The organism is Desertivirga arenae (assembly GCF_017355785.1).
Classification (GTDB): domain Bacteria; phylum Bacteroidota; class Bacteroidia; order Sphingobacteriales; family Sphingobacteriaceae; genus Desertivirga; species Desertivirga arenae.
Genome location: NZ_JAFEWE010000015.1, coordinates 1 through 57671, shown reverse-complemented (window position 1 = coordinate 57671; position 57671 = coordinate 1). Strand labels below are relative to the sequence as shown.

58 protein-coding genes (1 of these 58 running past the window's edge) are annotated in these 57671 nt (G+C 39.5%); 23 read left to right on the top strand and 35 right to left on the bottom strand.

Features of this window, described 5'->3' with window-relative positions; translation table 11 throughout:
* From J4N24_RS21410 to glf, 3 genes are all read right to left on the bottom strand, one after another.
* On the bottom strand, positions 1 to 975 hold the 5' portion of the coding sequence (locus tag J4N24_RS21410; RefSeq protein ID WP_207535796.1) for a DegT/DnrJ/EryC1/StrS family aminotransferase. It extends 123 nt beyond the left edge of the window; 975 of the gene's 1098 nt are visible here — the first part of the coding sequence; the start codon lies at positions 973 to 975; its stop codon lies beyond the left edge, outside the window.
* Positions 972 to 1343, bottom strand: coding sequence for a sugar 3,4-ketoisomerase (locus J4N24_RS21405; protein ID WP_207535795.1), 372 nt, complete (start codon positions 1341 to 1343; stop codon positions 972 to 974). The genes J4N24_RS21410 and J4N24_RS21405 overlap by 4 nt, the downstream gene beginning before the upstream one ends.
* Before the next feature lie 149 nt (positions 1344 to 1492).
* Positions 1493 to 2638, bottom strand: coding sequence for a UDP-galactopyranose mutase (gene glf, locus J4N24_RS21400; protein WP_207535794.1), 1146 nt, complete (start codon positions 2636 to 2638; stop codon positions 1493 to 1495).
* A gap of 181 nt (positions 2639 to 2819) precedes the next feature.
* Here glf and J4N24_RS21395 point away from each other — a divergent pair, with 181 nt between their 5' ends.
* A complete protein-coding gene (locus J4N24_RS21395; RefSeq protein ID WP_207535793.1) occupies positions 2820 to 3617 on the top strand; it encodes a TIGR04325 family methyltransferase in 798 nt (265 codons plus the stop codon).
* Between the two features lie 3 nt (positions 3618 to 3620).
* Here the strand turns inward: J4N24_RS21395 and J4N24_RS21390 are convergent, their stop codons facing one another.
* Together J4N24_RS21390 and J4N24_RS21385 are read right to left on the bottom strand one after the other, a co-directional pair.
* Positions 3621 to 4538 carry a nucleotide-diphospho-sugar transferase gene (locus J4N24_RS21390; RefSeq protein WP_207535792.1) on the bottom strand — a complete coding sequence of 306 codons (918 nt, stop codon included), beginning with the start codon at positions 4536 to 4538 and terminating at the stop codon, positions 3621 to 3623.
* A gap of 70 nt (positions 4539 to 4608) precedes the next feature.
* Positions 4609 to 5781, bottom strand: coding sequence for a glycosyltransferase (locus tag J4N24_RS21385; RefSeq protein WP_207535791.1), 1173 nt, complete (start codon positions 5779 to 5781; stop codon positions 4609 to 4611).
* Between the two features lie 134 nt (positions 5782 to 5915).
* Here J4N24_RS21385 and J4N24_RS21380 point away from each other — a divergent pair, with 134 nt between their 5' ends.
* Positions 5916 to 6959, top strand: coding sequence for a glycosyl transferase (locus J4N24_RS21380; RefSeq protein ID WP_242691763.1), 1044 nt, complete (start codon positions 5916 to 5918; stop codon positions 6957 to 6959).
* Between the two features lie 23 nt (positions 6960 to 6982).
* On the opposite strand, the gene J4N24_RS21375 is transcribed toward J4N24_RS21380, so the two are convergent.
* The 4 genes from J4N24_RS21375 to J4N24_RS21360 are packed head-to-tail and all read right to left on the bottom strand — an operon-like array spanning position 6983 to position 11616.
* The gene (locus J4N24_RS21375) at positions 6983 to 7690 is read right to left on the bottom strand and encodes a glycosyltransferase family 2 protein (protein WP_207535790.1); all 708 of its coding nucleotides are present in this window, start codon (positions 7688 to 7690) and stop codon (positions 6983 to 6985) included.
* Positions 7677 to 8651, bottom strand: a complete 975-nt coding sequence (locus tag J4N24_RS21370) for a nucleotide-diphospho-sugar transferase (RefSeq protein ID WP_207535789.1) — start codon at positions 8649 to 8651, stop codon at positions 7677 to 7679. The genes J4N24_RS21375 and J4N24_RS21370 overlap by 14 nt, the downstream gene beginning before the upstream one ends.
* 1 nt (position 8652) lies before the next feature.
* Positions 8653 to 9759: a glycosyltransferase family 4 protein gene (locus tag J4N24_RS21365; protein ID WP_207535788.1), complete on the bottom strand. Its 1107-nt coding sequence runs from the start codon at positions 9757 to 9759 to the stop codon at positions 8653 to 8655.
* Between the two features lie 36 nt (positions 9760 to 9795).
* Complete coding sequence (locus J4N24_RS21360; protein ID WP_207535787.1) at positions 9796 to 11616, bottom strand: ABC transporter ATP-binding protein; 1821 nt, start codon at positions 11614 to 11616, stop codon at positions 9796 to 9798.
* Positions 11617 to 11755: 139 nt separating this feature from the next.
* Between J4N24_RS21360 and J4N24_RS21355 the strand changes: the two genes are divergently transcribed.
* Positions 11756 to 12634 carry an alpha-1,2-fucosyltransferase gene (locus J4N24_RS21355; protein WP_207535786.1) on the top strand — a complete coding sequence of 293 codons (879 nt, stop codon included), beginning with the start codon at positions 11756 to 11758 and terminating at the stop codon, positions 12632 to 12634.
* A 25-nt stretch (positions 12635 to 12659) separates the two neighbouring features.
* Complete coding sequence (locus tag J4N24_RS21350; RefSeq protein WP_207535785.1) at positions 12660 to 13367, top strand: glycosyltransferase family 2 protein; 708 nt, start codon at positions 12660 to 12662, stop codon at positions 13365 to 13367.
* Between the two features lie 6 nt (positions 13368 to 13373).
* Here the strand turns inward: J4N24_RS21350 and J4N24_RS21345 are convergent, their stop codons facing one another.
* The 5 genes from J4N24_RS21345 to J4N24_RS21325 form a co-directional block, all read right to left on the bottom strand.
* A complete protein-coding gene (locus J4N24_RS21345; protein WP_207535784.1) occupies positions 13374 to 14453 on the bottom strand; it encodes a glycosyltransferase family 4 protein in 1080 nt (359 codons plus the stop codon).
* Positions 14450 to 15418, bottom strand: a complete 969-nt coding sequence (locus J4N24_RS21340) for a glycosyltransferase family 9 protein (protein ID WP_242691762.1) — start codon at positions 15416 to 15418, stop codon at positions 14450 to 14452. Before J4N24_RS21340 ends, J4N24_RS21345 begins: the two co-directional genes overlap by 4 nt.
* Positions 15419 to 15504: 86 nt before the next feature.
* Positions 15505 to 16413 carry a glycosyltransferase family protein gene (locus J4N24_RS21335; protein ID WP_207535783.1) on the bottom strand — a complete coding sequence of 303 codons (909 nt, stop codon included), beginning with the start codon at positions 16411 to 16413 and terminating at the stop codon, positions 15505 to 15507.
* Positions 16410 to 17075, bottom strand: a complete 666-nt coding sequence (locus J4N24_RS21330) for a glycosyltransferase family 32 protein (protein ID WP_207535782.1) — start codon at positions 17073 to 17075, stop codon at positions 16410 to 16412. Before J4N24_RS21330 ends, J4N24_RS21335 begins: the two co-directional genes overlap by 4 nt.
* Positions 17076 to 17185: 110 nt before the next feature.
* A complete protein-coding gene (locus tag J4N24_RS21325) occupies positions 17186 to 18475 on the bottom strand; it encodes an aminopeptidase P family protein (protein WP_207535781.1) in 1290 nt (429 codons plus the stop codon).
* Positions 18476 to 18636: 161 nt separating this feature from the next.
* On the opposite strand from J4N24_RS21325, the gene J4N24_RS21320 reads away from it, so the two are divergent.
* The 11 genes from J4N24_RS21320 to J4N24_RS21270 all read left to right on the top strand — a co-directional run bounded on the left by J4N24_RS21320 (position 18637) and on the right by J4N24_RS21270 (position 29248).
* A complete protein-coding gene (locus J4N24_RS21320) occupies positions 18637 to 19929 on the top strand; it encodes an OmpA family protein (RefSeq protein WP_207535780.1) in 1293 nt (430 codons plus the stop codon).
* Positions 19930 to 20154: 225 nt separating this feature from the next.
* Complete coding sequence (gene rplM, locus J4N24_RS21315) at positions 20155 to 20598, top strand: 50S ribosomal protein L13 (RefSeq protein ID WP_207424475.1); 444 nt, start codon at positions 20155 to 20157, stop codon at positions 20596 to 20598.
* 16 nt (positions 20599 to 20614) lie between these two features.
* Positions 20615 to 21001: a 30S ribosomal protein S9 gene (gene rpsI, locus J4N24_RS21310; RefSeq protein WP_207424474.1), complete on the top strand. Its 387-nt coding sequence runs from the start codon at positions 20615 to 20617 to the stop codon at positions 20999 to 21001.
* Positions 21002 to 21019: 18 nt separating this feature from the next.
* The gene (gene rpsB / locus J4N24_RS21305) at positions 21020 to 21829 is read left to right on the top strand and encodes a 30S ribosomal protein S2 (RefSeq protein WP_207535779.1); all 810 of its coding nucleotides are present in this window, start codon (positions 21020 to 21022) and stop codon (positions 21827 to 21829) included.
* A 133-nt stretch (positions 21830 to 21962) separates the two neighbouring features.
* Positions 21963 to 22802 (top strand): translation elongation factor Ts, encoded by an 840-nt coding sequence (gene tsf, locus J4N24_RS21300; protein ID WP_207535778.1) that lies wholly within the window; start codon positions 21963 to 21965, stop codon positions 22800 to 22802.
* Between the two features lie 227 nt (positions 22803 to 23029).
* Positions 23030 to 23737: a UMP kinase gene (pyrH, locus tag J4N24_RS21295; RefSeq protein WP_207535777.1), complete on the top strand. Its 708-nt coding sequence runs from the start codon at positions 23030 to 23032 to the stop codon at positions 23735 to 23737.
* A 99-nt stretch (positions 23738 to 23836) separates the two neighbouring features.
* The gene (gene frr / locus J4N24_RS21290) at positions 23837 to 24400 is read left to right on the top strand and encodes a ribosome recycling factor (protein ID WP_207535776.1); all 564 of its coding nucleotides are present in this window, start codon (positions 23837 to 23839) and stop codon (positions 24398 to 24400) included.
* 138 nt (positions 24401 to 24538) lie between these two features.
* A complete protein-coding gene (locus J4N24_RS21285; RefSeq protein ID WP_207535775.1) occupies positions 24539 to 26293 on the top strand; it encodes an ABC transporter ATP-binding protein in 1755 nt (584 codons plus the stop codon).
* 5 nt (positions 26294 to 26298) lie between these two features.
* Positions 26299 to 26523, top strand: a complete 225-nt coding sequence (locus tag J4N24_RS21280; protein WP_207535774.1) for a PLDc N-terminal domain-containing protein — start codon at positions 26299 to 26301, stop codon at positions 26521 to 26523.
* Positions 26524 to 26600: 77 nt separating this feature from the next.
* Positions 26601 to 27989: a DNA repair protein RadA gene (radA, locus tag J4N24_RS21275; RefSeq protein WP_207535773.1), complete on the top strand. Its 1389-nt coding sequence runs from the start codon at positions 26601 to 26603 to the stop codon at positions 27987 to 27989.
* A 71-nt stretch (positions 27990 to 28060) separates the two neighbouring features.
* Complete coding sequence (locus J4N24_RS21270; RefSeq protein WP_207535772.1) at positions 28061 to 29248, top strand: class I SAM-dependent rRNA methyltransferase; 1188 nt, start codon at positions 28061 to 28063, stop codon at positions 29246 to 29248.
* Here J4N24_RS21270 and J4N24_RS21265 read toward each other — a convergent pair.
* Positions 29245 to 29952 carry an SAM-dependent methyltransferase gene (locus tag J4N24_RS21265; protein WP_207535771.1) on the bottom strand — a complete coding sequence of 236 codons (708 nt, stop codon included), beginning with the start codon at positions 29950 to 29952 and terminating at the stop codon, positions 29245 to 29247. The genes J4N24_RS21270 and J4N24_RS21265 overlap by 4 nt on opposite strands.
* Positions 29953 to 30272: 320 nt before the next feature.
* Between J4N24_RS21265 and J4N24_RS21260 the strand changes: the two genes are divergently transcribed.
* From J4N24_RS21260 to J4N24_RS21250, 3 genes are all read left to right on the top strand, one after another.
* A complete protein-coding gene (locus tag J4N24_RS21260; RefSeq protein WP_207535770.1) occupies positions 30273 to 30989 on the top strand; it encodes a hypothetical protein in 717 nt (238 codons plus the stop codon).
* A 122-nt stretch (positions 30990 to 31111) separates the two neighbouring features.
* Complete coding sequence (locus J4N24_RS21255; protein WP_207535769.1) at positions 31112 to 31876, top strand: threonine/serine exporter family protein; 765 nt, start codon at positions 31112 to 31114, stop codon at positions 31874 to 31876.
* A 53-nt stretch (positions 31877 to 31929) separates the two neighbouring features.
* On the top strand, positions 31930 to 32433 hold the full coding sequence (locus tag J4N24_RS21250) for a threonine/serine exporter family protein (RefSeq protein ID WP_207535768.1): 504 nt from the start codon (positions 31930 to 31932) through the stop codon (positions 32431 to 32433).
* 61 nt (positions 32434 to 32494) lie between these two features.
* On the opposite strand, the gene J4N24_RS21245 is transcribed toward J4N24_RS21250, so the two are convergent.
* From J4N24_RS21245 to mutY, 13 genes are all read right to left on the bottom strand, one after another.
* Positions 32495 to 33751 (bottom strand): pyridoxal phosphate-dependent aminotransferase, encoded by a 1257-nt coding sequence (locus J4N24_RS21245; RefSeq protein ID WP_207535766.1) that lies wholly within the window; start codon positions 33749 to 33751, stop codon positions 32495 to 32497.
* 192 nt (positions 33752 to 33943) lie between these two features.
* Entirely contained in the window at positions 33944 to 35275 is a 1332-nt protein-coding gene (gene argH, locus J4N24_RS21240; protein ID WP_207535764.1) for an argininosuccinate lyase, read from the bottom strand.
* A 27-nt stretch (positions 35276 to 35302) separates the two neighbouring features.
* Positions 35303 to 35668 carry a four helix bundle protein gene (locus J4N24_RS21235; RefSeq protein WP_207535763.1) on the bottom strand — a complete coding sequence of 122 codons (366 nt, stop codon included), beginning with the start codon at positions 35666 to 35668 and terminating at the stop codon, positions 35303 to 35305.
* 107 nt (positions 35669 to 35775) lie between these two features.
* Positions 35776 to 36834 carry a M20 family metallo-hydrolase gene (locus tag J4N24_RS21230; protein ID WP_207535762.1) on the bottom strand — a complete coding sequence of 353 codons (1059 nt, stop codon included), beginning with the start codon at positions 36832 to 36834 and terminating at the stop codon, positions 35776 to 35778.
* A complete protein-coding gene (proC, locus tag J4N24_RS21225) occupies positions 36834 to 37652 on the bottom strand; it encodes a pyrroline-5-carboxylate reductase (RefSeq protein ID WP_207535761.1) in 819 nt (272 codons plus the stop codon). Before proC ends, J4N24_RS21230 begins: the two co-directional genes overlap by 1 nt.
* A gap of 1 nt (position 37653) precedes the next feature.
* A complete protein-coding gene (argB, locus tag J4N24_RS21220; RefSeq protein WP_207535760.1) occupies positions 37654 to 38442 on the bottom strand; it encodes an acetylglutamate kinase in 789 nt (262 codons plus the stop codon).
* Positions 38442 to 39404, bottom strand: coding sequence for a Rossmann-fold NAD(P)-binding domain-containing protein (locus J4N24_RS21215; protein WP_207535758.1), 963 nt, complete (start codon positions 39402 to 39404; stop codon positions 38442 to 38444). The genes argB and J4N24_RS21215 overlap by 1 nt, the downstream gene beginning before the upstream one ends.
* A 142-nt stretch (positions 39405 to 39546) precedes the next feature.
* Positions 39547 to 40695 (bottom strand): aspartate aminotransferase family protein, encoded by a 1149-nt coding sequence (locus J4N24_RS21210; RefSeq protein ID WP_207535757.1) that lies wholly within the window; start codon positions 40693 to 40695, stop codon positions 39547 to 39549.
* A 61-nt stretch (positions 40696 to 40756) separates the two neighbouring features.
* The gene (gene argC / locus J4N24_RS21205) at positions 40757 to 41743 is read right to left on the bottom strand and encodes an N-acetyl-gamma-glutamyl-phosphate reductase (RefSeq protein ID WP_207535756.1); all 987 of its coding nucleotides are present in this window, start codon (positions 41741 to 41743) and stop codon (positions 40757 to 40759) included.
* Between the two features lie 108 nt (positions 41744 to 41851).
* Positions 41852 to 43039 carry an argininosuccinate synthase gene (argG, locus tag J4N24_RS21200; RefSeq protein WP_207535755.1) on the bottom strand — a complete coding sequence of 396 codons (1188 nt, stop codon included), beginning with the start codon at positions 43037 to 43039 and terminating at the stop codon, positions 41852 to 41854.
* Positions 43040 to 43058: 19 nt separating this feature from the next.
* Complete coding sequence (locus J4N24_RS21195) at positions 43059 to 43739, bottom strand: GNAT family N-acetyltransferase (protein ID WP_207535754.1); 681 nt, start codon at positions 43737 to 43739, stop codon at positions 43059 to 43061.
* Positions 43740 to 44313: 574 nt separating this feature from the next.
* On the bottom strand, positions 44314 to 44742 hold the full coding sequence (locus tag J4N24_RS21190; protein ID WP_207535752.1) for a single-stranded DNA-binding protein: 429 nt from the start codon (positions 44740 to 44742) through the stop codon (positions 44314 to 44316).
* 11 nt (positions 44743 to 44753) lie between these two features.
* Complete coding sequence (gene mutY, locus J4N24_RS21185) at positions 44754 to 45815, bottom strand: A/G-specific adenine glycosylase (RefSeq protein ID WP_207535751.1); 1062 nt, start codon at positions 45813 to 45815, stop codon at positions 44754 to 44756.
* 162 nt (positions 45816 to 45977) lie between these two features.
* Between mutY and J4N24_RS21180 the strand changes: the two genes are divergently transcribed.
* The 3 genes from J4N24_RS21180 to J4N24_RS21170 all read left to right on the top strand — a co-directional run bounded on the left by J4N24_RS21180 (position 45978) and on the right by J4N24_RS21170 (position 49007).
* Complete coding sequence (locus tag J4N24_RS21180; RefSeq protein WP_207424445.1) at positions 45978 to 46310, top strand: HU family DNA-binding protein; 333 nt, start codon at positions 45978 to 45980, stop codon at positions 46308 to 46310.
* 22 nt (positions 46311 to 46332) lie between these two features.
* On the top strand, positions 46333 to 47178 hold the full coding sequence (locus J4N24_RS21175; protein ID WP_207535750.1) for a tetratricopeptide repeat protein: 846 nt from the start codon (positions 46333 to 46335) through the stop codon (positions 47176 to 47178).
* Positions 47179 to 47456: 278 nt separating this feature from the next.
* Positions 47457 to 49007, top strand: coding sequence for an Rne/Rng family ribonuclease (locus J4N24_RS21170; protein ID WP_207535749.1), 1551 nt, complete (start codon positions 47457 to 47459; stop codon positions 49005 to 49007).
* A gap of 61 nt (positions 49008 to 49068) precedes the next feature.
* Here J4N24_RS21170 and J4N24_RS21165 read toward each other — a convergent pair whose 3' ends face one another.
* From J4N24_RS21165 to J4N24_RS21135, 7 genes are all read right to left on the bottom strand, one after another.
* Positions 49069 to 50340, bottom strand: a complete 1272-nt coding sequence (locus J4N24_RS21165; protein WP_207535748.1) for an MFS transporter — start codon at positions 50338 to 50340, stop codon at positions 49069 to 49071.
* Between the two features lie 47 nt (positions 50341 to 50387).
* The gene (gene recG, locus J4N24_RS21160) at positions 50388 to 52493 is read right to left on the bottom strand and encodes an ATP-dependent DNA helicase RecG (RefSeq protein ID WP_207535747.1); all 2106 of its coding nucleotides are present in this window, start codon (positions 52491 to 52493) and stop codon (positions 50388 to 50390) included.
* Positions 52494 to 52519: 26 nt separating this feature from the next.
* Positions 52520 to 52900, bottom strand: a complete 381-nt coding sequence (locus J4N24_RS21155) for a RidA family protein (RefSeq protein ID WP_207535746.1) — start codon at positions 52898 to 52900, stop codon at positions 52520 to 52522.
* A 40-nt stretch (positions 52901 to 52940) separates the two neighbouring features.
* Positions 52941 to 53111 carry a DUF6728 family protein gene (locus J4N24_RS21150; RefSeq protein ID WP_207535892.1) on the bottom strand — a complete coding sequence of 57 codons (171 nt, stop codon included), beginning with the start codon at positions 53109 to 53111 and terminating at the stop codon, positions 52941 to 52943.
* Positions 53112 to 53198: 87 nt separating this feature from the next.
* Positions 53199 to 54356, bottom strand: coding sequence for a mannonate dehydratase (gene uxuA / locus J4N24_RS21145; protein WP_369806249.1), 1158 nt, complete (start codon positions 54354 to 54356; stop codon positions 53199 to 53201).
* A gap of 22 nt (positions 54357 to 54378) precedes the next feature.
* Positions 54379 to 55128 carry an SDR family NAD(P)-dependent oxidoreductase gene (locus J4N24_RS21140; protein WP_242691761.1) on the bottom strand — a complete coding sequence of 250 codons (750 nt, stop codon included), beginning with the start codon at positions 55126 to 55128 and terminating at the stop codon, positions 54379 to 54381.
* A 27-nt stretch (positions 55129 to 55155) separates the two neighbouring features.
* Positions 55156 to 56193, bottom strand: coding sequence for a LacI family DNA-binding transcriptional regulator (locus J4N24_RS21135; RefSeq protein WP_207535742.1), 1038 nt, complete (start codon positions 56191 to 56193; stop codon positions 55156 to 55158).
* A gap of 334 nt (positions 56194 to 56527) precedes the next feature.
* Here J4N24_RS21135 and fsa point away from each other — a divergent pair, with 334 nt between their 5' ends.
* Together fsa and J4N24_RS21125 are read left to right on the top strand one after the other, a co-directional pair.
* Complete coding sequence (fsa, locus tag J4N24_RS21130) at positions 56528 to 57196, top strand: fructose-6-phosphate aldolase (protein ID WP_207535740.1); 669 nt, start codon at positions 56528 to 56530, stop codon at positions 57194 to 57196.
* A 3-nt stretch (positions 57197 to 57199) separates the two neighbouring features.
* Positions 57200 to 57671, top strand: a 472-nt coding sequence (locus tag J4N24_RS21125; RefSeq protein WP_305795575.1) for a thiamine pyrophosphate-binding protein, incomplete at its 3' end; no start/stop codon positions are given.

Sequence of the window (57671 nt, the reverse complement as noted above, 5' to 3'; positions counted from 1 at the left end):
GCCATGTAGTAAGTTTTTATAGCCAGCCTGGTGGTGTGGGGGAGTTGGGTAATGAATCTCTGTTTTAATTCCATTGTCCAATAAGTACTGTTTTAATTCGTCACGATTCTCTGTCCTTATATTAAAGATATGAAATACTTCAAAAGTGTTTTCCTGATTTTCAGGTAAGATCACAAACTCCCTTTTTAGTTCTTTTTTATAAATATCCGCAAGAATATTTTTATGCTGGTTGAGTTTATCAAGCTCGCGAAGTTTGATTCGAAGGAATGCTGCCTGAAGTTCGTCTAACCGCGAATTAATGCCGATGAAATCGTTTTTATACTTGATTTGAGAGCCGTAGTTTCTTAGGGCTTTTAGCTTTTCAGCCATTCGGGAATCATTGGTTACTATAGCTCCTGCATCGCCAAGGGCTCCAAGGTTTTTTGTTGGATAGAAACTATAAGCTCCAAAGTTACCCCAAGTACCAACTGCTTTGTCTTGATATTTTGCACCGTGTGCCTGTGCACAGTCTTCTATAATGTATAGATCATGCTTCTTGGCGATATTCAGCAATTCATCCATCTTACAGGGCTTGCCATACAAATGGACAAGCATAATTGCTTTAGTTGAAGAAGATATGTTTTCCTCAACCCCTGATGCGGTAATATTATATGTTCCTAGATCGGGCTCTACCAATACTGGTTTTAAACCTGCATTGACGATACTAAGTATAGTGGCGATATAAGTATTTGATGGAACTAAAACCTCTGCTCCTTCCGGGAGATCTAACGCTAATAAAGAAAGATATAAGGCGTCGAGACCTGAGGCCACACCGATGCAATATTTACTTCCACAATAAGCTGCAAATTCCTCCTCAAAGAGTTTTACCTCCTCGCCCAGAACAAACCACCCTTTGTCCAGAAACTTTCCGAACAATTCCGTGAATTCCTGTTTGTAAGAATGGTTAACCCTTGATAGGTCTTCGTACTCTATCATGCCTGTTTATATGGGGTATAAATATAATCACTAGCCTCGAAACTGGTAGAAGCTAAGACCATCAAAATAGCATCTTCAGAAAATTCACTCATTGTATGCCAGTCTTCGGGATAAAGGATAAGACAGCTCGAAGGCTTGCTTAGATCAAACCACTCCTGATCCTTGTTATTATCAGTAAATATTTTGCAGGAACCCTGAATGCAAATGGCGGCTTGAATTGTTTTTACGTGTCTGTGTCCGCCTCTTACAGAATTATCCACGCCGTAGATGTAGAAGATACGTGCAATATCGAAAGGAATACATTTATCTATTACTGTTAGATTCCCTCTGCTATCAGTGAAAGTTTTTAAGTCAATTAATTCGGGCATTTGGTTTTCTTGGTAGTCCTATTATTTTATCACACCATTTATACTACAATTATAGGACTTGTCTTCCCTTTGAAAGAATTTGAAAAGTAATTAAATAAAAAAAGACTGCGCTTTGGCAGTCCTCTTGGTTTTATATGGAAGCAATTGAGTTATACAGCTTCATTGAGCACAACTGCATCTTTTTCCGTTCCCAGTTCTCGTTTTGCTTTTACTAAAGCTGATCCAACAACCTGGTGCATGTCGTAATATTTATATTCAGCTAAGCGACCTCCAAAAATTACATTCGTTTCTTCTTTCGCTAGTGCCTGGTATTTCTTCAAGATCGAAGTGTTATTTTCGTCATTGATCGGGTAATACGGTTCTACTCCTTTAGCAGCCTGTAAAGAATACTCTTTTGTCACCACTGTTTTAGGCTGAGTTCCAAATTCAAAATGTTTGTGCTCGATGATACGGGTATAAGGGGTTTCCGGATCTGTGTAATTGATTACGGCATTACCCTGATAGTTCTCCGTATCGACAACTTCGGTTTCAAATTGAAGACTTCTGTATTCAAGCTCTCCAAACTGGTAGTTATAGTATTCATCTATTTTACCAGTAAATACAATTTTATCAGCAAGCAGGCTTAACTCTTCACGGTTCGCAAAAAAGTCTGTATCAAGGCGAACTTCTATGCCTTCTAATAGACCTTCTATGATTTTGTTATAGCCACCTACTGGAATACCCTGATATTTATCATTGAAATAGTTATTATCGTAGGTGAAGCGAACAGGTAAGCGTTTAATGATGAACGCAGGTAGCTCAGTAGCTTTTCTTCCCCATTGCTTTTCTGTATAGTGTTTAATTAACTTTTCGTAAATATCGGTTCCTACCAGTTTTAATGCTTGTTCTTCAAGGTTTTTAGGTTCAGTAATATGAAGATCAGCTATTTGCTCTTCGATTCTCTTTTTAGCTTCTTCGGGAGTTTTAGTTCCCCAAAGGCGATAAAAAGTATTCATATTGAAAGGAAGATTATAAAGCTCACCGTTATAGTTAGCTACAGGAGAATTGGTATAGCGATTGAATTCGGCAAACTGATTTACATAGTCCCAAATTTCTTTATCATTAGTATGGAAAATGTGGGCTCCGTATTGATGGACATTTATTCCTTCCATCTCTTTACAATAAACGTTACCTCCGGCATGATTTCGTTTATCGATAACTAAACATTTTTTTCCAGCTTTGGTAGCTTCGTGTGCAAAAACGGCTCCAAATAATCCAGAGCCTACTATTAAGTAGTCGTATGTGTTTAATTTCATAGAATAGTTGATATGATGTTCTTTTAACCCTGAAACCCGTTATATGTTTGATCCAGAAGCGATTTTACAAATAAACCAAACGGGGTTAAAGATAAAAAGAAGGATTTAATTCATGTTCCTGATCCAAGCCCTACAGTTATTACCAGGATTGTTATAATTTTATATTTTTTTAAAGTTCAAGATGCTAAAAGGACTCAAACGAATATTTAAAGCGGAAAACAAAGGAGATAAATACGGTTGGTTTGGCGATTTTGTAAGCTGGGATGCTGCTTTAGCCGCTTCGACAGGTTACAGTGCTGACAATATTCTTGAGAAAACTAAGCAATCGCTCTTGAAGGTAAAACACGGTGAAGCAGTCTATGAGCGTGATTCAGTTTTGTTTGATAAAAAGGAATATCCATTTGCCCTAATCTCGTGTTTGTTGAATATTGCCCTGCAAAATGAAAACAGACTTAATCTTATTGATTTTGGCGGATCTTTGGGCAGTACCTATTTTCAGGTAAAGGATTTTATACCTGATAATGTTGAGGTGACTTGGACGATTGTTGAGCAGGAGAAGTATGTACAATGTGGAAAGCAGTTTTTTGAGGACCAGTCCCTTAAATTTGCTTTTGACATTGAAGATTGTATGAAAATTGATAAGCCTAAAGTAGTTTTACTTTCGGGTTCTGTTCAATATCTGCCGGAACCTCATAAATTTCTTCAGCAACTTGCTGCCTACAATTTCGATTATTTAATTTTTGACCGAACAGCTTTCATAAAAGACAGGGAGGATGACCGGCTTACTGTTCAAAGGGTAGACCCTGTAATTTATAGTGCAGTATATCCTTCCTGGTTTTTCAATGAAGCGAAATTCTTGAGTCATTTCAAAGACTACAAATTAGTCGCAGAATTTGGCTCCTTTGTAGTTGGCGAAACTGATATTAAAATTGATGGTGTTCCAATTGCTTTTGACAAGGGCTTCTTCTTGAGGAGATAGTTTCTACAACCTAAAAGCGTCTACTAATTTTCCAATCCAACTTTTCCTTTTAATGTTAAAATCAGTGTATAAAGTTTGCAGATCTGCATCAAGGCATGCTGTAATTGTTGTAGGATGAGTTAATTCTTCAGGAAGTGGTTCCGTTTTTAGATTTGAAAAGATATGATCGTCGTTTAAAGTATGGGTTCCGTCTGCCCTGAATCCGATATTGCTTACAAGGTTAAAGTTTGGAACGACTACAAGTCCTCTTTCGAAAAAATTTATAAAACGAAGCTGATAATCCCAAGTATCTATTTTACCATCCTTGAGATCAATAAAAGCCTCTTTGAACTTTTGAGTAATAGTTTCATGATTATAAATCTCCCGCAAATGGTGTACTAGATCTTTTTCATGGTAATTGCTTAGTTCAACATCATACTTATTCCAAACACGTCTCCAACTCGCCCAGCCCCAAACCTCTATGTTGTTGGAGAAATAATAGCTCGCTGATCCCCATTTTTTGCCGGGTTGAACATTGCAACCGGTTATCTGAAAAACTCTTTCGTCGTTCCGGTACTTGTGCAGAAGCTCGTCGCAAAAACGGAAAAAGTCTTCCGAAGGAAGGCAGTCATCCTCTAAAATTATACCTTCTTCTTCATGCTGGAAAAACCAATCGATAGCTGAGGATACTGCGTACTTACATCCCAGGTTCTTTTGCCTGAAAAGAGTTTTTACTTCGCATTCCCAATCTATAGCTTCGACTACTGAACGTGTTTTTTCGCACAATTCCTTTTCTCCGCTTTTGGTCTGGCGGGGCCCATCGGCAGCGATATATAAGCGAGCAGGTTTTGTTTCCCGGATTTTTTCAAATATAAGGCCAGTTAAATCTGGCCTATTAAAGATCAGAAGCAATATCGGACTCACCGTTTTGTATGATGCCATTTGCAAATATACTTTAAAAAGGGCGTGTGAATCAGTTGATGTAGTATTCCTCTTTAGTATGCCTGGGTAATTAAGTGAGTTCAAAAGCCTCATCAAGAACCTTTTCGCCTACCGAAGTTTCAAAAGCTAATTTAAATAATTGGATTGCCATTTCCTGTTGACTTTTATATAATGAGGAATTATTTAATAGCTGGTGAATATTCGACGCAAAACGGGCAGGATCGTCAGATACGAGGCAACCATTCGAGATTTTATTTGGGAGGCCATCTATTCCTCGTGAATTACAAACCACTGGTAGTCCGAAAGAAAGTGCTTCCACAACCTTAACCTTGATTCCTGTTCCAGAAAGCATTGGACAAAGCGCTACTTTGGCCTCACGGTAATAGGGCTCTACGCTTTCAGCATAGAGAATATTCTTTACGTTTTTGTAATTACTAATAAACCTGTTAATTCCACCTATTACACAAATTCTTATTTCAGGATTTAATAAAGGATAGACATTTTCAAAAAACCAGGAAGCGGAAATTTGATTATGTAGATTATCGCTAGCGATATAAATTAGATCATACTTTGCTAACTGATTTTGACTAGCCAATTCCTCGGGGGTGTCGAACATTAAAGAGACTAAACGAACCTTCCTTTTGATGAATTGGCTAAACAAAAATTTCTCATCACTAGAAATAGCCCAAACTTCATCAAACTGTGATACTCGTCTAAATTCTTCTTCCAATGATTTTCCTAAAACAATTCCTTCCTGTTCCTGGACTTGAGAAGTTAGAAGATCGTGAGTGTCTATAATCGTTTTTGAATCAGAGTAGGGTATGTCCTTAATTAAATCAGCCCAATAAGCATAGCTGATAATGATAAAATTATAGGAATGGGTAGCAAGTACCTGATCGAACCGGTTTTTGATATGCAGATTTGTTAGATTATCAAATGCTCCATCCACCTTATTCATTTGTTCAAAGATTTCTTCAGCAAACTTTTTTTTAATCAGTCGTTCGAAAAAATTTTTTCTTCGCAGCTTTGGAGGCTTATTAAAAAGGAAAAGATTTCTTATTAGCCCGCTACTTTTGAAACTTAGTATTCCTTCCTCCGTCCAATCGTCCCAATATTCCAGACCAATAAAATCAACGATAAAGCCTCTTCGGTTGAAATAATGCAGAAGTTTAAGGACCCTCGTTTTAGCACCGGAATCTCCAGAGATAGGATTTAACGGAAAAAAAAATAGTATCTTCTTCATTCTTATGCAAAAATGCAGAATGCCAGGGATAATTCTTAATAGCTAAAAAATCATTTTAATATGAATTCCTTCTAGTACTTTTTCGTGGTTTAATTGTCATGGTGTTTGTCTAAGAATTGCTTAGTTCCAATATTATGATTAATAACAGCCCGGGAGTACTTTCAAACAATAATATAAATAGTGATGGTCTCTTTTTTTGTACACTTTTTAATTCTGCATATCTCTCCCGGGGGCTTGCACTTTATCAATCATTGATTGACCACTGTCCAAAGGTTCATTTGTTTATTTTTGCATTTGACGAAGAATGTTACTTATTCCTAAAGGCACTTGAATTGAAGAAAGCAACTATCATTTCTCTCGGTGAATTTGAGGATGAACAGCTGCTAACGGTGAAATCATCAAGAACTGCGGGCGAGTATTGCTGGACATGTACACCTACCACTATACTATTTTGTTTACAAAAGTATAATCTTGATCACTGTACATATCTCGATGCTGACCTTCTTTTTTTTAAAGATCCCCGTGTGCTTTTGGATGAAATGGGTGAAAATTCAGTTCTTATAACTGAGCACAGGTTTAGCCCGGAACACGATCAATCGGCAAACGGAAAATACTGCGTCCAATTTGTATGTTTTAAAAACGATACGAATGGATTGAAGGTGTTAAACTGGTGGAGAAATGCATGTATAGACTGGTGTTACAATAGGGTTGAAAATGGAAAATTCGGTGATCAGAAATATTTGGACTGTTGGACTATTGATTTCGAAGGAGTTCACGAACTTCAGCATTTAGGAGGTGGGGTAGCGCCATGGAATGTGCAGCAATACGAATTTAATAATAAGGAACAAGCTATTCAGGGAGTCGAACTAAAGACAGGAAAAACATTTGAACTTGTTTTTTATCATTTCCATGATTTTAAATATGTTTTAAATAATACTGTTCGTTTGACTGCTGAGCATTATTTCTTGCCAGAGAGTGCGGTGTCCCTCATTTACAGGCCTTATCTCAAATACTTAAGAAATGCTGAAGAGTTGATTGAGGAAACAGATTGTTCACAGAAGTATAACGAGAAAAAGCTGGATTTAGCATGGCTAAACCGGTCTTTGATGCGTAGAGTTCGTTTTCTTTTACAAGGCTATTATAAGAATTATTATAGAAGGGCACTTCTAAATTCCTAAAGGATCAGAGAGAAGAAGGCATACTAGAATTTCCCCAGCGTCCTTTTGTACCAATACCTGAATAAATGAAATAATCCATAGTATTTAAGTATTATTAGGGGAAAGTCTTTCTTGAATTTTTCGTCAATGTCTTGTTGAGAAAGACCTCCCTGTGCAAAATTTGCTATAATAAAGGGGTGGTATTCTTTTTTTATAGTTTGATCTGTCCAGCACTGTATATTAAGCAAATGATCGGCTCCAATCTTATATTTCAAATTGTAAATGTATCTCTCAAAGACTCTTCTTGGGTATAACACACTGTGATGACAAATGCAATCATGTATTAGCCTTTTTGGAGTGAATACCCCTCCCAAGATCATTTCTCCCCAAGTACACTGACCATAATAGATAGTATTCCTATCCTTCAACTTTTTCGCTAAATCTGAAAATTCAGGATAAAGTGTGTCGTCTGCACCAAGAAAGTAAACCCATTCGCCGTGAATATGACTTAGTGCCTTATTCATAGCATCATAAATCCCATTGTCGCGTTCACTAACCCAGTAGGCCAAATTACCAGGATGACTTTTAATCACTTCAAGCGTACCATCAGTACTTCCTCCATCTATAATGATATGTTCTATTCTTGGATAGTGTTGTGAGATTATACTATTGATACACTTTTCCAGATGTAAAACAGCATTGTAAGTGACTGTTATAATGCTTATTAAGGGCAATCGATCAGTCTCCTGCATATTCGGCCTTCTTATTTTTTAAAAGGGACTGGATTAATGTAAGTCCAAATTTATCTTTCAATTTTTTTTTAAATGCCTTTTTCCTTCTACGAGTAATTTCAAATTCCTTTTCCCATACAGCCCAATCTGCTTCAGGCTCAGGGAGAATAAAACGAGGATGTATAATATTATCTGACATGGCTCCTAAGGGGATATTAGCATTGGGGTCATCGGGTACGATGGTGTGGGTGCCACGAGGACCGTAGCCTATATTAGATATAAGGTTTTCATTAGGGACTGCAGTTAAACGGTTGTTAAAATAGTTTAATATACTGAATTGGTAGTCCCAAGTATCAATTAGGCCGGCTTTAAGCTTCTTCAAGATCAGGGTCCAGTCCTGGGCAAGAATCGTATTACCAAAAACCTTGAAAAATTGTTCATGAACTTCCCCTTCTTTATAATTTGAAAGACTTTCATCATAATCTTTCCACGATCGTCTCCAGCTAGCCCATCCCCAGACGTGGGTGTTTTTTGAGAAATAATAACTTCCAGAACCCCATGTTTTTCCGCGCTGTAGATTGCATCCGGTTATCATGCCAATCCTTGTGTCGTTACGGTATTTATCCAAGAGTAGATCGGCAAATCTGAAAAAATCATTAGAAGGCAAGCAATCATCTTCAAGTACAATACCTTCCTCCTCACATTGAAAAAACCAGGAAATAGCACTGGATACTGCTATCTTGCATCCCATGTTCTTGGGCCTAAATAAGGTTTGAACTTCGCATTCCCAATCAACTTGTTCAATTATGTTTTTTGATTCGTTACATAATTCCGCATCCTCCTCGTTATTCTCCCTGGGGCCGTCAGCGGCAACATACAGCTTTTTAGGCCTTGATTCTCTAATTTTTTCGAAAACTTTTTTAGCTAAATCCGGTCTGTTGAATACCAAAAGTAGTACTGGTGATTGAGTGTAATATCCCATACTAATTCCAATCCATCACCTGCTTGTATACAGCTTTAGTTCTATCCATACACTTGTCCATAGGAAATTTGGCAAGTTGAGCACCAGCGTTTTTCACTAGCTCGTCTCTCATTTGTTTATTAAATAGCGCCGTTATAATTGTATCTTTTATTGATCCTGGATCATAGGGATTAAAATATAAAGCAGCTTCTCCACCTACTTCTCGAAAGCAGCTGGTATCACTTAAAACTGCGGGACAACCGACGGCTAACGCCTCCAGGATAGGAAGCCCAAATCCTTCGTAAAGTGACGGATTAACATAAATTAAGGCATTTTTATAAAGCGAGTTTAACTCCAGATCATTAACCTTGAACTGCTTGATTTTTTCTGTTAAACCTAGTTTTATAATAATTTCAAGCTCCACGCTTTTAAAGCTCTCGCCTCCAGCACAAATTATCTTGATTTCTGGATACCTTTGAACAATCTCTTCTACTCCATATAAGAAATTGATAAAATTTTTGTAGCTTGTTCTATCCCCGACGAAAAGAATATAATCACCATAGGAATTAGCATTTCCCGTTTCATTGTTAGCCAGAGGCTGATATCCGTGATGAATCACAGTGATTTTTTCTTGAGGAATTTGATAGTAATCCTGAAGATCTTTCTTTGTCGACTGTGAAATAGCAATGAGGTGAGATGCGCTTGTAATTGAAACACGTTTCTGATACAACGTGGTATCATCTAAGGGAAAGTAAAGAGGAAATTTTTCGTGAATCAAATCGTGAACAGTAAGCACGACGGGCTTCTTAATATGTTCTGTAAAATATGGATCGTAATAAGTTGGATGGAAAATATCGAAATTATTCTGTTGAATTAATTTCAAAGAGTATCGCATATTTTTCCTGTAGATCTTAGCACCAGAATACCTTTTTAGCATGTAGCCCGCCAGGAATTTAGGGAGAGGCAGTTTCTCATCTTTCAGGTAATGATTTTTGCTGAAGAGTATACCTCGATTAAATTCAAAATCTGGTGACTCTTTCAATGCCTTTTGAATGTTCGCAAAATACCGTGTTATACCTCCATATACTTGATTAGAGAAATGTTGGTGATCGAAAAGAATTTTAATCATTTTAATAAGGTCTGATGTTTAAAGCAGGTGAATTCCTTACTCACTAAACGTTTGCATCTCTATTAAACGTTTATATAGACCATTATGCGACATCAACTCATTGTGATTCCCTTTTTCGACAATCTTTCCAGCGTCAAGAACTATAATAATGTCAGCGTTCTGAATGGTGCTTAAGCGGTGAGCTATTACAAGTGTTGTACGATTTGTCATTAATTTATTCAAAGCGTCTTGTACAAGTTTTTCTGATTCTGTGTCAAGGGCAGAGGTCGCTTCATCTAAAAGCATAATAGGAGGATTTTTTAGCACCGCCCTTGCAATACTAAGCCGCTGCTTCTGCCCTCCGGAAAGTTTAACGCCCCTATCTCCAATGTTGGTATTATAGCCATCGTCAGTTTTAAGGATAAATTCATGTGCGTTAGCTATTTTGGCAGCAGCTTCTACCTGTTCCTGGGTAGCAGTGGTTTTTCCAAATGCGATATTATTAAAGATCGTGTCATTGAATAGGATGGACTCCTGGTTCACAAATCCCATTTGGGCTCTTAATGAATCCATTTCAATCTCTTTAATATCTTTTCCATCGAATAAGACGCGGCCTTTCTGTGGTTCAATAAAACGAGGGATAAGGTCCATTAAGGTTGACTTTCCACCTCCTGAAGGGCCAACCAATGCTACTGTTTTTCCTCTAGGTATTGTTAAAGATACCTCATTTAAGATTATTTTTTCCCCGTATGAAAAAGAGACATTTTCAAGCTCAATGGCATAGTCAAAACCAGAGACTGCGTTAGCCTTCTTCGAATTCTGTATGGCTGGTTTCATGTCAACTAACTCTAAAATACGTTCACCAGCAGCTAAACCAAGATTGATACCAGTAAAAGAATCAGAAAGTGCTTTTGCCGGCCGCGTTAATTGTGAAAAAATACCGATATAAGCAATGAATGCCGGGGCTGTCAACTCTGAGCTTCCGCTTAGGACCAGACTTCCTCCATACAGTAAAATAAATGCTACCATAACTACTCCAAGGAACTCTGAAATGGGCGACGCCAGCTGCTGTCTCTTCGCCATCTGTCGGCCGATCTCAGAAAAGTTTTCGTTCTCCTTGTTAAACTTTTCCGTAATGAAACTGGTGGCATTAAATGCTTTGATAATTTTTATTCCTGAAAGAGCCTCTTCCAGATTGCTTACCATCGTGCCAAATGATGCTTGAGATCCGAAAGCCTGGTTTTTTAAGCTTTTTACAAGTCTGGCAATAAATATGGCTGAAACAGGGATAAACAGAATAGAAACGAAAGTCAGCTTGTAAGAAATCCCAAAAAGAGCGATTAGGTATGCAATAAGTTGAAATGGCTCTCTAAAGATTACCTGCAGCGTTCCTGTTACAGTAAATTGGACAACCTGTACATCATTGGTGATTTTTGATAATATATCTCCTTTTCTTTCATTGTTAAAGAATCCGAGATGCATACCCATCACATTTTCAAAAACCGTTTTCCGAATATTAAGCAGTGTGTGAATTCTTAAATTCTCCATAATTCTTTGGGAGAAGTACTTGAAAAGGTTGCTTAGTAAAACAGAAATAACGATAATGATGCAAATGAATTGCAGTGCACCATAAGTACCATACGTGCGGTTTATCTCTTGTGAATAATAGTTAAACGCCCCCATTATATCCCAGAGTGTATCCGGAGCTTCGTAAATCCTCCCTTTCTTTGTTGTATCGAATAAAAAGGTGAGTAGCGGTACTAGCAAGGCCAGGTTTAATGTGTTGAAAACAACATGGAGGAGAGTTGTGAATATATAAGGTATCGCAAATTTTCCAATTGGAGATGCAAATGATAATAACCTGAAGTATGTTTTCATCTATATGAATAATCTGCAAAGGTAAAGTTTAGCAACGTAATAGTTTAGTTTGTTATGTTTTTTGACGACCCATTAGCACATTAATTAAACGTCAGCTTACCTCTTGCACTATTAGAAACAGAAAGTGTAGTTTTACAAAATGGTAATTGTGAATTATGAAGCGGGACAGTTAGGGAACCGCCTATTTCATTTTGCTCACTTTATTGCGAATAGTAAATATTATAAATACAGACTCGTTTACCCTTATTTCGAAGAATATAAATGCTTTTTTGAGGATTTCGAGACCAATGCCGCTAAATGCAACATCAGTCTAAGTCTAATTGGACAAAAATTTTTAAATAGAAAATTACTTAAGGTTCTTAGGTCGTTGGATAGCGGAAGTATATTGGTTAAAACAGGATTTCTTGCTATTCACGATATTGGTGATAAGGATAATAAAGGTGAAGACTTTGATATGTCCGACCCTAAATTTGTGCTGTCCTGTAAATGTGACAGAGTTCTTACAAGAGGATGGCTTTATAGGGATGTTAAGCATCTCCCTTTATTTTCGGAATGGATAAGAAAACTTTTTACTCCCACAAAGCACTACCGGGAGGAAATTGAGAGTTTGATAAAGAGCTACCGAGCAACAAACGATGTTATTGTTGGCGTCCATATTCGCCGGGGCGACTACAGGCAATTCGACAATGGGAAATGGTTTTATAAAGACGAAACCTACCTGGAAAAAATGATGGAGGTCCAATCCATATTTTCGAAAGAGCACCCCGGAAAATCTACAATGTTTCATATTTCATCTAACGATGAAGTGAATTTGACAGTTTTTGAGGGAATTAACTTTGCATTTAAGTCCAGACATTTTATTACCGACCTGTATTGCTTATCCTCATGCGATTATATTATTGGTCCCCCCAGCACCTTTTCTGCCTGGGCTTCGTTTTACGGTAAAGTACCTTTATATCATATCAATGACAAGGATGCTCCGGTTTTGCTAGAGGAGTTCTCAGTCGTCAAATCATAATTTTAACTTGTGATCTTTTTTCTTAATGATGCACCCATTTAAAATATCTGTTATCATTGTTACCCGCAATGCAGCTAGAACATTGCAAAGTTGCCTTAACAGTATTTATAGGCAAGCCTACCCTAATGTCGAAATTGTAATCCAAGACGGTGCCAGCACTGATAATACTATCGAGATTCTTAAAGAGAATTCTGATCGGATAGCTTTTTGGAATAGCGAACCTGATACAGGTATCTATGATGCGATGAATAAGGCGATACAAAAAGCCTCAGGCGATTGGATACTTTTCTTAGGTGCTGATGATGAACTTCTTGACGGTTTTTCTGATATGGCTGCAAGGTTAAAGGAGCCCCATTCTATCTATTATGGAAACGTTATTTTTAAAGGTATGAAATGCTCGGGTTTTATGGATCCTTACAGGATGGTAAAAACCGGAATGTCACACCAGTCTATGTTCTATTCCTCTTCCATATTCAGATCTCACAGGTACGATTTAAATTATAAAATCTCGGCGGACTCTATATTAAATATGGAATGCTGGTCTGATAAGTCTATCAAATGGTTTTATGAGGATTTTATAATAGCAAAATTTAATCATACAGGGATTTCATCCCAGATGTATGATCAGCTTTTGAAGAAGAACATGTCAAGGCTGGTACTTAGACATTATGGTCCTATGATTTGGATTAGATACCATATAAGGGAGTTTAAGAAACTTTATAGAAAAAATTGATGACTGCTAATTCTTATTTAATAGTTCATCGTAGATTCTTAAGTAAGAAGCTGCAGCTTTTTCCCAGGTAAATTCTGCTGCTCTTAATTTCGCCTTTTGTTTTAGCGTGGGATCTGAATTAAACTTTTCTAAGCCCTCTTTGAACACTTGTTGCATGTGTGCCTGAGAAAAGTTTTTGAAGTAAAAGGCTGCGTCACCTCCAACCTCAGGCACTGCTGTATGGGTTGAAAGAAAAACTGGCTTTCCAAAATGCATAGCTTCAATAATTGGTAACCCGAATCCCTCTGCAATGGAGGGAAAGGCAAAGGCGAGGCAATTATTATAATACCATGCTTTATCCTTGTCAGTAATAGGGCCCGTTATTTTTAAACGATCTTTAAAGCCTAAACTTTGAGCTGCTTCAACTATTTTACTTTCATAATCTGATGGATGATGGTTGCCAGAAATTACCAGTTCATAATCATTATCCTCTAATAGTGCGGGTAGTACGTGAAAGTTCTTTTTTGCGAGAAGTTCTCCGATACTGAAGATGAAAGGTTTTTGGGGAAGGTAATCGGGGATGTGAGTTTTGTCTACGGTAAGTTCATCAGCCCCATTGTATACAACTTCAATTTTGTTCTTTGCCTGGGGAAAATGCTTAAGAATATCTGAGGCAACAAATTTTGAAATAGCAACAACTCTATCGCAATAACCAATATAATTCCCGAGGCGTTCTAAATAGGCAATATGATTATTGGAAAGTTCTTTATTCTCGTAGAGTACATTCAAGTCGTGAATAGTAATTATCTTTTTGCCCAAAACCTTTGTGGGTTTGAGTCTGCAAATTTGATCTGTAAAGTGGGTTAGATCGAATTTATTTCGTTTAGGAAAGTAATACTTATAGAACTCATTATGTCTGATTGTATTAGGTTTTCCTTTAAACAACGGCGTTCCTTTTTTAGGAAGATAGAAATTCAATTCCAAATCACTTTTTTTCTGGAGTTTTAAAAGTGCTTGTGCCAGGCTGTATCCAAAGTAAAATAATCCTGTATTCGGATTTTTCATGGAATCAAGAGTTACCAGGATATTCGCTGGCCTATTTATCATTTTTGCCAATGTTTTATTTTTTCTAATACAATTGCTGGATTTATAGCATCTATATCTTCTACTTCTGCCTGAATATAAGTAGCCTTTACTCCAATTGGTCTCCAGCGTTGAGCATTAATTGATGATGAATTTGGATATAGACCTAAGGCATTAATTCCTGAAGCAGCAGCAAGGTGAACTGGGCCTGTACTTGCTGCGACCAAACCGTCGGCTTTGCTCACAAAGGTTAACAATTGGGCCAGAGAGAACTTACCAGTCAGATCAATAACCCTATCCTTTAAACCTTGAATCCAAGGGTCTAAGCAGGTCTTTTCCTTTGTGGAACCTGTAATGAAAATTTGGAATTGCTGCGGGTCGAGGGAGTTTATTAATTCTGCATACCTATTTAAAGACCATTCCCTTGCACTTCCAGCTGATTTTGGATGAACAATGAGGTTAAATTTGTCTTTAGATAATAGATTCTCAATTCCCTCATCTAACCTGGTTTTTGGTTGAAGACCGTAATGTTTTTGGATTTCAGGTAGATCTAGCTCTATCTCTATTCCTAATCCTTTTAAAAGTTTGATATTAAGTTGGGCTTCATGCAACTCTGATTTCTTTCGGCTAAGTTTAATCAAGCTGTTGCAGTAGATCCAGTGGTAAATCCGGTTCCGTGTTCCGATTCGAGTAGGAATACCTGCTTTTGAAGCTAAAGAGGCGATGCGTTTTTTAGGAAACACATGGATGATCGCATCTATATTCAGGGTCTTCAATTGCTGCACTGCGAAATCATCATTTCTCCAATCGCTATAGTTAACAAAATTGTCAACGTAGGCACATGCATCAATTAGTTCTTTGGTATAAGAATTTCCTAAAAAAGAGATTTTGGCAGTAGGAATGAATTGTTTAATTAAGCCGCATAAAGGCAAGGTAAGGACTACGTCCCCAATCGCGTCTGTTCTGCTTATTAGTATGTGCCTTATCAATTTATTACTTGCAATTATATCTAATACGGTTTCCTCTTTAAAAAAGCTTCAGCTGTAATTGTTTTTTAATAAAAACGGCGAAATGCTTATTTCTTTATCAGCCTGTAGTTTTTATACTCAAAAAAACGGTAGCCTGTCAAATCTTCAATAAAATGAAGTACTTTATACTTGAAGGGCATTGTAGCCTTCTTTTTATCGTAAACAAAAGTCCAGTCTTGTCCCTTAACCCATTTCTCCATTAGTTTCGGATGCGTGCCTTTGAATTCTTCAAGCTTATCGATACTTTCATATTTGAACTCGTTTTTCTCAGCTTCATCTACCACTAAGTTCGGATCGTAAAAACTGTGGAATACTTCTCCCTTCTTTGTCATCAGCTTTGGTGGTCTCACATAGCTATAATGAAAAACGGGAATATTTAGTTTAACTACGTTAAGCTTGCGTCCCTTTTCTCCATTTTCATAAGCTTCCTTACTGGTATAAACTCTAAATCCCTGAGAATCCCGATACGCACGTATTACTTTATCATTCTTAAAAACTCTGATTTCATTACGATGCACTTTTCTTGAGGTCCTTATATAATTATATCCTCCCCAGAAGTTCATGAAAGGGAACAAGAATCCCTCTACTTCAGGGTCGCTATCGTATTTATATATAGCATCTTTTATTTTGTGCAGGTCGTTCTCGTGGATCAGCTCATCTGCCTGAATATGAAAACCCCACTTTCCGGAAATAGCATCAACCCCAGCATTGGATTGCTGAGCAAAGATCTTTCCCCCTGTTCTAAGGTTCATATCCCAAACGGTGTCTACTATTTTAATCTTAGGGGAATTCAAGGCTAAAATTGCCTCTCGCGTGCCATCTCTGGAATCGCCAACAACTGCAATGAATTCGTCGCAGATGGGAAGCGCTGATTGAATAGCTTCAAGGAAGGGATATCCCATCTCGATTCCATTTCGTACGTATGAAAAGCCACTTATTGTTATTTCAGAATTCATGTATGCAGATCTGTTTTTATGACAGGGGTTGTTAGTTGTTGTTTTTTCCAGTGATCCCCGCGTTTATATAAGAAAAACTTGCCAAATCGGTATTTAACCTTTAGGTGTCCATTATAATCCGTTCCTAATACCCTATGAGGAATGTTAGGATCTTCCTGCAGAGATTCTTTTATTGCATTGGTATATACCGTCGGGCCAGTCATCGCATGAACATCGTTCGGGAACTTGTTTAAACTTATGTTCTCGACCACCATATCAATTGTATTTCTTAGGAATGGATGCCCAGCTGCGTAAACTAAAGCATATTGAGCAAAAAGACTAGGGTCACCTTCCTTTGTAATTATAGCAGTGTCATCAGGTCTGATAAAGTCATCAAGTCTTCCTGAGATCCCACTATCTATATCCAGATACACTCCGCCTTTTCTATATAAAATGGCGTATCTGAAGAAGTCAGCTTTCGCTGCGCCAATATTTAATTTTTTATATGCATTAAAAACTTCCAGAGGAAATTGCGATTTGAAGAACTCCTCTATTCGCTGATCATCATAGAATTCATAGTTGTACTCCGGGTTTCTTTTTCTAAACCTGTTTATATGCCACCTCGTTATAAAGGGTAGTTTTGAACTTTTAAACGTTTGGAAAATGGTTTTGGGAATCGCCATATGTAGCTAAAGGCTTAATGTTCGTTTAAAGCCTGGTTTGCAAAGTAAATATTAATCGTGCATATTTCGATAATTATCCATCTTTTTTGCTTTCTAAGGTGTATAAACCATTAAGTATTCATCAACTCTTCAATTTCCTCTGCTTCGAGAGGAATGTCTGCCATTAAGTCAATATTGCCATTACCTGTTAATAAGATATCATTCTCCAGTCTGATTCCTAGTCCCTCTTCCCTAATATATATGCCGGGTTCACAGGTGAGAATGTTTCCTTCCTCAAACGGAGTATACCTGCCAGCAAAATCATGTACGTCTAGTCCAAGATGATGAGAGGTGCCATGCATAAAGTACTTCTTATATAAAGGCATCTTAACGTCCTGTTTCTCTACTTCGAACTTATTGAGTAGCCCAAGGCCGATTAATTCACTTTCCATTATTTTTCCTACCTCTGTATGGTATTCGTTCCAGATCGTTCCTGGCACAAGCATTTTTTTTGCTTCTTTGAATACTCGCAGAACTGCGTTGTAAACGTCTTTTTGTCTTTTAGAGAATTTGCCATTGACCGGAATAGAACGACTTAGGTCTGCATTATAATTAGCATACTCGGCAGCAAAGTCAAAAAGGATCACTTCACCATCTTTGCATATCTGATTGTTATCGTTGTAATGCAAGATGTTAGCATTAGCACCAGATGCAATTATGGGACTATAGGCATGGCCTGTGGCTCCTTGTCTGATAAATTCGTGAATTATCTCTGCCTCTATTTCATATTCTTTCACACCTGGCTTCACAAATTTAAGTACCCTTATAAAGGCATCACGAGTTATTTGACAGGCCTTTCTTGTTAAGTCGACTTCAAAAGAGGATTTTCTTGCTCTTAACGTTCTTAATAAAGGAGCTGATCGTTCGTAATGATGTAAAGGAAATTTAAATTGAAGGTCGTGGATAAAGCGTAGATCGCGATAGGGAACGGCATTTTCAGAACGATCATTCTCATTTGTATTTAAATATATGGCGTCAGCATAATGAATTATGCTATTAAAGACATTCCAAAAGTCCTCAATCCAAAGAATATGTTCTATTCCAGATGTTTCTTTAGCTTGCTGTTTGGTGTATTTGTATCCTTCCCATACAGCAATATGGTCATTTGTTTGTCTTAAAAACAGGACTTCCCGGTATAGAGGATTTGGACAATCTGGGTATAAAAGCAATATTGTTTGCTCCTGATCAATTCCTGACAAATAAAAAATATCACTATTCTGTTTAAATGGAAAATTTTGATCACCGCTCCGGGGGAATTCATCATTGGAATTAAAGATAGCTATTGAGTTGCTTTTCAGTAAATTAATATAATTGTAGCGATTGTTTTGAAAGAGCTTTTTATCTAAAGGAGGATATTTCATGCTATGACAAATTTATTAAACTGCAAACCATTCTATAAAGATCTTGTTTAAAGCCTAAGAAAATGGAACGGTATTTGGTTGATTTGGTGAAATCAAACTTATATTTATTTTTGTAAAAAATTACACAATTAAAAATTGTTTAACCTTAAAAAAAACGCAGCATGAATTATTCTACATTAAGGAAAGTTTTTGCGGTTTCTAGTTTAGCTCTAGCAGGTATCACTACTGCTTCAGCACAAGAAACTACGACTGCAACTACTTCAAGCTCCGCTACCACGGTGTTTGGTGGCGCTAGCCAGTACAGAACATGGTCTATTGGTATTAACGGAGGTGTTTTAGCTCCGATAGCACCTTTCGGAACCAATGATTATGCAGATTGGGAGATGAATTTTGGTTATGGTGCTTTCATCAAAAAGCAATTCGCTCCATCATTTGCAGCTAAATTAGATTTCCACCGTGGAAACTTACAGGGTAAATTTGATAATAACGACGGTAGGACTCCACAAGCAGGACAACCAAGTTCTTTTGACACTGAATTACACTACGCGATCTCTTTAAAGGGAGTAGCTAATGTAGGTACGGTTTCTTTCTTAAGCAGAACCAGAAACTTAGGTTTCTTCGTTCAGGCTGGTGCTGGATTAGCTAATTACAAACCAGATGATAACGTAAGCAGAAATGAGCTTTTCATTCCAGTAGGTGTGGGTGCTAATGTTAAGTTAAGCGAAGGTATTGCATTAAACTTAGGTTATGATGTTAACTTCCTGGATGCTGATAACTTAGACCGTACCTGGAAAAATGGAGCGTCTAACAAAGACAAATGGTCTTACGGTTATGCAGGTCTTGAATTTACTTTAGGAAGCAAATCAAAACCAAGCTTACAGTGGACAAACCCAATTGCTGTAATGTATGATGAATTAAAAGATCCTACTTTACGTCAAGAAGTTGAAGCTTTAAAGACTCGCGTAAGCACTTTAGAGAACACTGTTAACCAACTTTCTGCTGATGCTGATGGTGACGGAGTGTCTGATAAATTCGACAAAGAGCCAAATAGCGCTGCTGGTGCTGTTGTTGATGGTTCTGGTCGTACAATCAAATTCCCTTCAGCTGATTCCTTAGCAGCTTCTGGTGCTGGTAACATCATCCAGTTTGAATTTGACAGTTCAGTACTTAAAACTTCATCTTACCCAACTTTAGATAGAATTTCTTCTGAATTACGTGGAAACTCTGCTTCTAAAGTACAATTAGATGGTCACGCTTCTGCAGAAGGTACTGAAGCTTACAACTTGAACTTGTCTCGCGACAGAGCTAACTCTGTAAAAACTTACTTAGTGAACTCTGGTGTTGATGCAAACCGTATCTCTACTAAAGCTTACGGTGAAAGCCGTCCTATGACTTCTAATGCTACAGAAGAAGGACGTATCAAAAACCGTCGTGTTGAGATCAAACAAAAATAATACTGTATATAAGCGTATTATTAAACAGGGCATTGCCCGATAAAAGAGAAGGGCTCGCTAATGCGAGCCCTTCTCTTTTATATATAGTTTCTGTTGCAGCCAGTTAATTTATTCGCCTGTAATTTTTTTCTCTTCAACCCCTTGACTATTAAATTATTTGACCTATCTTTGCAGTCCCAATTTAAGGGGTATACTATATTGTTTAATTAATTTAATTTCAAGCAAGTGAATACGTTAAGTTACAAAACTGTCTCTGCCAACAAAAAGACCGTTAACAAAGAATGGGTAGTTGTTGACGCACAGGGCGAGATTTTGGGGCGCTTGTCTTCTAAGATCGCAATGATCATCAGAGGAAAACACAAGCCTACATTCACCCCAAACGTAGACTGCGGTGATAACGTTATCGTTATTAATGCAGACAAGGTTAAACTGACTGGTAACAAACTAGGCGACAAAGTTTATGTTCGTTACACAGGTTATCCAGGTGGTCAGCGTTTCGTTTCTCCAAAAGAGTTGCTAGCTAAGCATCCTCAAAGAATCATTGAGAAAGCTGTTCGTGGTATGTTACCTAAAAATCGTTTAGGTCGTGCTTTGTTCGGTAATCTTCATGTTTACGCAGGAAGCGAGCATCCTCATGCAGCACAAAATCCAAAAGCAATCAAACTTTAATTAAGGAGAAAAAGAAATGTCAACTACTAACACTTCAGGCAGAAGAAAAACTGCAGTTGCTCGTATCTACTTAACTGATGGAAGCGGCAACATTACCGTAAACGGTAAAGATTATAAAGAATACTTCCCAACCCTTCCTCTTCAGTACATCGTTAATCAATCTATCGAAGTTTCTGGTAACAACAGTAAATTTGATGTGAATGTTAATGTTGCTGGTGGTGGTGTTAAAGGACAAGCGGAAGCTGTTCGTTTAGCTATTGCAAAAGCGATCGTTGAATTAAACCCTGAATCGAAATCAGGATTAAGAGCTAAAGGGTTAATGACCCGTGATGACAGAATGGTTGAGCGTAAAAAACCAGGACGTAGAAAAGCTCGTCGTAGATTTCAATTTAGTAAACGTTAATTTAAGGAGGACCAAACAATGGCTAGAGCAACATATCAGGAATTATTGGATGCAGGTGTACACTTCGGTCACCTTACCCGTAAATGGGATCCGAAAATGTCTCAATACATTTTCATGGAGCGTAATGGCATCCACATTATAGATTTAAATAAAACTTTAACGAAATTGGAAGAAGCTGCTGCAGCTATCAAACAAATCGTTAAATCCGGACGCAAAGTATTATTCGTAGCTACCAAGAAACAAGCTAAGGATATCGTAGCGGCTCAGGCAAAATCAGTGAACATGCCTTTCGTAACTGAGCGTTGGTTAGGTGGTATGTTAACTAACTTTGCGACTGTTCGTAAGTCGATCAAAAAGATGTCTAACATCGACAAGATGACTAAAGACGGAACTTTTGACGTTCTTTCTAAGAAAGAAAAATTAATGATTCAGCGTGAGCGTATCAAATTAGAAACCCTTTTAGGTGGTATTGCTGATTTGAACCGTCTTCCTGCAGCATTATTTATCGTTGACGTTAAGAAAGAACACATTGCAGTTACTGAAGCATTAAAGTTAAACGTACCTACTTTTGCAATGGTAGATACTAACTCTGATCCTTCTAATATCGACTTCCCAATCCCAGCGAATGATGATGCTACAAAATCAATTCAATTGATCACAGACATTATCATAAGAGCTATTCAGGAAGGTCTAGACGAGCGTAAACGCGAGAAAGAAGACGAAGCTGAAAAGGAAGCAGCATCAGCAAAAGCTAAAATTGACAACGGAGGTGAAGCACGTCCTGAGCCAAAAGTAGCAGCTGAAGCGGGCGAAGGTTCTGCAGAGTAAGCAAAGTTCTCAGCCCCTTAAAGGGCAGAATGGCAATGTTTACTATTCCTTAATAAGGAGATTATTTTAAATAACATAATTTATCAAGCCTTCGCCTTAAGGCGGAGGCTTTGAAATTTAAACAAAAAAAGAAATGTCTACAGTACAAATTTCTGCATCAGACGTAAATAAACTGCGCCAGCAAACAGGTGCAGGTATGATGGATTGCAAAAAAGCTTTGATCGAAGCTAATGGTGATTTTGAAGCTGCTATTGACTACCTACGTAAAAAAGGTGCTAAAGTAGCTGCAAGCCGTCAGGACCGCGAGTCTAACGAAGGTGTTGTTATCGCTAAAACTACAGCAGATGGCAAACGTGGTATTGTTGTTGAAGTTAACTGCGAAACTGACTTCGTAGCTAAGAATGCTGATTTTATCGCTTTTGCTAACAGTATTGCTGATTTGGCAATTGAGCAAAATCCAGCATCTGTAGATGATCTTACAGCGCTTGATTTAAATGGATCTAAACTTTCTGATCTTATCTTAGATCAAACTGGTAAAATCGGTGAGAAAATTGGTGTTTCTAAATTCGAGACTGTTTCTGGTGAGAAGGTTATTGCTTACATCCACGGTAACTATCGTTTAGGTGTATTAGTAGCTTTGAGCGCTGATGCTGCTGGTGCCGAGGAAGCTGGTAAAGACGTTGCAATGCAAATTGCTGCTATGAACCCGGTTGCTATTGACAAAGGTGATGTTGATGCACGTACTATCGAGCGTGAGCTTGAGATCGCTAAAGAGCAGATCCGTGCTGAAGGTAAACCAGAAGAAATGGTTGAGAAGATTGCTGCTGGTAAACTTAACAAGTTCTACAAGGAGTCTACCTTATTGAACCAGGAGTTCGTTAAAGATTCTTCTAAATCAATTGCTCAATTCCTTGATGGAGTTTCTAAAGGCTTAACTGTAACTGCTTTCAAACGCGTTCAATTAGGTGCTTAAATTTTAATTCTTTCTTGGCTGTTAGGCTTGAATTAAATAAAAATATGAGATCCCTGCTGATTAACAGCAGGGATTTTTTGTTTTTGGGTTATTCTTGATCCGAGTGCTAAACCGACATACGCTTTCTAAGTGCTTCCAGGCTTTTTTACGCCATTTAAAAGTTCCAATTCTGCAATCCACCGTTCTCAATCCGAACTTTTTGCTATTTTTGGCAAATTTCTCTATTAATGAAGTACAAGCGAATCCTTTTAAAACTTAGCGGTGAATCTTTAATGGGCGACAAGCAATACGGTATAGATAGTGACCGTGTTTTGCAATATGCCAAAGACATCAAGGCTGTTCACGATCAAGGTATAGAAATAGCAATCGTGATTGGCGGGGGAAACATTTTCCGTGGTTTAAGCGCAGAAAAATCAGGTATGGACAGAGTTCAGGCTGATTACATGGGTATGCTTGCTACCGTCATCAATTCAATGGCTTTACAAGATGCACTAGAGAAATTAAGTGTGAAAACGCGCTTGATGACAGCAATAAAAATGGAGCAAATCTGTGAACCATTTATCCGCAGAAGAGCAGTTCGTCATCTTGAAAAGGCGCGTATTGTAATTTTTGGAGCTGGAACTGGTAACCCATACTTCACAACTGATACTTGCGCTTCCTTAAGGGCCATTGAAGTTCAGGCTGATGTGGTATTAAAAGGAACCCGGGTAGACGGAATTTATACCGCAGACCCTGAAAAAGATCCTTCGGCTACTCGTTATGATGAAATTACTTTTCAGGAAGTTTATGACAAAAACCTTAGCGTAATGGATATGACTGCCTTTACTCTTTGTCAGGAAAATAAACTGCCGATCATTGTATTTGATATGAATAAGCCAGGCAATTTTATGCGGATTGCAAATGGCGAACATATTGGAACCTTGGTTAAAGGTTAGTAAAGCAGCCAGCTTTTTTTTGTTGTGCGGATCAAATACTATTTGATATACCAGCAACTTGATAAGATTTTTTAGTTTTGCCAAAATTAGAATAACAATATGAACGACCTTATAAAAAAGCAACTTAATGATGCTAAAGGCTTAATGGATAAAGCTGTTGCTCATACTGAAGCCGAACTGGTGAAAATTCGGGCAGGGAAAGCGAATCCTGCTATGCTTGATTCAGTTATGGTAGAGTATTACGGATCTCCAACGCCTATAAGCGGAGTAGCAAGTGTAAACACTCCTGACCCTCGCACCATTGTAGTTCAACCTTGGGAAAAATCTATTTTGGGTGCTATTGAGAAGGCCATCATTGATTCAAATGTTGGTTTAAACCCTCAGAATGATGGTTCGGTTATTCGTTTAAATGTCCCTCCATTAACGGAAGAACGTCGTAAAGACCTTGTAAAGAAAGTTAAAGAAGAGGCTGAAAGAGGTAAGATCGCTATTAGAAATATTCGCAAGGATACTAATGCGAAGATACAGAAGCTGAAGGCAGAGGGCGTTTCTGAAGACGAAATTAAGGTAGGCGAAGCTGAAGTTCAGAAATTAACCGATAGCTACATCGTGAAAGTTGACAAACACGCTGAAGTGAAGGAAAAAGATATCATGACAGTTTAGGATTTAATCTCAAAGTCAAATTGAAGGGAATGAATATTTAAACTCATTCCCTTTTTTATTTTTGTTATAGGCGGTGCTACTGGGTTATAAAAATTGCTTATAGTCCGATTTATCAAAGCTGCTTTCTAATCTTAATTCATGAAACTACTCATCAACTATTTAAGCAAGCACAGGGGCGTCGTTGTTCTGGCCTTGTTCCTTGCTGCAATAAATCAAGGTTTTTCTCTCCTTGATCCTTATATAACGGGTCGTGTGGTCGACGGCTTTATTGAGAAGAAGGATCATTTGGAACGCTCAGTTTATATTGCCGGGGTTTTAAAATGGGTAGGATTAGGTATTGGAGCTGCCATGGTCTCGAGAATAGCAAAAAACTTTCAGGATTATTTTACCAATATCATTATCCAAAAGGTGGGTGCGAAGATGTATGCTGACGGATTGGAACATTCTCTACAGCTTCCCTATCAGGTGTTCGAGGATCAGCGTAGCGGAGAAACATTAGGGATCCTTCAAAAGGTTAGGCAAGATTCGGAGAAATTCATAACCTCATTCATTAGTGTTCTTTTTGTTAGTATTATAGGAATGGTATTCGTAATAGTCTATTCCTTGTCGGTAAGCTATAAAGTAACATTAGTGTACCTGGCATCAATTCCGGTAATAGCTATAGTAAGCTTACTTTTAAGCCGAAAGATTAAAACTATACAAAAGAAGATCGTTGGAGAGACAACAGCGCTGGCTGGTTCCACAACCGAATCGTTACGTAATATTGAGTTGGTGAAAAGTCTGGGTTTGGCCGACCAGGAGATAAAGCGTTTGAATAATACTACGTACAAAATATTGGGACTGGAGTTGAAGAAGGTAAAGTATGTGAGAAGTATGAGCTTTGTTCAGGGAACCACCGTAAATTTGGTAAGAAGTACAATGGTAGTTGTCCTTTTGATCCTGATCTTTGATAAGGCTATTTCTCCTGGCGAGTATTTCTCGTTCCTGTTCTACTCTTTCTTCCTTTTCGGGCCGCTGCAGGAACTTGGCAATGTGATCTTAACATGGAGAGAAGCCCAGGTTTCGCTTAATAACTTTAAAACCATCCTTGATACGCCGCTTGATATTAAGCCTGCAAAGCCGGAGCATTTAAGTTATGTAAATGATTTCAGGTTTTCGGACGTTAGTTTTAAGCATCGCACGGCGAAGAGAAATGCTTTAACCAACATTTCTTTCGATGCAACAAAGGGAGAAACAATCGCTTTCGTAGGACCATCGGGCTCTGGTAAGACAACGCTGGTTAAATTACTGGTGGGCCTTTATCAACCCCAGGAAGGACAGATCTTTTATAATAACATAGCTTCTTCCGAGATCGATCTGGACGAACTTCGAGAGAAGATAGGCTTTGTGACTCAGGACACTCAATTATTCTCAGGAACAATTCGCGAGAATCTATTATTTGTACGTCCCGGCGCTATTGACGAGGAGTGTATGCAGGTGCTTCAAAAGGCTGCTTGCCATAATCTGCTAGCCAGAGCTGATAAAGGTTTAGACACGGTGATTGGAGAAGGTGGTGTTAAAGTATCCGGGGGAGAAAAACAGCGACTTTCAATAGCAAGGGCTTTACTTCGGAAACCTAATATTCTGGTGTTTGACGAAGCTACTTCGGCTCTGGACTCTCTCACAGAAGAAGAAATTACAAAGACTATCCGTGATGTTTCCAATATGAATAATCATATAACTATCCTGATTGCCCATCGTCTTTCAACGATCATGCACGCAGACAAGATCTTTGTATTGGAAAAAGGTGAAATTATTGAATCAGGACGTCACGCAGAATTGATAGAGGAGAAAGGACTGTATTATGCGATGTGGAGACAACAGATCGGGGAAAAACTTTCTTTACAGGATTAATTTCAATGAGCAATTTACTTCTTTTTAAAATTGGATTTCCTGAGCTAATCCTTATTGCCTTCTTCGGTCTGATCCCGTTTGGATTGATGCTTTTTAGCATTATAGATGCTGTAAAAGGCAAATTTGAGAATAGCACGATCAGGACGATCTGGATTTTTATCATTCTTTTTCTGCCCGTGTTAGGATCTTTGCTTTATCTCCTCATAGGTAGGAATAAGAAGATTAATTAATAGATTGTGGGATTGCCTGGTCTGGCATGGCTGTACGATACATACCTTAAATATTGAATCATTTTTAAGTTTTCAGAATGGCTAAAACTAAGTCGGCATATTTCTGTCAGAGCTGCGGCTACGAATCTCCAAAATGGCTGGGAAAATGTCCTGCCTGTTCTCAATGGAATACTTTTGTGGAAGAAGTTATTCAAAAAGCAAATGCCAGTGTACCGGATTGGAAAGTAAATGCCTCTTTAGGAAATAGTTCCCGTGTTACAAAGCCCTCCCGTATAGCTGAAATAATCTACCAGGAAGAATCCCGTTTTGTAACTCCTGATGCAGAACTGAACCGGGTTTTGGGAGGAGGAATTGTTCCAGGTTCGCTTGTTCTTATTGGAGGCGAGCCTGGGATTGGCAAATCTACACTGATGCTCCAAGTGGCTTTGAGCTTGCCTGACATGAAAGTCCTATACGTATCTGGGGAAGAAAGCGAGCATCAAATAAAAATGCGGGCAGAACGTCTTTCACCTCTTTTGCCTGGGCAAGAGGCCTTTATTTTAACAGAAACCTCTACTCAGAATATTTTTAAGCAGATTGAGCAGCTTGAGCCAGACATAGTAGTCATAGATTCCATTCAAACCCTTCATTCTGCTCATATTGAGTCTACACCAGGAAGTGTATCTCAAGTACGTGAGTGTACCGCTGAATTACTGCGTTTTGCGAAAGAAACTTCCACTCCTGTATTTCTTATTGGACATATTACGAAGGATGGAACGATAGCGGGGCCGAAAATACTGGAACATATGGTAGATACGGTGCTTCAATTTGAAGGCGACCGGCACCATGTCTACAGAATATTAAGAGCAGTAAAGAATCGCTTTGGTTCATCTTCAGAGCTCGGGATTTATGAAATGCAGGGAACGGGACTAAGAGAAGTGTCTAATCCTTCAGAGATATTATTATCGCAAAGGGATGAAGAGCTAAGCGGAATCACCATCTCTGCAATGCTTGAAGGAGCGCGGCCTATGCTCATTGAAACACAAGCATTGGTAAGTCCCTCTGCGTATGGAACTCCACAGCGTTCCGCTACAGGATTTGATACCAAGCGCATGAACATGCTATTGGCCGTTCTTGAAAAGCGATGTGGTTTTCGCCTAAGTGCCAAAGATGTTTTCCTTAACATTGCCGGGGGATTAAGGGTGGAAGATCCTGCAGTCGACCTGGGTATCGTTGCTGCTATTATATCATCGCATGAAGATATCTCTATTTCTTCTAAAGTTTGTTTCGCCGCTGAAGTGGGTTTATCAGGAGAAATCAGAGCAGTGAACCGGATAGAGCAGAGGATAGCCGAAGCTCAAAAATTAGGATTTGAAGAGATCTACATATCCAAGTATAATCAGAAAGGATTGGACCTTAGCAGATATGCAATTGGAATCAAAAGCGTATCTAAAATTGAAGAAGTGTTTGGCTCCTTGTTTGGCTAGTTTCATTGTTGAACAGCTAATAGCTCAATAATTCTTTTAGTGCCTTCAAATGTTATCCTTACTTTTGGAGGATGTTTACAGTTCGCTTAAAGAAGGGAAAAGATAAGGCTGTCCGCCAGTTACATCCATGGGTATTTTCGGGAGCAATTGATTTTGTAAAGGGAAAGCCAGAGAACGGTGATCTTGTTACTGTAACAGATATGTCTGGTGATTTTCTCGCTTATGGCTTTTACAATAAAGAAAGTCGGGTAGCAGTAAGGCTTCTGGAGTGGAATCAGGAAGTTGAGGTGAATGAGGACTGGTGGAGAGTGCGCATTCAAAAAGCTGTGGCATCCCGAAGATCAATTCTGAATTCAGATGATACCAATGCTTGTCGCCTGATCTTTAGCGAAGCCGATTACCTTCCCGGTCTCATTGTAGATAAATATTCAGATTATCTTTCTGTTCAGATCCTCACCTCTGGTATTGAAAAAGTAAAGTCGACGATCATTTCGGAATTGGCCACTCTATTACAACCAAAAGGGATTTTTGACCGAAGTGATGCCGGAGCAAGGGCCCATGAAGGGATGGAGGCATCTCATGGAGTGTTGTACGGAGAAGCACCACCTGAATTTGTGGAGGTGATAGAAAACGGAATTAGGTATCACATTAATATAGCAGAGGGACAAAAGTCTGGTTTCTTTTGCGATCAGCGTGATAATCGAAAGATAGTAGCTGAACATGCAGCAGGAAAACGGGTTCTCGATTGTTTTTCCTATTCCGGCGGTTTTACGCTGAATGCCTTGAAACTGGGTGCAGCAGAAGTTATGAGTGTAGATAGTTCGGCACTGGCAATAGAAACGCTGAAGCAGAATATCGAGCTGAATCAGTTTGAAAATGCAAAGCATACTGCAGTACAGTCTGATGTTAATAAACAATTGCGGTTACTTAAAGAGAACGGTGAAAAGTTTGATATCATCGTACTTGATCCCCCGAAATATGCTCCTTCACGTTCTACTCTGGATAAAGCTTCCAGGGCGTATAAAGATTTGAATCGTATAGGAATGCTACTTTTAAATAGCGGTGGCTTACTTGCTACATTCTCCTGCTCCGGAGCTGTAGATATAGCCCATTTCAAGCAAATACTTGCCTGGGCTGCTTTAGATGCAGGAAAAGAGATTCAATTTATCTATCAGTTCTGTCAGCCAGAAGACCATCCGGTAAGAGCATCCTTTCCAGAGGGAGAGTATCTGAAAGGCCTTCTTTGCCGGGTTATTTAACGATATAAAAGAAATATAGCAGGTTTCTTATGGAAATCTGCTTTTTGCTTTTTCCAAAGTTCGATGGACTGGGAAATAATCTGTTCATCTTCGCCGGTAAGGTTTACGGCGACACATAATCTTGTTTTAGCTGTGCATGTTTTCTGAAGCTCCTCAAGCATTTGATTGTTCCTGAATGGAGTTTCAATAAATATTTGTGTCTGATCCAGTCGCTGCGCATTCAGTTCCAACTCCTTGATCTTCTTTGTACGCTGGGCTTTGTCTATCGGTAGGTAACCATGAAACGTAAAACTTTGTCCGCTAAACCCGGATCCCATCAAAGCCAGCAAAATTGAGCTGGGTCCAACCATCGGTGCAACTTTTATTCCCCTCCGATGAGCCTCCGCTACGATGTCCGATCCTGGATCTGCGACAGCCGGGCAACCAGCTTCGCTCATTAGTCCCACGTCAATTCCCGCCTCCAACTCCTTGAAATAGGAGCTCATGTCGTTTTTTTCAGAATGCTTACCGTATACATGAATCGACAGTTCACTTTGGGGAATCTTCAGATTCATGTTTTTCAACCAGTACCGCGCTGTCTTTTCGTTCTCTACAATATAGGTACGAATGTTGTTTATCAATTCTTGCTGATAAGAAGTAAGTACTTTACTCGCTGAATTCTCAGCAAGAGGCACTGGAATAAGAAAGAGTGTCCCTTTTGGCATTATTGCAAATTTGAGGTTTTTTATTTATTATTAAATGGAATTACACAGATTGATTGAGATTACACAGATTTATGTTGATTACACCGGGTAAGTAGGATTACACAGAATATAGTTGATTACACCGAATAAATAGGATTACGCAGATTTATAGAGATAGCATATATGCTTAACTTTTATTAGTGTATTTAAATTAATCGCATAGTCACAGCTAATCGGTGAAATCATCACTATCAGTGTAATCACAGCTAATCAGTGTAATCAAAACTAATCATTGTAATCATATTTAATCGGTGAAATCCCAACAAATAATCTTACTTAATATGAAGTCATTAAGCGTTAATTGGTTTATTGAGGGTTCTTTGGATTTCGAGTTTAAAAAATATCAGTTGCTGGGCTATTTACAGCAGATCAATCAGCATTTTAACAAAACTAAGCTCTACCCCGATTTGAACGACTTGATCTTTCATTACAATAACCTGCTGAAGTTTAAGGAGAATAAGACGGCCTTACAAAAGGCATTTCCGGAAAGGTTGACCAACGCAGATATCGAAGCGGTTAAACTTACTTATGAGAAGATGGTAAAGGACGATTCTCTTATGCTGGAGATAGAGCATATTATCAGCTATTCCTTACGGAAAATGGATCCGGCTTTGAAGGAGGGACGTGAGATATACGAGTTTGTTGAAAGTCGCCTAAGGATAGAACCTATTGGTGTAATTCCTCTTTATCCTTATCATGGATATTTATTGCTTCGCAACGGAGATGAAAGAAGCACCAATGTGTACGAGTACCAGGTCACTATTTTTGAAAATCACGATGAAAAATACCGGGGAATAAATACCACTTTCGTTGCAAGTTTCGAACGTAATTTTATTAATACTCCTGAAGCCATCAGAAAAGAGCTTATCCATGTGAGGAGGGAAGTTCCTAATCCAGCTGTTTACCACGTTGAAACAGATATTAAGTTCCCTCTGGAACAGACACTTTTGCCACTGGCTAAGAGGAGCCTTGTTAAGCATATTTCTACGGCGGCGTAGTTGAGAAAAGTTTCAAGATTAACAGGATAAGAGACTAAGATCCTTTTATGAAGTGACTACTGTCAATTTTCTTGTAACTATAGCAATTTAACTTTGTTCAGCCTAGGATAGGCAGAATCAACATGGCTGAACATCATACCGACAAAGAAGTTAAAGAATTAGGAGCAATCCTGCTAAATGTGGGGGCATTGCTGATGGTTTCTGGAGCAAGTACTGCGAGGATCCGTAATACGATCACCCGGATAGCCACTTCCTTTGGCTATAACGCTGATATGCTGATCTCCCAACGAACTTTAATGCTGAGTCTTTACGACGAAGACAATAATTATTTCTTTAATAGTTTAAAGAGGACTTCGCCACATGGCGTAAACTTTACGGTTCTTTCGGGCATTAGTAAAATGAGCTGGCAGGTATTGGAGGAGAAATGGACGGTTAAACAGATCAATGAAGAAGTCGAGCGCCTTGTTGCATTGCCTCATTATTCACGATGGATTGTTCTGGTGCTTGTAGGCTTGGCAGGGGCCTCTTTTTGCCGCGTAGCCGGTGGTACGACGATAGATATGCTGGTGGTGTTCATTGCAACCTTCTCAGGACTTTTTATCAGACAGGAAACACTGAAAAAGGGATTCAACCCTTATATGTGCATTTACTTCGCCTCATTCACCGCTTCATTTATTGCCGGGCCTCTGGTTCGTCTGGGAACGGGACATATGCAGGAGCATGCTTTCGCAACTTCGGTCCTTTTCCTAATACCCGGGGTGCCACTTATAAATTCGTTTTCAGACATGATTGAAGGTAATTCGCAGAATGGGCTTATCAGAGGCCTTAACGGCTTTATTATCTCTTTTGCTATTGCCCTTGGAATGCTTACTTCAATGCTGCTTTAGCAAAGGGGAAGACTGTTTGTGATTAGAATATTCAAATAATATAAATATTAGCTATGGATTGGCTGCCATTATTAGAAAAAGGAATTTGGTTCGGACTTGCTGCAATAGGATTCGGCGTACTGTTTAATGTGCCTAAGAGAACGCTTCTTCCGATCTATGTGATGGCTGCTATTGGTGGCCTCTCCAAAGTCTTCTTAATGCACTTTGAGATAAATGTGATCCTTGCAACTTTTGTCGGAGCTACTGCTATTGGATTTCTAAGTATTTGGTTTGCTCATGTAAGACATGCACCGCCCCCTGTATTTGCTATTCCTGCTGTTATCCCTATGGTTCCTGGAATATTTGCGTACCGGATGATGTTAGGACTGATGCACCTTTCAGGAAAGATTGATCCTACTACTTTCGATCATATTCTTTCTGAGACCGTAAATAATGGATTAAAAGTAATGTTTATCCTGATGGCACTTGCTGGCGGAGTAGGTGTACCCTTATTGATCACAAGAAAGGAATCTGCAAAAGATATAAAGATAAAAAGGATAGGTTTTCCAAGAGGATAGCAGCAAAAATAGAATCCTGCTTTCAAGGCCCTGAAGATGCCTGGAAAGCAGAATAAAGTACCTATTTTAATTTGCTAAGAGCTTCCTTTATTCGTGGGATCATGGCAGCAATTTCTTCTGCAGAGCATGCTCCTACTGAGGCTCTGAACCAATTAATTTCATGTCCGGTACCAAATGCGGAGAATGGTACTAAAGCTACTTTAGCTTCTTTAATGAGATAAAAGTTGATATCTGAACTATCCTGCAGGACAGTTCCATCTGGGGTGGTCTTTCCGGTATAGTCAAGTTTCAGGGTAAGATAAATAGCTCCCATTGGCTCTATGGCATCTACTGCAAAACCGTCGGATTTCAATTCCTGAAACCCTTTGTACAAGGTATCCAAACTGGCCTGGATCCGTTGTTTAAATGTACTTAAGTATTTTGATACGGCTTCTCCATTATTCAGGTAATTTGCCATAGCTACTTGTTCTGGTTTTGGTGCCCATGCCCCCATGTGGCCTACGATCGAACGCATTTTATCAATTACATGAGCTGGTCCGAAACCCCAGCCTACACGAACACCCGTGGCGGCAAAACATTTGGAAGCTCCATCGATATAGATCACGTAATCTTTTATCTCCGGGCGAAGGCTTACGGGATCAACATGCTGATGATTTCCGAAGGTTAGCATAGCATAAATCTGATCGTAAAGGATGTACAGTGGTTTTTCCCCAGCCTGGCGCTTTTTATTTTCTTCGAGTACCATGTCGCAAATCTCTTCCAGGTTTTCTTTTCCGAACATGGTGCCGGTAGGGTTAAGTGGAGAGCAAAGTGCGAGTAAGGTAGCACCGGAAATATAAGGGCGCAGATCTTCTGCCGTTGGCATAAAGTTGTTTTCTGCCAATGTAGGTACTGCAATTCCTTTGGCAGAAGTAAGATCACAGTAATGATTATTATTCCAGGACGGCGCCGGGAAAATTACAGTATCCCCCGGATCGATCAATGCCAGATAGGTAGCATAAATAATAGGACGGGAGCCACTGGAAATAAGTATCTCATTGGTGCCAAGCTCCAAACCAAACTCTTTCTTCATAAAAGAACTCACGCTTTCACGCAGGGTTAGAAGACCGTCTGCCGGAGGGTAGTTTGTTTGGTGTTGGTCATACGCCTCTTTAATTCCATTGGTTAATTCCTCTGGAATGGGAAATAAGGAAGCATCAAAATCGCCTATGGTAAGGTTAGCAATTTGCTGACCTTGTTTCTTTAATTCATTTATTTCGCCTGCAATCTTAATGATCTCAGAGCCTTTCAAGTGCTGTGCTAAACGGGATACTGGCATTTGTTATAAATTTCTGCAAATTTTCAAGCCTGGTAAATTAGGCTGAATGGAGCCAAATATACGTGTGTTTAGGCTAAGCTCCTTATAATAATGCAGATAATTAGCGCCTGGCAAGAGGTTTTATTACTCTTATAAAACAAATAAGGGCAAAAGATCGATCTTCTGCCCTTATTGATATTTCTGCTAAATGTTCTATTTCAGTAACTCTTGAATAGCAGTTTCAACCTTTGAGAAGTTGAAGTTTTTTAGCGTATGATTGAATAAGTCTTTGATCTGAGTATTGCAAAGATTGCCCAGGCTTCCTTCATGCGTATGCGCTACTTTTTCAGGAGCTTTGAATTCACCTTTTTCAATTTCATATCCTACCTTTTTATAGGCTTCTCTGAAAGGCATTCCTTTTAACACTTCTTCATTTACAGCCTCCACACTGAATAGGTACAAATATTTCTCATCCTTTAGTATGCCATCTTTAACTGTAATATTCTGCAACATGAAGGCAGCCATTTCGAGACATTCATTTAGCGACTGAAAAGCGGGGAATAGATTTTCCTTTAGCAATTGCAGATCGCGGTGATAACCAGAAGGAAGGTTGGTGGTCATCAAAGCAATTTCATTCGGTAATGCTTGTATTTTATTACAGCGGGAACGCATTAGTTCAAAAACATCAGGGTTCTTTTTATGAGGCATAATGCTCGAACCGGTAGTCAGCTCATCAGGAAAACTGATAAAGCCAAAATTTTGATTAATGAACAGGGTGATGTCCATGGAGAACTTGGCTAAGGTTGCAGCGATGGATGACATTGCCTGAGCAAGGATACGCTCCGTTTTTCCTCTTCCCATCTGGGCATAAACCACATTATAATTCAATGCTTCGAAACCGAGCAACTGAGTAGTCATGGTCCGGTTTAAAGGAAAAGAAGATCCGTAACCAGCTGCTGAACCAAGAGGATTTTTATTGCAAACCTTCCATGCAGCCAGCATCAGTTCCAGATCATCAACCAGACTTTCTGCATATGCTCCAAACCATAGGCCAAAGGAGGAGGGCATGGCAATTTGAAGGTGCGTATAACCAGGAAGCAATTTTTCCTTGTGTTCTTCGCTAAGAGAGATTAGTTGCTTAAAAAGAACCTCGGTGTTCTCTACAGTGCGCTGAATCTGACTTCTGAAATACAGTTTTAGATCAACCAGCACCTGGTCATTGCGTGAGCGTCCGCTATGGATCTTTTTACCGGCTTCGCCTATCCGTTGCGTAAGTAATAGCTCTACCTGAGAGTGAACATCTTCTACTCCATCTTCAATCACAAACTCCCCGGCTTCAATTTCTTTATAGATATTTTTTAGTTCTTTCTGAACTGCAAGTAAGTCTTCTTTGCTAAGTAGGTTTATGCTTTCGAGCATACGGGTATGAGCAAGAGATCCCAGCACGTCAAACGCAGCCATCTCTGCATCAAGCTCCCTGTCTCTTCCAACAGTGAATGTTTCTACTGATTTTTCTACCTGTTTATCTTTTTGCCAAAGCTTCATTTGGATTTACGATTTTAGATTTACGAGTTACGATTGACTTGCCATTGCCTTCCGCAGTGTTGTAATTGAAGATACAATGATAGAAAGAAGTTCGTTAGCTTCCTTCCAGGTTTTAATAATTGTTGTCTTTTGATCCTGATTGAATTCGACTAAAAGTTCAAGAAAGAACATGCTTTCGTCTAGTTCCTCTTCAACGATCTTTAGCTTATTAATGAAATCTGCCTTTGATTTCGCCCTGCATGCCGCTCTGTAATTAGCTCCTACAGAACTAGAACAGCGTATGATTTGATTTGAATAATCCTTGTTAATGATATTAAAAGGTAAAGATTGTACTAAATGAGCTATTTCTATAGAAAAAGCTTTTGTTCGTTTCTTTAGTATTTCTTTATCCATCGGAGATTTGCTATATAGTGATTGTGACTTACTAATTTTGTTAGTATTTCGGTATGCAAATTGGTGAAATTTCTAGGAATCGTAAATCTAAAATCGTAATTCGTAAATCAAATAAGTTTTTCCAGCATCTTTATATAAAGCTCCACCCCTTCATAGATTTCGTTTACGTAAATAAATTCATCAGCTGAATGAGATCTGGCGCTGTCACCTGGACCTATCTTTACAGAGGTGATATCCAGTAAAGCCTGATCACTTGTTGTGGGCGATCCATATGTTTTCCTTCCCAAAGCCAAACCGGCTTGTACAAATGGATGATCCTTGCTTATTGAAGAAGGCTTTAAGCGAGTTGAGCGAGGGGTAACATCACATGAAACATGCCGTTTTACTATCTCAACAACTTCTTCATTCCGATAAGCATCCGTTACGCGGACATCTACTGTAAATGTGCATTGTGCTGGCACTACATTGTGTTGAGAACCGGCATTAATTACTGTAACCGACATTTTTGTTGGCCCGAATAATTCTGATTCTTTTGGAAACTTATAAGTTCTGAACCACTCGATGTCTTTTAATGCCTTGTATATAGCGTTTTCACCTTCTTCTCTTGCAGCGTGTCCTGCCTTTCCATTTGCCACGCAGTCCAGAACGATTAAGCCTCTTTCTGCAATAGCGAGGTCCATCAAGGTAGGTTCGCCCACGATGGCAAAATCTAAAGGGCCAAGCGCAGGCACGAGAGCTTCAATCCCATTCTTTCCAGAAACCTCTTCTTCTGCCGTAGCAGCCATACACAAGTTATATTTCAGGTTTTCCTGATGGTAGAAATGCCGGAAGGTTGCAATAAGTGACACAAGGCATCCCCCTGCATCATTACTTCCCAAGCCGTATAGTTTGCCGTCTTCTATATCCGCAGAGAAAGGATCCCTGCTATAACCAGCGTTTGGCTTTACAGTATCGTGGTGAGAATTTAACAGGATAGTGGGTTGGGCAGGATCGTAGTATTTATTAAAAGCCCAGATATTATTTCCCTGTCTATTAGGTTCCAGGCCGCTTCTTTGAAAAAAATCTGCAATAGCGTCTGCCGTTTTATCTTCTTCTCGCGAAAAAGATGGAATTGCGATCAACGTCCTTAAAAGGCCAATGCTATCTTCAGCGAATTGCTTTGACATTAGTTGGTATCCTTATATAGTCCGGCAGCTTTAACTGAGGCTAGTTTAATACCCTTAATTAATGCAGCGCTAAAGCCATTATGTTCCATTTCATTTAGTCCCGCAATTGTACAGCCTTTCGGGGACGTTACCTTGTCAATTTCATGTTCAGGATGCGATCCATGGGCCAGTAATAAGTCGGCAGCACCTTTCGCTGTTTGCACGGCCATTTTAAGAGCGTCTTCTGCATGAAAGCCGATTTCAACTCCACCCTGGGATGCTGCCCTGATCGATCTTAAAAAGAACGCGATTCCACTTGCACATAAAGCTGTAGCTGAAGACATCAATTCTTCATTTATCTGAACTACAGAGCCAACTGTTTCAAAAAGTTGCTTTGTCAGATCTACATTACCCTGAGCCGCATTATCGGTAGTTATACAGGTCATGGATTGTCCTATGGATATCGCCGTGTTAGGCATAGCGCGAACTACCTGTATGTCATCAGAAAGGTGAGTTTTAATATCTTTACATGCAACTCCAGTTACAACTGAGATAATTAAATGCTTTTTAACATCTATGGCGTCTTTGATTTCTGCCAAAAGTGCATTCAATTGTTGTGGAAGTACGGCCAGAACAATAATTGAAGCGTTTGCGACTGCTTCATAATTGTTAGTGGTAGTTGAGTATCCCTGGAGTTTCTGAACAGACAGGTTTTCGATGCTCCTGCGAGTTAAAGTTATTTGGGATGATTTATAAGTCTTTGATTTTACTAAACCATCAGCGAAAGCTAAACCCATGTTTCCGCTTCCAAGTATTGCGATGTTTCCTTCTAAATTCATGTTATTCAAATAATCTTGTTCCAAAACTTTGTTCATTTAAATAAGGGAGCTCATCGGACTTACCGATGTAAACTTCGCTCACTCCGCTATTGATTGCCTTAAATGCATTTTCTAGTTTTGGAAGCATCCCTCCTGCAATTACATTGTCAGCTTTTAATCCTGCAAACTCAGAAGAACTTATTTCTCTGATGACAGACTCATCACTGTTTACGTCTCTTAATACTCCTTTCTTCTCAAAGCAATAGACAAGACTGGTTTTATAAAGGCCTGACATTGCAACGGCTATAGAAGAAGCAATTGTATCGGCATTGGTATTTAAAAGTTGTCCTTCTCCATCGTGCGTAATTGCTGAAAATACAGGAACAACTGCCGTTTCAAGCAACGCAGCTAGTTTTTGGCTGTCTACAGAGTAGGGGTTTAAATCTCCAACAAACCCATAATCAATATCTTTAACAGGTCGGCGTGCTGCCCTGATCAAGTTTGCATCTGCACCTGTTAAACCAATAGCATTACAGGAAAACCGTTGTAATTGAGCTACAATATTTTTATTGATTAGGCCTGCGTAAACCATAGTTACCACCCTTAAAGTTTCGATGTCTGTAATTCTTCGCCCGTCGACCATTTTTGGTTCAATCCCCATGGTATGAGAAAGGTCCGTCGCAATTTTACCGCCTCCATGGATCAGGATCTTATATCCGTCAAGGGAAGCAAAATCATTCAGGAAGTAATGAAGATTTTCAGAGTTATCTATAACATTACCGCCAATTTTAATAACATAAAGAGGCTTCATTATTGTATGCCCTCCAGTATGCCTTTAAGAACAGCTTGGGCTGCCCAGACGCGATTTGCTGCTTCTTTGATAACTAAAGAATCTTCACTGTCTAAAATATCCGATCCGAGCTCGAGGTCTCTCCGTACTGGTAAACAATGCATTACTTTGCCACTGTTGGTGATCTTTAGCTTTTCCTGGTTCATCATCCAGCCTTCGCCTTCTGTCAGGATCTTGCCGTAATCTTTGTAGCTCGACCAGTTTTTTACATAGATAAAGTCGGCACCTGCTAAAGCTTCGTCTTGATTGTAGGTGATGGTTGCCCCCGGAGTAAACTGCTCAGCTAATTCATATCCTTCAGGATGCGTGATCACAAAATCGATCATCCCTTCTTCCTGAGCTTTGCACATCCATTCCGCGAACGAATTTGGAACAGCCTGAGGAAGCGGTTTCACGTGAGGAGCCCAAGTTAAAACAACCTTTGGTTTCGCCGTTTTCTTGTATTCCTCTATTGTTACAAGGTCGGCAAGGCTTTGCAGAGGGTGACGAGTGGCACTCTCTAAGCTAACAACCGGCAAACCACTATATTTTATAAACTTATTGAAGATATCTTCACTATAGTCTTCTTCTTTATCTTTTAGGGACGGGAAAGAACGAATTCCCAGAATATCGCAATACTCGCCCATTACCCCAGCTGCTTCGCGGATATGTTCAACAGTGGTACCATTCATCACTACTCCATCCCGTGTCTCCAGGGCCCATCCCTCTTTGTCAATATTCATCACAATTGGAGTCATACCTAAATTAAGAGCGGCTTTCTGAGTACTTAAGCGCGTGCGAAGACTAGGATTAAGGAAGATTAGTCCGATGGTTTTATTTTTTCCTAAATGCTGATGAGCAAAAGGATCTTTTTTAAGTGTTAAAGCTTCCTGTACAATAGCAGGAACGTTAGCAACGTCGTGTACTGAGGTGAATTGTTTCATTTCTTTGAGGTGAAAGGTAAAAGCAGAAAGGTGAACGCTTCCTGCAAAAGCCTTAAGGCAAAATTATAAAAAAAGCTATGCTCCGAAGCTTTAAGCAGTCGGAAGCATAGCTCTTATTTTATTAATGGGAAAGCCCCTGTTTTTAAGCGCTTACTTCTGCAGCTTTCAATATTGTGCTGAACGACTCGAGGAAACGATCAGCATGAGCTTTACTCAAGTTAAGCGCAGGAAGTAATCTGATCACATTCGGTTTTGCTTCGCCGGTAAAAATATGATGCTTAAATAGAAGCTCTTTTTTAACGTGGCTCAGCTCTTCTGGAAGGTCAATACCAATCATTAATCCGCGACCTCTAACTTCTCTAATCTGACTGAACTTATTCAATTCTTCAATAAGGTACGATCCAACCGTGGAAGCATTTTGAAGCAGATTATCTTCTTCAATAACTTCCAGAACAGCTAACGCTGCCGCGCAAGCCAGGTGGTTCCCACCAAATGTGGTTCCCAGCATTCCATGCCATGGTTTAAATTTAGGTGCAATTGAAATTGCTCCAATTGGAAACCCGTTGCCCATACCTTTAGCCATCGTATAAATATCTGCATTTATACTTGCCCAATCGTGTGCGTAGAACTGACCAGTTCTTCCATATCCATCCTGAACAGAGTCGGCTATAAAAACAGCGTTATATTGATCACAAAGTGAACGGATCTTTTGAAGGAAGCCTTGAGTGGCAACCTTTATTCCTCCAACACCCTGTATACCTTCAATGATCACTGATGATATTTCGTTCCCAAACTGGATAAAAGCCTGCTCTAATGCAGATTCATCATTATGAGGAAGGAAAATAATGTTATCAGTCTCGTTTACGGGAGCAACAATTTTTGGATTATCGGTAGTAGAAACAGCCAAAGAGGTACGACCGTGAAAGGCACCTTTGAAAGCGATTACTTTCTTACGTCCGTTATAAAATGAAGCAAGCTTCAAAGCATTTTCATTTGCCTCGGCGCCGGAGCTGATCAGAAATAAGCTATAGTCTTCTTTTCCTGAAACTTGTCCCAGTTTTTGAGCCAATGCCTGTTGCAATGGAATTTCAACAGAGTTGGAATAAAAGCCAAGCTTATTTAGTTGTTCCGTAACTCGTTCAACATAATGAGGATGAGTATGTCCGATAGAAATTACAGCGTGGCCGCCATATAAGTCTAAATATTCTTGGCCTTTACTGTCCCAAACAAGGCTGCCTTGCCCTTTTACAATCTCAATCGCGTTGATTGGGTAAACATCAAAAAGATTCATAATGAGAGTCCTCCATTCCCTTTCGGGAGCTTTTAATTTCCCCCTTCAGGGGGATAGGGGGTTAAAACGCTGCTGCCTTCAGTCTTAATCCTGCTCTCTCGTCTAATCCAAACATAAGGTTCATATTTTGAACTGCTTGTCCGGATGCCCCTTTTAATAAGTTATCGATAATGCTTAGTATCAGTACTTTGTTTCCGTGTTTCTCTACATGAACTAAACACTTGTTAGTATTTACAACCTGTTTTAGGTCGATATTCTTTTTGCTAACGTGAGTAAACTCATGTCCTGCATAATATTGTTCGTATAGATTCTCCAGGTCCTCCTGGCTTAAATCTGATTCTGTGTAAATCGAGGCCATGATGCCTCGGGTAAAGTCACCCCGGTAAGGAACAAAGTTGATCTCTTCAGCAAAAGTTGGTTGAAGCTGATGAATACTTTCACCAATCTCTTTCAAATGCTGATGACTGAAGGCTTTGTAAACCGACAGATTGTTATTTCTCCAGCTGAAGTGAGAAGTTGAAGAAAGGCTTTGTCCTGCGCCGGTCGAGCCTGTAGTTGCGGAGATATGAACCTCTTTGTTTAGCAGTCCGGCTTTTGCCAAAGGAAGTAACGCTAATTGCAGGCAAGTAGCGAAACAACCTGGATTAGCTATATTTTGAGCAGATTTTATTCTTTCTCTATTAAGCTCGGGTAAACCGTAAACGAATGCTTTGTTTGCGATACCAGAAGCTTTTCCCAATCTGAAATCCTGAGAAAGGTCTATGATCTTGATTTTATCGTTAACCGGATTTGCTTCCAAAAACTTCCTGGCATCGCCGTGACCAGCACATAGGAAGAGTACGTCTATATCCTGGGAAAGGTCACTGGTAAATTTAAGATCAGTATCGCCGATTAGATCAGTGTGAACATCGTAGATAAAGTTACCGGCGTTACTATTGCTATTAACAAAGGCAATTTCAACGTTTGGATGGTTTACAAGAATACGTAGTAATTCGCCTCCGGTATAACCTGCTCCACCAACAATACCTGCTTTAATTTTATTCGACATTGATTCTGTCATTAAGATTTTAAGGATTGAAGAAGAGGATAATCATATCCTCTTCTTCATTATATTAGAGCCTACTTCAAATGCCTTTCAGGCAATTTTGCTAGGGAACTAGGAGTTTACGTTATGGAAAATCTTCACCTGATTTCCAAAGATCTTAGAGAAGCCTTTTACGTCTTCACCAGTGTAGCCTTCGTTCATCTCTCCATAACTTCCGAATTTGCTAGCCATTAAGTCGTGGGCCGACTCGATGCCAATAATCTGGAAACGGTAAGGTTGTAATTGAACGAACACTTTTCCCGAAACCGTCTTCTGGGAGTCGGTAAGGAATGCCTCCATATTACGCATAACAGGATCATGGAACTGGCCTTCATGCATCCAGGTACCATAGAAGTTAGCTAACTGGTCTTTCCAGCTTAACTGCCATTTAGTTAAGGTATGTTTTTCTAAAGCATGGTGAGCTTTAAGGATCACCATTGGCGCTGCCGCCTCAAATCCTACGCGCCCTTTGATGCCAATTATTGTATCACCAACGTGTACATCGCGACCTATACCAAAAGGGCCAGCTAACGTTTGTAATTCTTTGATCGCATCAGTAGGATGGTCGAATTTCTTATCGTTTATTCCTACTAATTCACCTTTGTCAAATTCAAGTACAACCTCTTCTGCATCTGATTTAGTAACCTGAGTAGGCCATGCTTCCTCAGGAAGAACTCCTTTTGATTTAAGAGTTTCTTTTCCTCCTACAGAAGTTCCCCAAATACCTTTATTAATTGAATAAGCCGCTTTCTCGAAGTTGAACTCCACTCCATGCGATTTTAAATATTCAATTTCTGCCTCACGAGACAATTTTAAATCACGGATAGGAGTAATGATACCAACCTGAGGACAAAGAATGTTAAAGATCATGTCGAAACGAACCTGATCATTACCCGCACCTGTTGAACCATGAGCAACATAATCTGCCCCAATTTGCTTCGCGTATTCAGCAATTGCAGTAGCTTGAGTTACACGTTCTGCACTTACAGAAAGAGGGTAAGTGTTATTCTTTAAAACGTTACCATAAATCAGATAACGAATTGCACTTTCATAATATCCTTTTACAGCATCAACAGCGTGGTGAGAAGCAACACCTAAAGCATAAGCACGTTTTTCAATATGCTCAAGTTCTTCTTTAGTGAAGCCACCAGTGTCTACAATTACAGAGTGTACTTCAAGATTTAAGTCTTTAGACAGGTAAATAGCACAATAAGATGTATCTAAACCACCGCTAAAGGCTAAAACTACTTTCTTCTTCATTTTTTAGAGGGTATTCTATTTAGGGAATAAGAGTTGATAAAAATGCTATAGATTTTACAGAACGTTTAATTGAATCTTCAATACGTTCAAGCAAGTTCGCTTTATGGGTCATTTCCTGTTCTTTTACAGGTGCGGCTTTTTCTTCCTCCTGTTGTTGTTTTTCAACTGGATCATAAAGCATCGCTGTACAGAGACAGTTCTTACGACCCTTCATGGTTAAGATCTCGTAATTAACACAGCTTTGGCATCCCTTCCAGAAATTATCATCCTGTGTAAGTTCTGAATAGGTTACAGGCTCGTATCCTAGCTCAGAGTTAATTTTCATTACAGCCAAGCCGGTTGTTAATCCGAATATCTTTGCGTCTGGGTATTTTTCTCTTGAAAGTTCAAAAATTCGCTTCTTGATGGCTTTTGCCAGCCCTGCTTTCCTGAAAGCAGGATTAACAATCAAGCCTGAATTGGCTACAAACTGTTCATGACTCCAGGTCTCTATATAGCAAAACCCTGCCCAGGTACCGTCGTTATGCAAAGCAATCACGGCTTTCCCTTCACGCATTTTATCTGCTACATACTGTGGGCTACGACGCGCAATACCGGTTCCCCGAGCTTTTGCCGATTCAGCCATTTCATCACAAATCTGTTCTGCATATCCTGTATGCGCGTCAGATGCTACTACTATAGAGAAATCGTTTACGTTCATTTTTTCAAAATCCGCTTATACGGAATAAGACTTTAATAGTTGTCTTTAAGGTGCCAGAAAAATTGTTAATTATTATTTTACCGAAACGGTACATCAAAAGGGCTGCCAAATCAGAAATCAAAATCTGGGCATGAACGGTCGTCGGGGACGAAAGATGAGTTTGTCACTGAAGCGTGGACGTACCATAACGCATACAAAGCCGTTTTTCGGCTGTTCAGCTGTTGTGATATTTAAAATTGATACGTTCATTTCTGTCTTTGACTTACAGTGCAATAATTAGTTTAAAGCGATGCAAAAGTATTGATAAAAAAACAAGTATTACAAGTTGAAATAAAATTTTTTATTCATTTGGGAGTCAAGAAATTACAGGAGAGGAATTTGCTTTTTCCCAATGATCATTCGAAGATGAATAATAACGGGGCGGGAAGGATTGAATGGAGCGACTAAGGAATTGACAATGAGGCGATTTTTAAAGTCGGAAAAATCAGGCAGTAGAACCTGCAGGTATTAGGGGGATTTTAAAAAAAGCCACATAGTTCTCTATATGGCTTTTAGATTCAATTTTTAAAGGATTTTAAAAGGGAAGGTCGTCATTAACTGAGTTGTGAATGCTGCTTAATTCGTCCTGTCTCTGCTGTCCTGCTGCGGTAGAGGCTGGACTGTTTTCGCCTTCTTTCTTGCCCAATAAGGTCATGTTCTCTGCAATGATTTCGGTAACATACCTCTTGTTGCCGTCTTTGTCGTCATATGATCTGCTTCTGATCTTTCCCTCTACATACACCTGTTTGCCTTTCTGCAGGTACTTCGCAGCAATATCTGCCAGCCCCCTCCATGCAACGATGTTGTGCCATTCGGTTTGCTCAACTCGCTGTCCCTGTTTGTTTGTGTAGGATTCTGAGGTTGCTAAAGTAAAAGTGGCAACGGATGTGTTCCCTTCTAAATGGCGGATTTCAGGATCTTTTCCCAAATGTCCAACCAGAATAACTTTGTTTACTCCTGACATTAGATTTAGATTTAAGATTTTTTCAATGTAGGAAATATATTTAGAAAAGAAAAAATGATTTTCGGCATAGCAAACTGTTCAAGTGTCTCAATATCTGTGAAAAACCAGTTTTTTTTCTCTTTGAAATGCTCCTCAAACTCATCAATAAATATAAAATTTACGTGTAATTTTTGGTGACTTAAGATATGTTTCACCGGGCCATACTGCCCTGTCAGTATCACTTTTTTTCCAAAAAGCTGCTCGAACTCGTTAGACTTTAGCATAATTAGAGGATCGACGGGGGCGTTAGTTTCGATAAGTGGAAACTCGTGCAGGTTTTGCCAGATGTCATTAGGGCCTCTCTTGTTGAAAAGAACATGCTCGCCTTTTCGGCAGATCAAATAATTGAAGTACCGGTTTCTAGTTTGAACCTTTTTAAGTTTTATGGGTAAAGTGTTTACAAGTCCTTTCCCGAAGGCTACACAGGAAAGCTGCAAAGGGCAGGTATCACAAAATGGATTCTTGGGTCGGCATTGTAACGATCCAAATTCCATCAGAGCCTGATTACTTAATCCGGGCCGTGCCTTATCAATCATTTCATTAGCTAATTCCGTAAAGATTTTCTTTGCTTTTGATGAATTTATTGGCTCTTCGACTCCGAAATATCTTGCCAGTAAGCGAAACACGTTTCCATCAACAACGGCCTTGGGTTCATCGGCTGAAAAGGATGAAATTGCCGCAGCAGTGTAATCACCAATCCCTTTCAGTTTAATAAGTTGGTCGTATTGGTTGGGAAAGTATCCGCCATGTTCTTCCATCACCAGCTGGGCTGTTTTATGCATGTTCCGTCCCCGCGAATAATAGCCTAGTCCCTGCCAGAGCTTCAATATCTCATCTTCCTGAGCTTCAGCGAAATCTGCTACAGTAGGAAAGCGTTCCGCAAAGCGGTAAAAATAGGGCATTCCTTGCTCTACTCTTGTTTGCTGCAATATGATTTCGGAAAGCCAGATCACATAAGGATCCCTGGTTTTTCTCCAGGGAAGATCCCGTTTATTCTTCTCGTACCAGGCAATTATATCAGTAATGAAACTCATCTGTTATCGTTAACTGTAAAGCGATCTGCAAAGGTAGAAAGCAGGTGCTAAAACGGTGCTCTCAAAAAAAAATTGAGTTTATTTTATGAATTCGATTTAAAGCAATACTTTTGCAACCCCAAAACAATTAAGTGTTTACGAAATAGTTTAACTCAATAAGACATGACTAAGGCAGAAATTATCGCAGAGATCTCAGGTAAAACTGGTATAGAGAAGTTAGATGTACAAGAAGCGATAGAAGCGTTTTTTAAAGTGGTGAAAAATTCAATGGTACAAGGTGAAAATGTGTACGTTAGAGGTTTTGGGAGCTTTGTAGTTAAGAAAAGGGCAACAAAAACAGCACGCAACATTTCTAAGAATACAGCTATCATTATTCCGGAGCACTTCGTTCCAAGTTTCAAACCGGCAAAAGTATTTGTTGAGAAAGTTAAAAACGGTAACGTTACAAAATTAGCTGCAGCTGCAGCCGAGGCAGAAGCAAACGCAGAAGCATAAACAACACACACACGCACAATAGATGCTCAAAGGAAAACAAATAGCAGTTATTGGATTGGTGGCATTACTGATGGGGCTATTGTTTTCATTAGACATTAAAGGTTTAGTTAAAGAAGAGGGGCAACACGCCGGAGAAGCAGCCGAAGGCGCTTCGCAGGTTCAAACACTTTCAATTGAAAGTATTTCTGAAGCAGCAAAACAAACTCTTAGCACTGATCTTGCACAGCAGATCAATGATCTTGAAAGTAAGCTTAAAGTAGCGTCTGGATCCGAGAAAGTTCAGTTGCAAAAGCAGTTATCTCAGACATGGGACGATGTAAATATTCCAGCTCCGGCAGCACTTTATTACGAAGAAGTTGCCAATTCAACCAAGTCTTATGAAGACTGGATTAAAACAGGGAATTTATTTACAACCGCGTATCAAAATACTCAGGACACAATCACTCAACCAGCATTAGTTCAAAAAGCAATTGCTGCTTATCAAAAGGCTGTTGAACAGCAACCTGAGAGCCTTGATGCAAAGACTGGACTTGGAGTAGCTTACGTGAGTGGTACCCCGAATCCAATGCAGGGAATTCAATTGCTACGTGAAGTAGTAGCTAAAGACCCGGAAAACATAAGTGCAAATATGAACCTTGGCTTGTTCTCTATGAAGTCAGGTCAGTTCGATAAAGCAGTAAACCGCTTTAAAACGGTATTAAAAAATGAGTCCAAACCAGAAACATGGCTTTACCTGGCTATGGCTTACGAAAGTTTGGGTGATAAAGAAAATGCGATAACTGCTTATACAAAAGGTAAGGAACTTGCAGCCGATCCATCAGTTGATAAGTTGGTTGACAAGAAATTGCAAGAATTAAGAATTAAATAATTATAAAACATTAAAATTTAAAAGCTATGCCAAGCGGTAAAAAAAGAAAAAGACATAAAATGGCTACCCACAAACGTAAAAAACGTTTAAGAAAAAATAGACACAAGAAAAAATAGGTAGTTTGGAGTTTGGAGTGCGGAGTAACGGGAAATTCTCAAAGCTCTCATACTATTGACTCAAAACGTATAAGACCTCCAGGCCTTAAGCATGGGGGTTCTTGTGTTTAATTATTCTGGTGTTGTACGTTTGGCGGATCCCCGCCACTAATTGAGTAGCTATTGGTAAAGGAATTAATTATTAATTCGAGCCCTAATGGGGTGACTATAGCTTTACTACAGGATAAGCAACTCGTAGAACTTCACACCGAGCATATTAACAATAATTACGCCGTTGGAGATATCTATCTCGGACGGATAAAAAAGATCATGCCCGGGCTAAACGCCGCTTTTGTGGACGTTGGCTACGAGAAGGATGCGTTTTTGCATTATCTTGACCTGGGGCCGCAGGTTCAGTCGCTTATAAAGCTGACTAAGATAGTAAAGAATGGCAGCTATAAGGATAAGCTGCTGGATAGTTTCAGAACGGAGGAGGACATAAACAAATCCGGTAAAATTTCGGAGGTGTTGAACCGCAATATGTTATTGCCGGTACAGATAGCCAAAGAACCAATTTCAACAAAAGGCCCTCGATTAAGTTCAGACCTATCTATTGCTGGTAGGTTCGTAGTACTGGTACCTTTTTCAGAAACCATATCCATTTCGAAAAAGATTAAGAGTAGTACAGAGCGTAGCCGACTTAAAAAGATTGTTGAAAGCATTAAACCAAGGAACTTCGGAGTAATCATCCGTACAGTTTCTGAAGGAAAAGGAGTAGAGGAATTACAGAAAGATCTACTCGATCTGATTGCCCGCTGGGAAACTTTCAGTACCCGGCTAGACAAAACAGAGCCTTCTAAAAAGATATTAGGTGAAATGGGCAGAGCATCCACTATTTTAAGGGATATTCTGAACGCAGATTTTACCAACATTCATGTTAATGATACTAACATTTACGAAGAGATAAGAACTTATGTTCAGGATATCTCTCCGGAACTGGAGCGGATTGTTAAGCTTTATAAACACCGCGAACCGATATTTGAACACTTTGGAATTGAGAAGCAAATAAAAGCTGCTTTTGGCAAAACGGTTAACCTTCCAGGTGGTGCTTATCTTGTGATCGAACACACCGAAGCGCTGCATGTGGTAGACGTTAACAGTGGAAACAGAACAGCAAATCCTGAAAACCAGGAAGAGAATGCTCTTCAGGTAAATAAGGAAGCAGCAAGAGAGATTGCACGTCAGCTTCGCTTGCGAGACATGGGAGGAATTGTGGTAATTGATTTTATTGATATGCACAAGCCAACCAACCGAAAGGAGTTATTTGATTACTTGCGTGAACAAATGGCCCTTGACCGTGCTAAACATACTATCCTGCCTCCAAGTAAGTTTGGACTGGTTCAAATAACAAGACAACGTGTTCGTCCTGAGATGAATATCGTTACTAATGAAAAATGCCCTGCCTGCGATGGCACGGGGGAAATTAAAGCGAGTATCGTACTGATGGATGATATCGAGAATAATCTCGATTACATTTTGAAAGAGCAGAACGAGAAAAATATTACTCTTTGTGTGCATCCTTATATTGAGGCCTACATAAAGAAAGGCTTTATTTCCAAACAAATGAGATGGTACTTTAACTACGGTAAATGGATAAAAGTTAAGGCAATACCTTCTTATTATTTAACAGAATTTCATTTCCTCAATTCCAAAGAAGAAGAAATCAAGTTATAAAAAAAGAGCGACCCCGCAAGGGTCGCTCTTTTTTTATAGTAGTGTTCTTGGCTATCTCTATCTAGCCAGCATGTATTTCTTTCACCCCTAAAGGAAGCAGTTTCTTTGTTTTTAAATAAGTGATCGATACTACGAGCAGTGTAACACTTCCTCCGAATACGATAGCCGGAACCGTCCCTAATAGTCTTGCGGATAGCCCTGATTCAAATGCTCCTAGCTCATTTGAAGACCCGATAAACATGGAGTTCACAGATGACACCCGCCCCCTCATTTCATCTGGCGTTAGTAATTGCATAATGGTGGAACGAATAATCACACTAACAGAATCAAAAGCACCCTCAAAGAATAAGAAAAATAGTGTGAGGTATAGGTTGCGGGATAAGCCGTAACCTATAATGGAAATACCGAAGCCTGTAACGGCGATTAATAAGTTCCTCCAGGGTTTATTCATGGGTGGGTACTTTGTCATCATTAACATAGTTAATACTGCACCTACAGCCGGAGCTGCTCGCATTAGTCCGAATTGCTCCGCCCCAACATTTAAAACTTCTTTTGCAAGTACCGGTATCAATGCAACCGCCCCACCAAAAAACACTGAAAACAAGTCGAGGCTCATAGCTCCCAGCATCATTCTGCTATTAAAAACAAATCGTATTCCTTCAGAGAGGCTTTTGGTTATACTTTCCTTCGGTACAAATTGGGCCGGATGTTTTTTAAGGAACATAACACAGGCAAAGGAAACAGCTAAAAGGATGAGAATAACAAGGAAGGTATTCGATACGCCGACCCCTGCATACATTAGCCCCCCTGCAGCGGGACCGGCAATAGTTGCAATTTGCCAGGAAGTACTATTCCATGTGGAGGAGTTTGGGTAATGTTCTCTGGGAATAATAGCCGCCATAAGCGAAAAAACAGTAGGGGCCATAAATCCTCTTGCAATACCTATCACAAATATCATTACGTATATGATCCCTACCACCTGTTTATGATTAATATAGCTGGCGGTGCCAGGAAGGGTAATAAAATAGATAACCAATGAGGATAGAAACATCCCGGCAAGGATCCATTTAAGCATTCCGGTTTTTTCTGATTTGTCTGCAACGTATCCACCATACAGCGCTATCCCTACCGATGGAATAGCTTCTGCAAGACCAATCATTCCCAGGGAAAGCGGGTCTTTAGTAAGATTGTAGAGATACCACCCTATTACAACAGCTTGTATCTGATATGCGAAGGTGAGAAAGAAACGAACGCCAAGGTAGGCTCTAAATTCCGGATATCTGAGAGATATATATGGGTCTTTTTTTATCTGCGTATTACTATCTGTCTCCACAAGTATCGTGATATATGTCAAAACCACAAATCTAGCTTAAACTTGTTTTAGGAGATGTTATTCCATGTAATAGCTTTGTCTTTTTTCAAGAAGTGTTCCCTTAATAGGCGGTTTTTTTCGTCTGCCAGTTCGGGGTCTTTTTCAAAGATTTGAATAACCTCTTCTCTGGCTGCCTGTAAGATCTGTTGATCCTGCGCAAGATCTGCTATCTTAAGATCTAGTACACCGCTTTGCTGCGTCCCCTCGATGTCACCAGGGCCTCTCAACTGCAGGTCTATTTCTGAAATTTCGAAACCGTCATTGCTTTTAACCATCGTTTCCAGACGAATCTTCCCTTCCCTGCTTAATTTATTACTACTCATTAGTATGCAGTAAGACTGTTCTGCACCCCGGCCTACACGACCTCTTAACTGATGTAATTGAGACAATCCGAAACGCTCTGAGTTCTCAATGATCATTACACTTGCATTAGGAACGTTAACTCCAACTTCAATTACTGTGGTTGCCACCATTATTTGGGTTTCGCCTTTTACAAACCGTTGCATTTCGAAATCTTTATCTGCCGGTTTCAGTTTTCCATGTACTACGCTTATTCTGTAGTCTGGAAGTGGGAACTCGCGACTTATAGCCTCTATGCCAGCTTCCAGATGTAAAAGATCAAGCTTTTCACTTTCCTTAATTAACGGGTAAACCACATACACCTGCCTTCCCTTAGCAATTTCCTGCCGTATTAAGCCAAACATCCTGAGGCGTTGATTTTCAAAAAGATGAATTGTTTTAATTGGCTTTCTTCCTGCCGGCAGCTCGTCAATAACCGATACATCCAGATCTCCATATAAAGTCATCGCTAATGTTCTTGGGATAGGAGTGGCTGTCATAACGAGGATATGTGGAGGGGTTGTATTTTTTTTCCATAATCGAGCTCGTTGTTGTACACCAAACCTATGCTGCTCATCGATCACAGCGAGCCCCAGGTTTTTAAATAGAACTTCGTCTTCGAGAAGAGCATGAGTTCCAATAAGAATGTCCAAGGTTCCTTCTAACAGGTTTTGATGAATTACCTTCCGTTCTTTCTTTGGTGTTGATCCTGTTAACAGCGCAACGTGTATAAACCCATCTCCCACCAAACCTTTGACTGATTGAAAATGCTGCTGGGCAAGGATTTCAGTGGGCGCCATCATACAAGCCTGAAAACCATTATCAATGGCAAAAAGCATGCTGACGAGGGCAACGGCAGTTTTACCACTTCCCACATCCCCCTGCACAAGCCGGTTCATCTGGTGCCCTCTCTGTGTGTCTTGCCTGATCTCTTTGATCACCCGTTTCTGAGCATTGGTTAGATCAAAGGGAAGCTTTTCACTATAAAAAGTATTAAACTTGTCTCCAACATGGGAAAAGATATGACCCCGGAAGCGCTGATTTCTAATCAACTTATTCTTTAAAAGCTTTAGTTGAATAAAGAAAAGTTCTTCAAACTTCAGGCGTTTTCTTGCCCTCTCCAGTAGGTGGGTATTGGGCGGAAAATGAATGTTAAATATTGCCTCTTTCTTCGCCAGTAGATTGAACTTTGTAAGAATGTAGTCTGGTAAAGTTTCCTCGATAGAATTAAGAACGCTCTCTAAAGCCGATTCCTGAAGCTTCTGTATTCCTTTTGTATCCAGTGAAAACTGTTTTAGCTTCTCTGTAGAATTATAAACAGGCTGAAGGCTTAAATTCCCAGCTTTGGCTGAATTAGGATTGTAAAGCTCCAGTTCAGGGTGAGCTATGGAGACCTTTCCGTTAAACTCATTTGGTTTCCCAAAGATTATATAGACGTTCCCGGGCTGCAATGATTTCTCAATCCATGTGATGCCCTGGAACCAAATGAGTTCCACTATCCCTGTTTCATCTCTTAATGTAGCAACCAGCCGTTTGCCGCGCTTTTCTCCATGTAGTTCTTTAGATACCAATCTTCCTAGTACCTGAACGGAGGGAAGGTCAGAATTCAGTTCCCGTACCTTGTAAAACTTAGTACGGTCAACATATCTGAATGGGAAATAGTTAATTAAATCTTCGTAGCAGAATATACCAAGTTCTTTTCGGATGATTTCCCCTCTTTTTGGCCCAACACCTTTCAGGTATTCAATCGGAGTTATTAAGGTATGATTTGCCAAGAACAGGAGAAATTTCAGTTAAGAGACTAATCTTTTGTTGCAATAACAGATATTTCAACATTCACCCCTTTTGGAAGACCAGCCACAGCTACAGTTTCTCTTGCAGGGAAAGTTGAAGTGAAGCAGGAACCGTATAATTCGTTCACGACGGGGAACAAGCTCATGTCACTAAGAAATATGGTAGCTTTTACTACATCATTAAATGTAAAACCGGCCTCGGTAAGAATAGCGCGCACGTTTTCCAAAACCTGTGATGTTTCGTTCTGAACTGAATCAATTACTAGCTCATTTGTATCGGGGTTAATAGCGATCTGACCAGAAACGTATAGAGTATCATTTGAAAGGATCGCCTGGCTATACGGACCAATAGGAGCAGGGGCTTTAGATGTATTGATAGTTTGCTTCATATTCAATATTAAGAAATAAGACTTCTAAAAAAACGGAATTTTATTTGAAGAACAGCCATTCGACAAGCTTATAGATAATGCCCAAAAGGAATACAGTAATAGCGGTAGCATTTATAAAATGCATCACTTTCAGGTTGAAACTTTCTGGTCTGTTTGGATCTTTTTTCCTGAAGAAGTACATAATACAAACATAAAAAACTTTTAAGCTCAAAATCTAATTTGTTTGCCTGGTAATTGGAGTTTTCCTGACTCTGTAACAAATGCAGATGCCCTTTAAGAAAAGAGCCCCTGCATTTTTTTAGACTGAACGGTCTATACCCATTTCCAATCCTCTTAATTCAGCTAATCCTTTTAAACGTCCTATTGCTGAATATCCGGGGTAAGTTGTTTTGTGAAGGTCATCCAGCATTTGATGCCCGTGATCAGGCCTCATTGGAATAGAGATGTTCTTGCGCCTGCTTAATAGCACCACCTCTTTTACAACCTCGTACATGTTTGTATTCCCTTCCAAATGGTTTGCCTCGTAGAAATTCCCCTCGGCATCCCTTTGAGTGCTTCGCAGGTGAAGAAAATGAATACTGTCTCCCAATCGTCTAAGCATTCCTGGTAAATCATTGTCCGCTCTTGCACCAAAAGAGCCAGTGCAGAAACAGAGTCCGTTAGCCGGACTAGGAACCGCATTTATAATTTCCTGAGCATCTTCTTCAGTGTTTAGAATTCGGGGCAAACCAAGAATGCTAAATGGAGGATCGTCTGGATGAATAGCTAATTGCAGTCCATTTTCTTCAGCAACCGGTGTGATCTCTCTTAGAAAATAGTAAAGATGTTCTTTTAGCTGTTCACGACTTATTCCCTCGTAGGTTTTAAGGGCCGTAAGAACTTCTTCTTTTGTAAATGGTTCATCGCTTCCCGGAAGGGCCTGAAGGGCGGTTTTAAACAGGCGCCGCTGTTCAGCTTCATCCATCTGCTGAAAGCGTTTCTGTGCTTTAGCAATTTCTTCGGCAGTATAATCTGCTTCTGCGCCTGGTCTTTTCAGTAAGAAGAGATCAAATGCAACAAATGCGGCTTTCTCAAAGTAAAGGGCCTTACTCCCGTCTTCTAAAGTATAGCTGAGATCGGTCCTCATCCAATCAAGTAACGGCATAAAGTTGTAAGTAATCACTTTCAAGCCGCACTTAGCTACATTAGTCAGGCTTTTCTTGTAGTTGTCAATAAGCAATCGATACTTGCCTGAATGCTTTTTAATGTCTTCATGCACAGGAAGACTTTCAATAACGGTCCATTTCAGACCTGCAGAGTGAATCACCTCAAGTCTTTTTTGGATTTCTTCCACAGTCCATACTTCACCTACCGGGATATGGTGCAAAGCCGTAACAACTCCAGTACATCCGGCTTGCTTTATATCCTGCAAGCTAACGGGGTCGTTGGGACCGAACCAACGCATTGTTTGTTCCATTAACATAGTCAGTAATTAAAGTTTAGAAACCAACAGAATTTCCTCCGTCTACCGGAATAATTGTTCCCGTAATATATTTAGCCCCTTCTGATGCTAAAAAGACAGCTGTTGTTCCGATATCTTTCGGCTCTCCGAGATAACCCATAGGTGTCCGCGACATAACTTTGTTTTTTCGTTCAGGATCAGAATTTAGTGCTTTTGCCGACATGTCAGTTGCAATAAAGCCAGGTGCAATTGAATTTACGCGAATGCCTTTTGGTGATAATTCTACAGCCATAGCTTTCGTCATGCCGTCAAGGGCAGTTTTGGATGCGGTATAAGCAATTACTTTAGGAATGCCGTACTGTGCGGCCATTGAACTGATATTAATAATACAGCCCCTCTTATTAGGAAGCATTGCCTTTACAACCTCTCTTGACAGGGCAAAAACTGAAAGAAGATTGGTTTGAATTATCGACATAAAATCCTCATCAGTGACCTCGAAGAATTCCTTCTTCATATTTATCCCAGCATTATTGACCAGGATATCTATTTTTCCATGTCTTTGGACTATGGCTTCTACAAGCCCGGGAATTTCATCAAGCTTACCAAGATCAAATGAAATTGTCTCACACAGATCTCCGAGCATTCCTTTAGCGTTATCAAGCTTAGCCTGATCCCGTCCTATGACGATAGTATATATATTATTTGCTACGTACTCTTTAGCAATTGCTAATCCTATGCCCGAGGCGCCACCCGTAACTATAGCTACCTTTTGATCTTGTTTTATCATCAATATTTCTTGTTTAGTTTCTAGTGATTATTTTATTTCCAGTGATGCTGCTTTTTGAGAGGACTGTCTATCCATTAGCTTGTGAGGAAGCAGCAGTGTTTGTTCAAAATTGTCGTCGTTATTGTTATTTAGTAGGGATAGGAGAAGTGTAGCTCCAAGTTCTCCCATTTCTTCACCTGGATAGTCAATTGTTGTTAGGTTAGGCTCTATTACCAATGCCATTGGATCATTATTAAACCCTACAAAAGCAATCTCTTCCGGAATCTTAACGCCATGCTTTTTTAACTCAAGCATGCAGCCAATTGCACAGGCATCGTTAGCAACGAACACTCCATCTGGCTTTTCATTCATAGCCAGGATTTGCACTGCTGCACTGGTACCTTCTTCGAAACTTAGCTGACTGATTATCAGAAGATCTTCCGAGGCAATAAGTCCATGGTCTCTTAATGCCTTCTGATAACCCTCAAACCGTTCTCTATAAACCTTTCCCGTTTGATTCCCGCCTATATGCATAATTCTCCGGCATCCTTTTTGGAACAGGTGATCTGCGGCTTCATATCCCGCCCTATAATTGTCAATAACAATATTTGGACATTTAGGGTGATTAAATACACGGTCGAAGAAGACTACAGGGATATTTCTGTTGATGAATTGTTCAAATTCACTGATACTACTGGTATCGGAAGCCAACGAAACCAGCAATCCGTCAACTCTGGCATTAAACAGTGTGCTAATGTTTTCTGTCTCTTTTATAGTTGACTCTAGTGATTGACTAATAATTATTTTATAACCCGCTTTATTTGCCACCTTCTCCATTCCTGCAATGGCATCAGACATAAAATTGCTATTGAGACGAGGAACAATGATGCCAATTGTATTTGTGCGTTGTAACCTAAGATTACTCGCGAAGCTGTTAAAGCGATATCCCAATTCTCTTGCAGTATCAACAATCCGCTTCCGGGTAGACGCACTAATAGAAGGATGGCCTTTTAGCCCCCGGCTTACAGTAGCTGCCGAAAGGTTTAGCTTAGTTGCTATATCGTAGATAGTAATTTCCTTTCCCATTAATGGATTAGCTACGTTTTGAATTTCGGGTTCATTTCTTTCGATGGCTAAAATAGGTAAATCTTAAACAACAATGCAATCGGTTGCATAGAAAGTACGGCGAGGACAGAAATGAATTAAATTTGCGAATAAAATAAAATAAGTGTTTCTTTATGCCAACGTTTGCACATTTGATATAGGCCTGATTACTTTGCACTTAACAAATTAACACAATGAAGGGAAGTCTTAAAGATTTAATAATTAAAAAATATTTCTTTCTGAATTTCAATTCTGTATCTTAGCGCAATCAATTATAAGTGTCAAGAAGACAATTCATTTTATATATACTCAAATTATGAAATTTTTTATCGATACCGCTAACCTCGCTCAAATTAAAGAAGCGCATGATTTAGGTGTTTTAGATGGTGTAACAACTAACCCAAGCCTAATGGCGAAGGAAGGAATCTCAGGTGAAGAAAATGTTATTAACCATTACAAAGCTATTTGCGAAATTACAGATGGTGATGTAAGTGCAGAAGTTATTTCTACAACTTTCGAAGAAATGATTGCTGAAGGTGAAGCATTAGCTAAACTTCATGAGCGCATTGTGGTAAAGGTTCCGATGATAAAAGATGGGGTGAAGGCGATCAAGTACTTCACTGAAAAAGGAATTAAAACCAATTGTACCTTAATATTCTCTGCTGGTCAGGCTCTGTTAGCTGCTAAAGCAGGTGCAACTTATGTGTCTCCTTTTATTGGTCGTTTAGACGATATCTCAACTGACGGACTAACGTTAATCGAAGACATCCGTACTATTTTTGATAACTACGGTTATCCTACTCAAATCTTAGCTGCATCCGCCCGTCATCCAATGCATATTATTAATTGCGCTAAACTTGGTGCCGATGTAGTTACAGCTCCTTTGGCTCCAATACTGGCATTATTAAAGCACCCATTAACAGATAACGGATTGGCTCAATTTTTAGCAGACCATGCAAAGGCTGCTTCACTTGTAACAGCATAAATCATGAACGTTTTAGAAGTTGATATAGACAAATTAAAAGATATCGCAACGCAGGTACGTCGTGATATTGTCCGCATGGTACACCAGTGCCAGTCGGGCCACCCTGGAGGTTCATTAGGCTGTACCGATTATTTGGTAGCCTTGTACTTCCATATCATGAAACACGATCCGAAGTTTAATATGAATGGTAAAGGTGAAGACTTGTTCTTCCTTTCTAATGGCCATATTTCTCCGGTGTTCTACAGCGTACTTGCTCGCTCTGGATATTTTGATGTAGCAGAATTGGCTACTTTCCGTAAACTGAACTCCAGGTTACAAGGTCACCCCACTACACACGAAGGTCTTCCGGGTATCCGTATGGCTTCTGGTTCTTTGGGCCAGGGCTTATCAGTAGCTATCGGTGCAGCGCAAGCTAAAAGATTAAACGGCGATGATTCTTTCGTTTACACTCTTCACGGGGATGGTGAATTGCAGG

What these genes read in the sequence shown, in the direction of transcription:
- pyrH (WP_207535777.1), top strand. Translation starts at nt 23,030, where the DNA reads ATGAAGTACAAGCGAATCCTTTTAAAACTTAGCGGTGAATCTTTAATG.
- uxuA (WP_369806249.1), bottom strand. Translation starts at nt 54,356, where the DNA reads ATGGAACAAACAATGCGTTGGTTCGGTCCCAACGACCCCGTTAGCTTG.
- J4N24_RS21385 (WP_207535791.1), bottom strand. Translation starts at nt 5,781, where the DNA reads ATGAAGAAGATACTATTTTTTTTTCCGTTAAATCCTATCTCTGGAGAT.
- mutY (WP_207535751.1), bottom strand. Translation starts at nt 45,815, where the DNA reads ATGAGTTTCATTACTGATATAATTGCCTGGTACGAGAAGAATAAACGG.
- J4N24_RS21380 (WP_242691763.1), top strand. Translation starts at nt 5,916, where the DNA reads ATGATTAATAACAGCCCGGGAGTACTTTCAAACAATAATATAAATAGT.
- proC (WP_207535761.1), bottom strand. Translation starts at nt 37,652, where the DNA reads ATGAATTTAGAAGGAAACATCGCAATACTTGGAAGCGGAAACATGGGT.
- fsa (WP_207535740.1), top strand. Translation starts at nt 56,528, where the DNA reads ATGAAATTTTTTATCGATACCGCTAACCTCGCTCAAATTAAAGAAGCG.
- rpsI (WP_207424474.1), top strand. Translation starts at nt 20,615, where the DNA reads ATGTCAACTACTAACACTTCAGGCAGAAGAAAAACTGCAGTTGCTCGT.
- J4N24_RS21370 (WP_207535789.1), bottom strand. Translation starts at nt 8,651, where the DNA reads ATGGGATATTACACTCAATCACCAGTACTACTTTTGGTATTCAACAGA.
- rpsB (WP_207535779.1), top strand. Translation starts at nt 21,020, where the DNA reads ATGGCTAGAGCAACATATCAGGAATTATTGGATGCAGGTGTACACTTC.
- argG (WP_207535755.1), bottom strand. Translation starts at nt 43,039, where the DNA reads ATGAAGAAGAAAGTAGTTTTAGCCTTTAGCGGTGGTTTAGATACATCT.
- J4N24_RS21375 (WP_207535790.1), bottom strand. Translation starts at nt 7,690, where the DNA reads ATGCAGGAGACTGATCGATTGCCCTTAATAAGCATTATAACAGTCACT.
- J4N24_RS21355 (WP_207535786.1), top strand. Translation starts at nt 11,756, where the DNA reads ATGGTAATTGTGAATTATGAAGCGGGACAGTTAGGGAACCGCCTATTT.
- J4N24_RS21245 (WP_207535766.1), bottom strand. Translation starts at nt 33,751, where the DNA reads ATGCCAGTATCCCGTTTAGCACAGCACTTGAAAGGCTCTGAGATCATT.
- J4N24_RS21235 (WP_207535763.1), bottom strand. Translation starts at nt 35,668, where the DNA reads ATGGATAAAGAAATACTAAAGAAACGAACAAAAGCTTTTTCTATAGAA.
- J4N24_RS21365 (WP_207535788.1), bottom strand. Translation starts at nt 9,759, where the DNA reads ATGATTAAAATTCTTTTCGATCACCAACATTTCTCTAATCAAGTATAT.
- argB (WP_207535760.1), bottom strand. Translation starts at nt 38,442, where the DNA reads ATGAAGCCTCTTTATGTTATTAAAATTGGCGGTAATGTTATAGATAAC.
- argC (WP_207535756.1), bottom strand. Translation starts at nt 41,743, where the DNA reads ATGTCGAATAAAATTAAAGCAGGTATTGTTGGTGGAGCAGGTTATACC.
- J4N24_RS21215 (WP_207535758.1), bottom strand. Translation starts at nt 39,404, where the DNA reads ATGAAACAATTCACCTCAGTACACGACGTTGCTAACGTTCCTGCTATT.
- tsf (WP_207535778.1), top strand. Translation starts at nt 21,963, where the DNA reads ATGTCTACAGTACAAATTTCTGCATCAGACGTAAATAAACTGCGCCAG.
- argH (WP_207535764.1), bottom strand. Translation starts at nt 35,275, where the DNA reads ATGAAGCTTTGGCAAAAAGATAAACAGGTAGAAAAATCAGTAGAAACA.
- J4N24_RS21155 (WP_207535746.1), bottom strand. Translation starts at nt 52,900, where the DNA reads ATGAAGCAAACTATCAATACATCTAAAGCCCCTGCTCCTATTGGTCCG.
- J4N24_RS21390 (WP_207535792.1), bottom strand. Translation starts at nt 4,538, where the DNA reads ATGGCATCATACAAAACGGTGAGTCCGATATTGCTTCTGATCTTTAAT.
- J4N24_RS21140 (WP_242691761.1), bottom strand. Translation starts at nt 55,128, where the DNA reads ATGATAAAACAAGATCAAAAGGTAGCTATAGTTACGGGTGGCGCCTCG.
- J4N24_RS21280 (WP_207535774.1), top strand. Translation starts at nt 26,299, where the DNA reads ATGAGCAATTTACTTCTTTTTAAAATTGGATTTCCTGAGCTAATCCTT.
- J4N24_RS21250 (WP_207535768.1), top strand. Translation starts at nt 31,930, where the DNA reads ATGGATTGGCTGCCATTATTAGAAAAAGGAATTTGGTTCGGACTTGCT.
- J4N24_RS21330 (WP_207535782.1), bottom strand. Translation starts at nt 17,075, where the DNA reads ATGGCGATTCCCAAAACCATTTTCCAAACGTTTAAAAGTTCAAAACTA.
- J4N24_RS21350 (WP_207535785.1), top strand. Translation starts at nt 12,660, where the DNA reads ATGATGCACCCATTTAAAATATCTGTTATCATTGTTACCCGCAATGCA.
- J4N24_RS21405 (WP_207535795.1), bottom strand. Translation starts at nt 1,343, where the DNA reads ATGCCCGAATTAATTGACTTAAAAACTTTCACTGATAGCAGAGGGAAT.
- J4N24_RS21360 (WP_207535787.1), bottom strand. Translation starts at nt 11,616, where the DNA reads ATGAAAACATACTTCAGGTTATTATCATTTGCATCTCCAATTGGAAAA.
- J4N24_RS21285 (WP_207535775.1), top strand. Translation starts at nt 24,539, where the DNA reads ATGAAACTACTCATCAACTATTTAAGCAAGCACAGGGGCGTCGTTGTT.
- J4N24_RS21345 (WP_207535784.1), bottom strand. Translation starts at nt 14,453, where the DNA reads ATGATAAATAGGCCAGCGAATATCCTGGTAACTCTTGATTCCATGAAA.
- J4N24_RS21325 (WP_207535781.1), bottom strand. Translation starts at nt 18,475, where the DNA reads ATGAAATATCCTCCTTTAGATAAAAAGCTCTTTCAAAACAATCGCTAC.
- J4N24_RS21135 (WP_207535742.1), bottom strand. Translation starts at nt 56,193, where the DNA reads ATGGGAAAGGAAATTACTATCTACGATATAGCAACTAAGCTAAACCTT.
- J4N24_RS21190 (WP_207535752.1), bottom strand. Translation starts at nt 44,742, where the DNA reads ATGTCAGGAGTAAACAAAGTTATTCTGGTTGGACATTTGGGAAAAGAT.
- J4N24_RS21335 (WP_207535783.1), bottom strand. Translation starts at nt 16,413, where the DNA reads ATGAATTCTGAAATAACAATAAGTGGCTTTTCATACGTACGAAATGGA.
- J4N24_RS21175 (WP_207535750.1), top strand. Translation starts at nt 46,333, where the DNA reads ATGCTCAAAGGAAAACAAATAGCAGTTATTGGATTGGTGGCATTACTG.
- J4N24_RS21210 (WP_207535757.1), bottom strand. Translation starts at nt 40,695, where the DNA reads ATGAATCTTTTTGATGTTTACCCAATCAACGCGATTGAGATTGTAAAA.
- J4N24_RS21230 (WP_207535762.1), bottom strand. Translation starts at nt 36,834, where the DNA reads ATGTCAAAGCAATTCGCTGAAGATAGCATTGGCCTTTTAAGGACGTTG.
- J4N24_RS21180 (WP_207424445.1), top strand. Translation starts at nt 45,978, where the DNA reads ATGACTAAGGCAGAAATTATCGCAGAGATCTCAGGTAAAACTGGTATA.
- J4N24_RS21255 (WP_207535769.1), top strand. Translation starts at nt 31,112, where the DNA reads ATGGCTGAACATCATACCGACAAAGAAGTTAAAGAATTAGGAGCAATC.
- J4N24_RS21265 (WP_207535771.1), bottom strand. Translation starts at nt 29,952, where the DNA reads ATGCCAAAAGGGACACTCTTTCTTATTCCAGTGCCTCTTGCTGAGAAT.
- J4N24_RS21260 (WP_207535770.1), top strand. Translation starts at nt 30,273, where the DNA reads ATGAAGTCATTAAGCGTTAATTGGTTTATTGAGGGTTCTTTGGATTTC.
- J4N24_RS21395 (WP_207535793.1), top strand. Translation starts at nt 2,820, where the DNA reads ATGCTAAAAGGACTCAAACGAATATTTAAAGCGGAAAACAAAGGAGAT.
- frr (WP_207535776.1), top strand. Translation starts at nt 23,837, where the DNA reads ATGAACGACCTTATAAAAAAGCAACTTAATGATGCTAAAGGCTTAATG.
- J4N24_RS21195 (WP_207535754.1), bottom strand. Translation starts at nt 43,739, where the DNA reads ATGAACGTAAACGATTTCTCTATAGTAGTAGCATCTGACGCGCATACA.
- J4N24_RS21270 (WP_207535772.1), top strand. Translation starts at nt 28,061, where the DNA reads ATGTTTACAGTTCGCTTAAAGAAGGGAAAAGATAAGGCTGTCCGCCAG.
- glf (WP_207535794.1), bottom strand. Translation starts at nt 2,638, where the DNA reads ATGAAATTAAACACATACGACTACTTAATAGTAGGCTCTGGATTATTT.
- radA (WP_207535773.1), top strand. Translation starts at nt 26,601, where the DNA reads ATGGCTAAAACTAAGTCGGCATATTTCTGTCAGAGCTGCGGCTACGAA.
- J4N24_RS21320 (WP_207535780.1), top strand. Translation starts at nt 18,637, where the DNA reads ATGAATTATTCTACATTAAGGAAAGTTTTTGCGGTTTCTAGTTTAGCT.